The sequence below is a fragment of the Marinomonas communis genome, from assembly GCF_004363305.1.
Classification (GTDB): Bacteria; Pseudomonadota; Gammaproteobacteria; order Pseudomonadales; family Marinomonadaceae; genus Marinomonas; species Marinomonas communis.
In genome coordinates this window covers 1-57,671 of sequence record NZ_SNZA01000003.1, presented here as the reverse complement: position 1 = coordinate 57,671, position 57,671 = coordinate 1, and the positions used below count along the sequence as shown (strand labels likewise).

Annotated in this window: 48 protein-coding genes and 1 rRNA gene (1 of these 49 running past the window's edge); 20 read left to right on the top strand and 29 right to left on the bottom strand. The window is 45.7% G+C overall.

From position 1 onward, the window contains the following. Positions 1-26 carry the final stretch of a glutaredoxin 3 gene (gene grxC, locus C8D85_RS09320; protein ID WP_133561991.1) on the top strand. The gene continues 232 nt to the left of window position 1, outside the view, so the window shows 26 of its 258 coding nt (coding positions 233-258); its start codon lies beyond the left edge, outside the window; its stop codon occupies positions 24-26. A 17-nt stretch (positions 27-43) separates the two neighbouring features. Continuing rightward, on the top strand, positions 44-505 hold the full coding sequence (secB, locus tag C8D85_RS09315) for a protein-export chaperone SecB (RefSeq protein ID WP_133561989.1): 462 nt from the start codon (positions 44-46) through the stop codon (positions 503-505). 177 nt (positions 506-682) lie between these two features. On the opposite strand, the gene C8D85_RS09310 is transcribed toward secB, so the two are convergent. The 9 genes from C8D85_RS09310 to pobA form a co-directional block, all read right to left on the bottom strand. After that, a complete protein-coding gene (locus C8D85_RS09310) occupies positions 683-898 on the bottom strand; it encodes a DUF6500 family protein (protein WP_133561987.1) in 216 nt (71 codons plus the stop codon). A 159-nt stretch (positions 899-1,057) separates the two neighbouring features. After that, complete coding sequence (locus C8D85_RS09305) at positions 1,058-1,279, bottom strand: hypothetical protein (RefSeq protein WP_133561986.1); 222 nt, start codon at positions 1,277-1,279, stop codon at positions 1,058-1,060. Continuing rightward, positions 1,276-2,292: a hypothetical protein gene (locus C8D85_RS09300; RefSeq protein WP_133561984.1), complete on the bottom strand. Its 1,017-nt coding sequence runs from the start codon at positions 2,290-2,292 to the stop codon at positions 1,276-1,278. The genes C8D85_RS09305 and C8D85_RS09300 overlap by 4 nt, the downstream gene beginning before the upstream one ends. 155 nt (positions 2,293-2,447) lie before the next feature. Then, positions 2,448-3,029: an HNH endonuclease signature motif containing protein gene (locus tag C8D85_RS09295; protein ID WP_133561982.1), complete on the bottom strand. Its 582-nt coding sequence runs from the start codon at positions 3,027-3,029 to the stop codon at positions 2,448-2,450. After that, positions 3,029-4,429 carry an AAA family ATPase gene (locus tag C8D85_RS09290; RefSeq protein WP_211342171.1) on the bottom strand — a complete coding sequence of 467 codons (1,401 nt, stop codon included), beginning with the start codon at positions 4,427-4,429 and terminating at the stop codon, positions 3,029-3,031. Before C8D85_RS09290 ends, C8D85_RS09295 begins: the two co-directional genes overlap by 1 nt. A gap of 1,642 nt (positions 4,430-6,071) precedes the next feature. Continuing rightward, positions 6,072-7,358 (bottom strand): TRAP transporter large permease, encoded by a 1,287-nt coding sequence (locus tag C8D85_RS09285; RefSeq protein ID WP_133561980.1) that lies wholly within the window; start codon positions 7,356-7,358, stop codon positions 6,072-6,074. Further along, entirely contained in the window at positions 7,355-7,864 is a 510-nt protein-coding gene (locus tag C8D85_RS09280) for a TRAP transporter small permease (RefSeq protein WP_133561977.1), read from the bottom strand. Before C8D85_RS09280 ends, C8D85_RS09285 begins: the two co-directional genes overlap by 4 nt. Positions 7,865-7,962: 98 nt before the next feature. Beyond that, positions 7,963-8,991, bottom strand: coding sequence for a TRAP transporter substrate-binding protein (locus tag C8D85_RS09275; RefSeq protein WP_133561975.1), 1,029 nt, complete (start codon positions 8,989-8,991; stop codon positions 7,963-7,965). Between the two features lie 255 nt (positions 8,992-9,246). Next, positions 9,247-10,449 (bottom strand): 4-hydroxybenzoate 3-monooxygenase, encoded by a 1,203-nt coding sequence (gene pobA, locus C8D85_RS09270; protein WP_133561973.1) that lies wholly within the window; start codon positions 10,447-10,449, stop codon positions 9,247-9,249. Positions 10,450-10,706: 257 nt separating this feature from the next. Between pobA and C8D85_RS09265 the strand changes: the two genes are divergently transcribed. From C8D85_RS09265 to C8D85_RS09255, 4 genes are all read left to right on the top strand, one after another. Further along, complete coding sequence (locus C8D85_RS09265; RefSeq protein ID WP_133561971.1) at positions 10,707-11,564, top strand: helix-turn-helix domain-containing protein; 858 nt, start codon at positions 10,707-10,709, stop codon at positions 11,562-11,564. Between the two features lie 120 nt (positions 11,565-11,684). Further along, the gene (locus C8D85_RS18075) at positions 11,685-11,852 is read left to right on the top strand and encodes an RSP_7527 family protein (RefSeq protein ID WP_162847564.1); all 168 of its coding nucleotides are present in this window, start codon (positions 11,685-11,687) and stop codon (positions 11,850-11,852) included. A gap of 251 nt (positions 11,853-12,103) precedes the next feature. Further along, positions 12,104-13,891, top strand: a complete 1,788-nt coding sequence (locus tag C8D85_RS09260; protein WP_133561969.1) for a bifunctional diguanylate cyclase/phosphodiesterase — start codon at positions 12,104-12,106, stop codon at positions 13,889-13,891. 83 nt (positions 13,892-13,974) lie between these two features. After that, the gene (locus C8D85_RS09255) at positions 13,975-14,775 is read left to right on the top strand and encodes a UDP-2,3-diacylglucosamine diphosphatase (protein ID WP_133561967.1); all 801 of its coding nucleotides are present in this window, start codon (positions 13,975-13,977) and stop codon (positions 14,773-14,775) included. Positions 14,776-14,791: 16 nt separating this feature from the next. On the opposite strand, the gene C8D85_RS09250 is transcribed toward C8D85_RS09255, so the two are convergent. From C8D85_RS09250 to C8D85_RS18245, 9 genes are all read right to left on the bottom strand, one after another. Continuing rightward, the gene (locus C8D85_RS09250; RefSeq protein WP_133561965.1) at positions 14,792-15,466 is read right to left on the bottom strand and encodes a 3'-5' exonuclease; all 675 of its coding nucleotides are present in this window, start codon (positions 15,464-15,466) and stop codon (positions 14,792-14,794) included. Further along, a complete protein-coding gene (locus tag C8D85_RS09245) occupies positions 15,467-17,332 on the bottom strand; it encodes a DUF294 nucleotidyltransferase-like domain-containing protein (protein WP_133561963.1) in 1,866 nt (621 codons plus the stop codon). It abuts the gene before it with no gap. A gap of 117 nt (positions 17,333-17,449) precedes the next feature. Next, positions 17,450-18,229, bottom strand: a complete 780-nt coding sequence (locus C8D85_RS09240) for a diguanylate cyclase (protein WP_133561961.1) — start codon at positions 18,227-18,229, stop codon at positions 17,450-17,452. Beyond that, the gene (gene siaC / locus C8D85_RS09235) at positions 18,226-18,609 is read right to left on the bottom strand and encodes a biofilm regulation phosphoprotein SiaC (RefSeq protein WP_280524921.1); all 384 of its coding nucleotides are present in this window, start codon (positions 18,607-18,609) and stop codon (positions 18,226-18,228) included. Before siaC ends, C8D85_RS09240 begins: the two co-directional genes overlap by 4 nt. 6 nt (positions 18,610-18,615) lie before the next feature. Further along, positions 18,616-19,152 (bottom strand): biofilm regulation protein kinase SiaB, encoded by a 537-nt coding sequence (gene siaB / locus C8D85_RS09230; protein WP_133561959.1) that lies wholly within the window; start codon positions 19,150-19,152, stop codon positions 18,616-18,618. A gap of 22 nt (positions 19,153-19,174) precedes the next feature. Then, a complete protein-coding gene (gene siaA / locus C8D85_RS09225) occupies positions 19,175-21,154 on the bottom strand; it encodes a biofilm regulation protein phosphatase SiaA (RefSeq protein ID WP_133561957.1) in 1,980 nt (659 codons plus the stop codon). A 29-nt stretch (positions 21,155-21,183) separates the two neighbouring features. Then, complete coding sequence (locus C8D85_RS09220) at positions 21,184-24,144, bottom strand: bifunctional diguanylate cyclase/phosphodiesterase (RefSeq protein WP_133561955.1); 2,961 nt, start codon at positions 24,142-24,144, stop codon at positions 21,184-21,186. Positions 24,145-24,308: 164 nt separating this feature from the next. After that, positions 24,309-25,559, bottom strand: coding sequence for an NAD(P)/FAD-dependent oxidoreductase (locus C8D85_RS09215; RefSeq protein ID WP_342353328.1), 1,251 nt, complete (start codon positions 25,557-25,559; stop codon positions 24,309-24,311). Between the two features lie 15 nt (positions 25,560-25,574). Continuing rightward, complete coding sequence (locus C8D85_RS18245) at positions 25,575-25,979, bottom strand: protein tyrosine phosphatase family protein (RefSeq protein WP_342353327.1); 405 nt, start codon at positions 25,977-25,979, stop codon at positions 25,575-25,577. Positions 25,980-26,405: 426 nt separating this feature from the next. Here C8D85_RS18245 and C8D85_RS09210 point away from each other — a divergent pair, with 426 nt between their 5' ends. The 4 genes from C8D85_RS09210 to C8D85_RS09195 all read left to right on the top strand — a co-directional run bounded on the left by C8D85_RS09210 (position 26,406) and on the right by C8D85_RS09195 (position 31,050). Further along, a complete protein-coding gene (locus tag C8D85_RS09210) occupies positions 26,406-27,734 on the top strand; it encodes an aminotransferase class I/II-fold pyridoxal phosphate-dependent enzyme (RefSeq protein ID WP_133561953.1) in 1,329 nt (442 codons plus the stop codon). A 259-nt stretch (positions 27,735-27,993) separates the two neighbouring features. After that, complete coding sequence (locus C8D85_RS09205) at positions 27,994-28,449, top strand: PA2169 family four-helix-bundle protein (protein ID WP_133561951.1); 456 nt, start codon at positions 27,994-27,996, stop codon at positions 28,447-28,449. A 223-nt stretch (positions 28,450-28,672) separates the two neighbouring features. After that, positions 28,673-29,770 (top strand): carboxynorspermidine decarboxylase, encoded by a 1,098-nt coding sequence (gene nspC / locus C8D85_RS09200; RefSeq protein WP_133561941.1) that lies wholly within the window; start codon positions 28,673-28,675, stop codon positions 29,768-29,770. A gap of 35 nt (positions 29,771-29,805) precedes the next feature. Beyond that, positions 29,806-31,050, top strand: a complete 1,245-nt coding sequence (locus C8D85_RS09195; RefSeq protein ID WP_133561939.1) for a saccharopine dehydrogenase family protein — start codon at positions 29,806-29,808, stop codon at positions 31,048-31,050. A gap of 109 nt (positions 31,051-31,159) precedes the next feature. Here C8D85_RS09195 and C8D85_RS09190 read toward each other — a convergent pair whose 3' ends face one another. The 8 genes from C8D85_RS09190 to C8D85_RS09155 all read right to left on the bottom strand — a co-directional run bounded on the left by C8D85_RS09190 (position 31,160) and on the right by C8D85_RS09155 (position 41,406). After that, positions 31,160-32,350 (bottom strand): leucine-rich repeat-containing protein kinase family protein, encoded by a 1,191-nt coding sequence (locus C8D85_RS09190; protein WP_133561938.1) that lies wholly within the window; start codon positions 32,348-32,350, stop codon positions 31,160-31,162. A 133-nt stretch (positions 32,351-32,483) separates the two neighbouring features. Next, complete coding sequence (locus C8D85_RS09185) at positions 32,484-33,950, bottom strand: subtype B tannase (protein WP_133561936.1); 1,467 nt, start codon at positions 33,948-33,950, stop codon at positions 32,484-32,486. Between the two features lie 174 nt (positions 33,951-34,124). Continuing rightward, the gene (locus tag C8D85_RS09180) at positions 34,125-35,141 is read right to left on the bottom strand and encodes an adenosine deaminase (RefSeq protein WP_133561934.1); all 1,017 of its coding nucleotides are present in this window, start codon (positions 35,139-35,141) and stop codon (positions 34,125-34,127) included. Between the two features lie 218 nt (positions 35,142-35,359). After that, positions 35,360-37,279 carry a TonB-dependent receptor domain-containing protein gene (locus C8D85_RS09175; protein WP_133561932.1) on the bottom strand — a complete coding sequence of 640 codons (1,920 nt, stop codon included), beginning with the start codon at positions 37,277-37,279 and terminating at the stop codon, positions 35,360-35,362. A gap of 61 nt (positions 37,280-37,340) precedes the next feature. After that, on the bottom strand, positions 37,341-38,879 hold the full coding sequence (locus C8D85_RS09170) for an alpha/beta hydrolase-fold protein (protein ID WP_162847563.1): 1,539 nt from the start codon (positions 38,877-38,879) through the stop codon (positions 37,341-37,343). A gap of 289 nt (positions 38,880-39,168) precedes the next feature. Next, positions 39,169-39,831 (bottom strand): anthranilate synthase component II, encoded by a 663-nt coding sequence (locus C8D85_RS09165; RefSeq protein ID WP_133561928.1) that lies wholly within the window; start codon positions 39,829-39,831, stop codon positions 39,169-39,171. Between the two features lie 11 nt (positions 39,832-39,842). Next, positions 39,843-41,228: an anthranilate synthase component I family protein gene (locus tag C8D85_RS09160; RefSeq protein ID WP_133561926.1), complete on the bottom strand. Its 1,386-nt coding sequence runs from the start codon at positions 41,226-41,228 to the stop codon at positions 39,843-39,845. Then, a complete protein-coding gene (locus C8D85_RS09155) occupies positions 41,221-41,406 on the bottom strand; it encodes a Trp family transcriptional regulator (protein WP_233402319.1) in 186 nt (61 codons plus the stop codon). The genes C8D85_RS09160 and C8D85_RS09155 overlap by 8 nt, the downstream gene beginning before the upstream one ends. A 236-nt stretch (positions 41,407-41,642) precedes the next feature. On the opposite strand from C8D85_RS09155, the gene C8D85_RS09150 reads away from it, so the two are divergent. The 9 genes from C8D85_RS09150 (at position 41,643) to C8D85_RS09110 (ending at position 53,227) form a co-directional block, all read left to right on the top strand. Beyond that, positions 41,643-42,062: an SRPBCC domain-containing protein gene (locus tag C8D85_RS09150; protein ID WP_133561922.1), complete on the top strand. Its 420-nt coding sequence runs from the start codon at positions 41,643-41,645 to the stop codon at positions 42,060-42,062. A 333-nt stretch (positions 42,063-42,395) separates the two neighbouring features. Beyond that, positions 42,396-43,409 carry a thiosulfate ABC transporter substrate-binding protein CysP gene (cysP, locus tag C8D85_RS09145; protein ID WP_133561920.1) on the top strand — a complete coding sequence of 338 codons (1,014 nt, stop codon included), beginning with the start codon at positions 42,396-42,398 and terminating at the stop codon, positions 43,407-43,409. A 102-nt stretch (positions 43,410-43,511) separates the two neighbouring features. Next, positions 43,512-44,369 (top strand): sulfate/thiosulfate ABC transporter permease CysT, encoded by an 858-nt coding sequence (gene cysT / locus C8D85_RS09140; protein ID WP_133561918.1) that lies wholly within the window; start codon positions 43,512-43,514, stop codon positions 44,367-44,369. 15 nt (positions 44,370-44,384) lie between these two features. Next, complete coding sequence (gene cysW / locus C8D85_RS09135) at positions 44,385-45,242, top strand: sulfate ABC transporter permease subunit CysW (RefSeq protein WP_133561916.1); 858 nt, start codon at positions 44,385-44,387, stop codon at positions 45,240-45,242. 11 nt (positions 45,243-45,253) lie between these two features. Continuing rightward, complete coding sequence (locus C8D85_RS09130) at positions 45,254-46,378, top strand: sulfate/molybdate ABC transporter ATP-binding protein (protein ID WP_133561914.1); 1,125 nt, start codon at positions 45,254-45,256, stop codon at positions 46,376-46,378. 111 nt (positions 46,379-46,489) lie between these two features. Continuing rightward, positions 46,490-48,193 (top strand): sensor histidine kinase, encoded by a 1,704-nt coding sequence (locus C8D85_RS09125; protein WP_133561912.1) that lies wholly within the window; start codon positions 46,490-46,492, stop codon positions 48,191-48,193. Positions 48,194-48,219: 26 nt separating this feature from the next. Next, complete coding sequence (locus C8D85_RS09120; RefSeq protein ID WP_133561910.1) at positions 48,220-49,584, top strand: sigma-54-dependent transcriptional regulator; 1,365 nt, start codon at positions 48,220-48,222, stop codon at positions 49,582-49,584. Positions 49,585-49,933: 349 nt separating this feature from the next. Continuing rightward, positions 49,934-50,962 (top strand): TAXI family TRAP transporter solute-binding subunit, encoded by a 1,029-nt coding sequence (locus C8D85_RS09115; RefSeq protein WP_211342170.1) that lies wholly within the window; start codon positions 49,934-49,936, stop codon positions 50,960-50,962. Positions 50,963-51,088: 126 nt separating this feature from the next. Next, positions 51,089-53,227 (top strand): TRAP transporter permease, encoded by a 2,139-nt coding sequence (locus C8D85_RS09110; protein ID WP_133561908.1) that lies wholly within the window; start codon positions 51,089-51,091, stop codon positions 53,225-53,227. Positions 53,228-53,255: 28 nt separating this feature from the next. Here C8D85_RS09110 and C8D85_RS09105 read toward each other — a convergent pair whose 3' ends face one another. Both C8D85_RS09105 and C8D85_RS09100 read right to left on the bottom strand, forming a co-directional pair. Further along, on the bottom strand, positions 53,256-53,690 hold the full coding sequence (locus tag C8D85_RS09105; protein ID WP_133561906.1) for a BLUF domain-containing protein: 435 nt from the start codon (positions 53,688-53,690) through the stop codon (positions 53,256-53,258). Between the two features lie 120 nt (positions 53,691-53,810). Next, positions 53,811-54,734 (bottom strand): histone deacetylase family protein, encoded by a 924-nt coding sequence (locus C8D85_RS09100; protein ID WP_133561904.1) that lies wholly within the window; start codon positions 54,732-54,734, stop codon positions 53,811-53,813. A 237-nt stretch (positions 54,735-54,971) separates the two neighbouring features. Between C8D85_RS09100 and C8D85_RS09095 the strand changes: the two genes are divergently transcribed. Then, positions 54,972-57,407 (top strand): bifunctional acetate--CoA ligase family protein/GNAT family N-acetyltransferase, encoded by a 2,436-nt coding sequence (locus C8D85_RS09095; RefSeq protein ID WP_133561902.1) that lies wholly within the window; start codon positions 54,972-54,974, stop codon positions 57,405-57,407. Between the two features lie 171 nt (positions 57,408-57,578). On the opposite strand, the gene rrf is transcribed toward C8D85_RS09095, so the two are convergent. Then, positions 57,579-57,671, bottom strand: a 5S ribosomal RNA gene (gene rrf, locus C8D85_RS09090); the annotation flags it as partial.

Genomic DNA, 57,671 nt, shown 5'->3' with positions numbered 1-57,671 from the left:
TTGACGCTTTGCTTGCCTCTAACTAAAACACCAAGGAACTATCATGGCTGAAGAAAACAACCAAGCTCAACCACAACTACAAATTCAACGTATCTTCCTAAAAGACGTGTCTTTCGAATCGCCACGTTCTCCTCTTATCTTCCAAGAAGAGTGGAAGCCAGAAGTAGGCCTTGAGCTAAACACTAAAAGCCGTCAAGTTGGTGAGAACCTGTACGAAGTGGTTCTAGACATCACTGTTAACGTTAAAAACAACGACGAGCCAGCTTACCTAGTTCAAGTTCAGCAAGGTGGCCTATTCACCATCGCTGGTTTTGAAGAGCGTCAACTTCACCACGCACTGGGTGCATTCTGCCCAGGCACATTGTTCCCATACGCTCGTGAAGCAATCGACTCTGTGATCGCTAAAGGCAGCTTCAACCCAGTGATGCTTGCACCGATCAACTTCGACGCACTGTACCTAGAAAACCTACAGCAACAACAGCAAGCGACTGAAACTGCTCAGTAATCGCTACTGTTTTAAGGTTTAATAAAAAATCCGATTGAGGCGACTCAATCGGATTTTTTTGTGGGTGTTTGTTGGAGGCTGTACGACCCGACTCTGCTCGGGGAAGTGGTCTATCTGTCTTGATGCATCGATGTTACCGCGTCCCTTGTACGACCGCGCTGCGCGCGGGAACCGCTCTCAGCTCAAATGCGCCAACGCCTTAATCTTCACCGCCTTCTCAAAATGATCCAACTGGTGCGTTCTAATCCACCACTCCGCGGCTTCCATCAGCAACTCAGGATCGTCGTTTTTATTTTTGAAGAATGCATAGAACGAAATACCAACGCCCTCGCCTTTGGTGGCGATTTTCTTGTCACAGACTTCAATGATTTTGGATTTTAAGATTGGGGTCATGGTGTTTTTTTAGTGAATCAGAGGTTTCCGTTGGGTTGGCAAGCACAAAAGAGTCCATTCCTGTTTTTCCTTGTAAGAGACACTTGATGCTCTGCTAGCAGCCTAGAACGCATATCCGTGCTTAGGCTCTTCGATTGTGTATGGCATGTTTATTGGTTGCTAATGCCCAAACCTACGGCTAGCTTTAGCTAGTCCACTGGATTTGCTTGTTAACTGCTCATCGCGACTAACTGAATAATCTCGTACATGTATGTCCTTGCGAGCTTTCTTGATAGAAGTTGCAAATTGAATTACATATTCACGGTCATTCTTCAGCTGCAATTCTCTATCACTTATATCGCTACTAAATACTTTTACAAAAAAGCTTATGACTTGATTCATGCCACACTCCTAGATTTGTTTGTGTGAAACTCATACTGCCACTTCTTAATTGAGTTTAATGTAAGTTCTAAATCTATTCTTCGACAAATATCCGAAAAAATTTCTGATATAGCTTCGGATTGTTGTTCATCCAAAGGGTCACATAGCCTACGACCATAAGTCACAATTGAAATGATGTAGTTATCTCTGTAGTCACTGTTAATAGTGAAAGCAGGATAGCAAAAAACACTGCCATCTCCGGTACGATTATCCCTTTCGGACAAGTAGTATTTTCCCTTTTTGTGGGCTTGCCTTTTACATGCATGGAAAACAGGCTCTCCAATCGAAAGACACTCTGCAGCAGCAGACTTCCCTTCGATCAGTTTGATCGCTTTTGTATGCTTCCAACTTCGATTAGTCTCGTATTCATAATACCAAGTGTCACTTTGGGGGTCATTGTGCATTATTGTTATGCAAATTTGATTACGTTTAAGGGAAAAATTGTTTAGTAAAAGCGACTCAATTTCGCCTAAAATTAAGTTTATTTGCTCTTTAGGTTGAGTAATCTGTTTGAAAGTATTTCCATTTGGCTTTAACTTCCCAGATTCGTCTTTAAATCTATCTAACTTTTTTTGTACCACTCTTGTGGTAAGCAGTGCAAAGCCTTCAAGAAATTTTTTGTAAGCATCCCCAGATTGGTCTTCATACCAATCCGCAATTCCTCGGACTAGTAAAGCTAGCAATGAAACAACAATTAAGATTGAGAATGCTACTTCATGCTTATCTGTATTGTTTTTTATTATATCCCATTGCTCTCCCCATACATCTAATGTAATGAAGTATGCACCTGTCAAACCTGGCAAGAATACTTGTAAAAACCTGTTTCTTATTGTTCTGACTACTGTGTTTTCATAAAGAGCTTTTCTGAAAAGCTTTCTATAAAAATACCTATATTTTTCAAAGACTAAGCTAAACAACCAAATAGAAATCACCCCTGCTAAGATAATAATCTGGTTGTTTGATACATTTTCCAATCTTATATGTCCTTTAGTATATTCTATTTAACCACAAAGCTACGAAGCAGCAGCTAACGCCCGCATAACCGGTGAGTACTGCTGAAAAGACTTTTGCCTGCGAAGCAGAATAGCAAAAAACGCCGCAGTAGTACGAATCCGAGCTTATGCGTTTGTTATGCTGCATTTAGCAACATATATGATTTAACGAACAATGACAGCTCTTTATCTACCTCAGCTTCTTTTTGAAGCTCGTCTAGTGCTGCTTTACGTAAAGCTTGCGAAGATGTTCTAAAACAAGCATCAATAGTGCGTTTGAGCTCTTCAATTTTAACCTGTCTCTTTTCCAGAAGGTCAGGCCTGTTCAGCTTCAGGTCATTTATTGTCAAATCTCCTCGTTCACTCCCGTTCTTTGAGAATAAGTAGGTTCCATAAGCTACGAGATGCTGCTCAGGGTCTTCATCATATGGGTTTATATAGGGAGTATCTTCATGATATTTATCTGATTTTGAGTTGTTACATTTTGGACATGCATAGCCAAGGTTTTCCCAAACAAACATTAGTTCAGGATATTTATCTTCGGCTTTTGGTTTGATGTGCTCCACATGAGCAAAGTCGATATGAGAAATTTTGCACTCACAATACATACATTTATCATTGCTTGCGCCTTTTAACGCAGCCTTATTATCAGGATGCTTGTAGTTTTGAGCTGCAAGGGCTGCTGGGTTTGGGCAATTTGGGCGAAATAACCTAATCACTATTTTCCCTCCATGAATTTTTCAATAGCTTGAGGGAGTAACTTTTCAAGGCCGATCTCAGCCAAATCTTGACGCATCAATGTAAATACCCGTGGATCAGCAGAACTAGACTCATATTTTTTATTAATCGAATTTAGTTTATCTTCCACCCATATAGGCATTGTGAAAGACACGCCTAAAATTTCATCAAGCACTTCAATTGCATTCTTAGCTTGATGATGTAAATCAAGTCGATGTGAATCAACTTTACCAGCCGAATTATGCTTTAAAGCATATACTGCGGAGTCTTTAACAGAACCAACAACTAACGGGCTATGAGTTGATACAATAAATCTCGCATTCGGAAAAGCATTTACTAGATCAGGCAAAACTTTTCTTTGCATTATCGGATGTAAATGGTTTTCAATTTCATCAATAATCACTGTGAAGTCAGACTTTTCTTTAGTTGAAAACATGTAGATTTGCCAAGCTATATCTATTAAGGCGCTAATACCACCAGAAGCTGTTTCCAATACAAACTCATCATTACCTCCGTTACAAACAAAAACCACCTCCATGTTTCGGATTTCGATTTCTTCAAACCCGATACTTGAAGGTAGTATTTTTCTTAAAACCTTTTGAAATCCTTCAAAATTTTGTATTTGTTCGTCATCTGAAGGCATGATCGCCTTGTTAGCGTTATGAACGCCATAGCCTTGAATTACCCAGCCTATCAGGGTGTTTTTCATGAAAAAGCTACTAGATTGCCCTCCATTCCCCTGATATCTTTGTATATTATTTTGAGAAACTTCTTGAAAGGCACTTTGCTTATTTTTCTTAGTGGTTGGAATACTTCCTACTTGTTGGTATTTAAAAATAGGTCTATGCGAAGGTATATAAAAAGAATGAATATTTTGTAGTTTCTGAATCTGGACATGATATTGCGCTGAATTACCGTTGTTCGCTACTAAAGGGGAATTAACATTGTTAGAGTATGTAATTCCTCCAATAGAGTTATTACTCCCTATATCTTTACCGGAAAAAAAGCGAAAGAAATATTTAACTATTCCTGTGCTAGATTCTGTCCTAGGTGTAGCTAATGAAACGCTATTCCAGCCACAGTGCTTAGCTAAAATATTTAGAATGGTTGTTTTTCCACTACCATTACCGCCAGTCAATATCGTTACTCGATCATGAAATTCGATATCAACTTCTTGAAATTGTTGCCATTCGCTTAAACATATTTTCTTGATATACATGCGATTCCTCATCCATGCAGCATAACATTTTAATAGTACGCATGCGTGTTTATAGAATAAACCGTGCGTACTCGCTTTGTCGAATAACCGTGCATTATCAAGGAAGGATAGAAAGTGAGGCTTTTCGTCATCCGTGACAGCAGTTGTTAAAGAGTAAGCCATTACTGAGATGTTTCCAATGACTTCGGGTGTAATAATGATTGTTACCTAGGATGCTGGATCTCTCCCCGATGCAATCGGGTCGTACAAGGGCCGCATTCCTTTAAACGTTCAGCTTGATAGAGCTTCCATATGTTTGATTCGCACACTTTTTAATTTTATTGAATTGCATGGAAGCTCTTTTTACCCAAAAAGGGCTGGGGTTTACTCTGGTTGCCACCTAGGTTGCGAGATCTCTCCCCGATGCAATCGGGTCGTACAAATGAACTACACCTTTTAACATTCAGCCTGATAAAGCTTCCATGCGTTTGATTCGCGCTGACGCGTCGAGGCACGAAGACAATGCGCAAGCGAATTGAATTGCATGGAAGCTCTTTTTACCCACAAGATCTGGGGTTGATTCTGGTTGCTGCCTAGGTTGCTAGGTTGTTCCCGCGCGCAGCGCAGTCCTACAAGGGCTTGAGTTACTGATGATTGTTTCCTAGGTTGCGAGATCTCTCCCCGATGCAATCGGGTCGTACAAAGGGAGCATTCCTTTATACGTTCAGCTTGCAGCAACCAGGCGAAGCTTATTGCTGCAGAGGATGCTAGGCTGTTCCCGCGCGAAGCGCAGTCCTACAGGGGCTGGGGGTCTTTTGATTGCTACCTAGGTTGCGAGCTCTCTCCCCGATGCAATCGGGTCGTACAAATGAACTACACCTTTTAACATTCAGCCTGATAAAGCTTCCATGCGTTTGATTCGCGCTGACGCGTCGAGGTACGAGACAATGCGCAAGCGAATTGAATTGCATGGAAGCTCCTTTTACCCAAAAGGGCTGGGGTTGATTCTGGTTGCAGCCTAGGTTGCGAGATCTCTCCCCGATGCAATCGGGTCGTACAAATGAACCGCTCCTTTAAACGTTCAGCTTGATAGAGCTTCCATGCGTTTGATTCGCGCACTTTTTAATTTTTATTGAATTGCATGGAAGCTCTTTTTACCCACAAGATCTGGGGTTGATTCTGGTTGCTGCCTAGGTTGCTAGGTTGTTCCCGCGCGCAGCGCAGTCCTACAAGGGCTTGAGTTACTGATGATTGTTTCCTAGGTTGCGAGATCTCTCCCCGATGCAATCGGGTCGTACAAAGGGAGCATTCCTTTATACGTTCAGCTTGCAGCAACCAGGCGAAGCTTATTGCTGCAGAGGATGCTAGGCTGTTCCCGCGCGCAGCGCAGTCCTACAGAGCCGGGGATGCAGGATCTCTCCCCGATGCAATCGGGTCGTACAGATGGTATCGGGTGGTGCGAGTTGTTAACATCGTTGGGATGATGAATGTTGAGACGTGGTCGGTCTGAGTAGGAAACGTATGTCGAAGAAGAAGCGTAAACCTTGCCCCTATTGTTTAAAGGTGCGTTGGATGGTGATTTATCTCGCTTGTATGGGGATGATCGGTTTGCTGTTTTTGCAGCAGTTTATGAATAAGTAGCTGTTAGAGGATAGAGCTGTTGAAAAGCCCGCTAGTTATTCACAGTTCACTGCACGTTCTCTGATTTTCCCTCTCTGTTGAAAACTTTTTAAGCAGTTCTGATTTCAACAGAGCGTCTTAAAAGCAAAAAGCGCTGGGGCTTTCACCACAGCGCTTTTGTCATTCGATACTTTATTGACCTTTGCTATAGCAGTCCCACCGCTAATACTGGGAAGGCGATAATCAGCGCCAAGCGAACCAAGTCCGATACCACGAAAGGTAATACCCCTTTGTACATTGCACCGATGGAAATATGCGGTGCCACGGATTTGATCACGAATACGTTCATACCCACTGGTGGGGTTATCAAGCCCAGTTCTACGGTAATCACGGCAATGATACCAAACCAAATTGGGTCGAAGCCTGCTGCTTCTACCAATGGATATACCACTGGCACGGTAAGCAGTAGCATGGCAATACTGTCCATGACACAGCCAAGCAATACAAACAGTATCAGGATGCAGAACAGCACCATGTATGGCGTTAGCTGTAGGGCATCTACCCACTCAACTAGAGTGAAGGAAATACGAGAAACCGATAGGAAGTAGCCAAAGATTTCCGCACCGATGATCATAAAAAAGATCATGGCTGACATCACTAAGGTTTCTTGGATGGCTTCTAGAAATTTCTCGAAGTTCATGCCACGTACAGTGGCGATCAACCATGTCGCCGCTGCTCCCACAGCTGCCGCTTCCGTTGGCGTAAACCAGCCAGAGTAGATACCACCGATAATGAATAAGAACACGCCTGTGAACGGCACTAGGCCTTTCAAACCAACGAGTTTTTGCTTGAGTGTTGTCGCTTCCCCTGGTTGCGCAATATTAGGGTAAACAATAACTAAAACTGCGACCGTTACCCCGTAGAGTACCAACCCAAGTAGACCTGGGATAACGCCCGCAATAAACATATCACCGACCGATTGCTCGGTAATCAGTGCATAAAGTAGTAAGGCAATGGAAGGCGGGATCATGATCCCCAATGTACCACCTGCCGCTAAGGTGCCTGTTGCTAAGGTCGGCGCGTAACCATTTTTCTCCATCTCAGGTAACGCTACGCGGGACATACTCGCCGCTGTCGCCATCGATGAGCCTGAGATAGCCGAGAAAATGCCACATGAGGTCACGGCCGCAAGACCCATGCCGCCACGCCAACTGCCGAACAATGTCCGAGCGCCGGTAAATAGTTCTTGAGACATACCTGCTTTGGAAGCAAATACCCCCATCAAGATAAACATTGGAACAGGACTAAAGCTGTAATTTGATAAGGTTTCAAATGGCCCTGTGCCCAAGATCGAAATCGCAGGATCGAATGCGACGATGGAGCCAAAGCCGATAAAGCCCATGGCCGCCATGCTTAGGGCGATCGGGGCACGAAAGGCGATCATCACCAACATGATGGCGATGCAAGTTAAGCCGATTGCGGTGGTACTCATGCTGATTGCTTCCTATTGAAAATAAGTTCAATGGCACCCATGGCAGCAGAAATACATAACATTGCTGTGGCAAAGGTTGCTACGGAATAGAAATACGTCATCGGAATGAGTAAGTCTTGCGTGGTTTCATAGCTCATCGCAGCTTCATCTATAAGATGGAAAAAGCTGTAGCTCATCGCACCGCCAAGAAAAGCGAAACAAAGCAGGTAGAAGGCTTCAAATAAGTTCTTTTTGCGATCACTAAAATGATCCGTGAACAGGTCAACAATCACCTGAGAGCGGCTCACTGAGTGCGGTAAAATGAATAGGACTGTGAACAGTAGGCAGTATTTCACCAGCTCTACGCCACCGATAAAGGTCCAATCTAAGGCTCCATCCGTGAGGGAAAATAACCCTCGCGTGATAACGTCTAGCAAGGTAGAAAACATCATACCAATCAAGAAGACGCCACCAATCCAGTGCATTAATAGGGTAATTCTACCTAATACACGAGAAAGTGATTTCATAATTAACTCCGATCAAAGCAACAGCCTAGGGTACTTCAATGATACTAGGCCATTGAAAGCAGGTGACGCCGTTGACGTCACCTTGTCAGCATATCAGCTTACTGACATGTTGATTGGCTAAGTTCTACTGCACGGGCATAGACTTTGTGTGCTGGTAGACGTTTCTTTTCCAATTCGTTCAAGTAATCTTCCGTTGCTTGATACAGAACAGGTTTCCAACGTGGGTTTTCAGCGCCACCTTCGATCACGTTAATTTTGTGACCCATTTCAAGGGCTTGCTTACGACCTTCAGCGTCCAAACGGTCAAACGATGCGGCAGCGATTTTCGCCCAGTCCATACCACTATTGTCATCGATGACTTTCTTCAAGTCTGCTGGAAGTTTGTTGTAGAAAGATTTGTTCATGGTCGCGACAAACGACAAGGTGTACAAACCACCTACTTCGGTATGATGCGGTGTCAGTTCGTTTAGACGGAACGTGTATTGGCCTTCCCAAGGAAGTGACACACCATCGATTACGCCACGCTGTGTAGACTGATAAGCATCTGGCGCTGGCATACCAACTGGCTGCGCACCTAGACCTTCAAGGATCTTAGCCACTACAGCTGTTGGACGACGAATACGTAGCCCTTCTAAATCTTCTGGAGAGTTAATTTCTTTTTCAGTGGTGTGGATACCACCTGGTCCGTGAGTAAATAGGAATAGAGGTTTCGTCTCACGGTACTCTTTGTCTAGGAAACCTTCGTCATAGATGCTTTGTAGGATACACGAACCTTGTGCGGCACTGTTCACAATACCTGGAAGTTCAACCACTTGAGTCAGTGGGAAGCGGTTAGCGGTGTAACCTTGTACCGTTACTACTACATCCGCGATACGGTTTTTGGCCGCATCGTACAATGCAGGTGGCTTAGCCAATGTTGAAGAGGGGTACATTTCCACTTCAATTCGACCATTAGATTGCGTTTCAATCGCTTCTGCCCACTTATCAAAAATGTCTTTTTGCTGCCCAGCTACGGCTGGGAAGAAGTGTGCAAAACGCAACGTGTAGTCCGCTGCTTGAACGTTTGCTTGCATTAATGCGGTGGTTGCAATGGCTGCCACGGCAGTCTGTTTTATTATTGTTTTCATAATGACGCTCCAAGTTATTTGTTATTACTGTTTTATCGTTTTCATCATGAGAGAAACAAACTTATCAATCAGGGTCTACTAATGATAATTAATTAATCTACTCAGTCATTGAAAAAAAAGGATACAGACCATCGATCTCTGCATAACTCAACAAAAAAGTGAATATTAAGTGTCTGTTTTAAAAGTTCTTTTCAAAAAACAAAGGCCATTTCTTTTAAAGAAAGGGCCTTTTTGTTCAGTCTAGGAAACGATGCGTTACTTAATCTCTTCGTAAGGCAACCCTACGTATTGCTGGGCAATCACTCTTCGACCTGACTCATTTTCCGTGTAGAAGTTTAGTTCAGATTCCATAAAGCGGGAGAAGGTTTGGGAATCCGTGCCATTGACTTCAACCTGACCAAAGTCATGCATCATATTGGTCATCCACCAAGAGAAGCGTTCACCATGCCAGACACGACGCAGGCACACTTGTGAATACTGGGTGATGCACTCTTTGTCACCGTCTTGGTAAACACGAGTCAAAATCTTATATAACGTTGCCACATCGGATGCTGCTAAGTTCAAGCCTTTGGCACCGGTAGGCGGTACGATATGTGCCGCATCACCGACTAAGAACAGGTGCCCATACTGCATTGGTTCACAGACAAACGAGCGCAAAGGGGCAATGCTTTTTTCAATACTAGGGCCGGTTTCCATCGTAGCGGCTACGTCCGCTGGCAAACGACGTTTTAACTCTTCCCAGAACGCTTCATCGCTCCAGTTTTCCACTTTGTCTGTCAAAGGCACTTGGATGTAATAACGAGAACGGGTTGGCGAGCGCATGCTGGCAAGGGCAAAACCGCGGTCCGTTTTACAATAGATCAATTCGTCATGAGCAGGCTTGGTATCGGACAGCAGCCCTAACCAACCAAATGGGTAAACGCGCTCATGCTCGGTTTTCACTTCATCAGGAATAGTTTTACGAGAGACGCCGTGGAAACCATCACAGCCCGCGATGTAGTCACACTCTAAGCGAATACTCTCGCCATTTTTGTTAAAGGTGACATACGGTGACTCGGTCTTCACATCGTGTAGCTCGACATCAGAGGCTTCGTATACTGTGGTCAAGCCTGCCGCTTCACGTGCCGCCATCAGATCACGAGTGACTTCTGTTTGGCCATATACCATTACGGTATCGCCGCCGGTGAGTTCATCTAACGCGATGCGAACTCGCTTATTGTTAAACGCCAGCTCGACACCGGTATGCACTTCACCTTCGGCGTCCATACGTTCCGACACACCTGCTTCACGCAGCAGGTCCACCATGCCTTGCTCCAAGACACCCGCACGAATGCGCCCTAATACGTATTCGCCACTGACTCGTTCAATAATGATGTTATCGATGCCTTGTTTTGCCAGTAGTTGTCCTAGTAATAAACCAGATGGTCCAGCACCGATGATTGCCACTTGTGTTTTCATGATCGTATACCTGTCTTATTTTTGTTCGTTGTGATTGCTGATATGACTTAATAATGGTCAAAGACAGAACAAAAGATCAGGAACTTTTTGGACTTAAAATTGTACTTTTAAGACAATAAGAGCATCTCCATGAATCGGCAATTTCTTAACAAAAAAACTAAAATTTATAGACAATCACGGCTACTTATTACATTTTATACGCTATATTTGTTTTTTAGATCGACATTCATTTTTCAGAAAAAAATACAAAAATCGCCATGAATGATTCTATACCTCAGTTTGCTTTGTACGGTGAAGGCCGTTGGTTAGATAATCCAGACTTTGTTCACATCGAAGACATCGCCGCACGCAGTAGCGGTCTTGGTTGGCACATTAAAGCCCATCAACACACACAGCTGACGCAAATATTGTTGCTCAATAGTGGCTCAGTGCAGTTACAAATGGATTCCGAGAAGCGCTTTCTTGAAGGGTGTTGGGCGATACTCATTCCCCCGGGTACGGTGCACAGCTTTCGCTTTGCCCCTAATACAGACGGTCGAGTGTTATCCATTGCCGATTCGTTATTGGAAAGGGATTATCTGAATGCAGCGTTTATTCAAACGCCCGATTGCATCCAATTAAATTCAGAGCCGGAAGAATTTCAGCACTTATGGCAGCTACTCACTTTACTGGAGCATGAATTCCATCAGGTGAAACCTCTTAAAAACAGCTTAATTGAGCATTTACTGAAAGCGATCCTCGTCTATATCGAGCGCCATCACTCAGGTGTCCGCAACAGCTATCAAACACCCGATGATATGGTGTTACAACGCTTAAAACTGCTGGTTAGCCAACATCTAAAGGAACACTGGAAGCTATCTGATTATGCGTTGGCGTTAAATGTTTCTGAAAAAACCTTAAGTCGATTAGTGCAAAAAGCCTATGGCAAAAGCGTGTTGCAACTAACGCACGAGCACTTACTCAGAGAAGCCAAACGTAACCTGATTTACACGCAAAAGTCGGTTGAAGAAATCGCTTACGATTTAGGGTTTAAAGACCCGGGCTATTTCTCCCGTTTCTTTAAACGTGCTGAACAGCTTACCCCTGCTCAGTACCGACGCAGCTTAGATGCTTAACGCCTACCACCGCCTAATAGATGAATTATTCTCAACTATCTACTGAAAATTGATCGTTTGTTTAGTGTTCGCTGTCTGTTTACTATTTATACATCGAAAGACATTCCATAGGAGAACATTATGAACAACTCAATCGACAACTTAGATACTGACTACTACGTAGAACGCGCTTACGAGCTTCGCCGTGTATACGTTGCTGCTGCTATGAAAGCTTTTGTTGCTCGCATCAAGGCTGCATTCAAATCAAACAACCGTACAACGACGCTTCAGGGCAACCCAGCTCACTAAGCACCGCAACTGGCTTTGGCCAGAGTTCGTTACTGATCGCACAGTAAAAACAACAAGCCGATCAGGATAACGACCGCCCTGTTTGCTCAAGCATTCTCTCTCCGCTTTCTATTTCCTGCTTACCATTCCTTCTCTTTTTCATGATCTGCCTCATACTGGTTTCTCAATCCAAACGAGAACTTGTCATATAACTGTCATCATTCGTTCATACCATAACAAACCGTTACAATTTATACGGTGGTCATGCAGCCATGGAACTAGACAGCGCTACACTTTTAGATCAGATACTAGAGGAAGGACTCATCACCCCTCTGTTTCAACCCATATATGACCTAACCACGGGCCATATATATGGTTATGAAGCCCTGTCACGTGGCCCTGAAAACACGGAATTATTTAAACCAGATGTGCTCTTTCCTTTTGCACAAGCACAAGGACGCCTTCACGAACTGGAGCTTTTGTGTCGTGAACGCGCCATTTCACGTTTCGCCGAATTACAACTACCCGGTTTACTGTTTTTAAACGTCAGCGCGTCATTACTCAGCTCTCCAGACCACCAAAAAGGCATGACATTGGCCATTCTCAAAGAGCTGGGTATTAGTCAAAGCAATATCGTCATCGAGCTGTCTGAACAGCATCCGTACGATCAAAACGGTCTGTCTCACCAAAGTGTCGAGCATTATCGACAAATGGGCTTCCAAGTCGCCATTGATGACTTAGGTGCTGGTTATTCCGGATTACGCTTGTGGTCAGAACTGCGGCCGAACATTGTCAAGCTGGATAAACACTTTATCGAAGGCATCGACCGTGACCAAGTTAAACGCGAGTTCGTGCGCTCCATTATTAATATTGCCCAGCGCTTACGCTGCTCTTTGATTGCGGAAGGCATTGAACACCAACAAGAGCTCGACCAATTACTAGAGTTAGGGGTTCGTTATGGCCAAGGCTTTTTCCTACAAAAACCCAATGCCCTGCCATTTACCGAGCCACATGAGTATTTGATTAATCAAGCGTCGCAGCGTCGACGTTTCCATAATCAACATGGGGAGACGGTACAAACCCTTTGTCGTCCCTCTATTTTTATTGAAAGTACACGACCTCTAACGGACGTCGCGCAGTTGTTTAAGAAAAACAAAGATGTGTTTGCTTTACCCGTATTAGAAAATGGCAAGCCAATCGGCATCATTCGTCGTCACGCACTGCATGAGCTGTTCTCGACACCCTACGGTCGAGCGCTGTATGAAAATAAACCAGCCATTGCGATAGCTTCCACTGAAGTATTCATCGTAGAAAGCACCGTTTCACTCTCCAGCGTTTCTACTATGTTCACCGATCAAGAAGCAGACTTGCTGAACAACGAAATCTTAATTGTTAAAGAAGGGCTCTATTTGGGCATTGGTCATTTAAAAGACCTGCTGAAACGCATCACAGAGCTAAAGATCCAAAATGCCACCTATTCCAACCCGCTAACATTGCTGCCGGGTAATGTCCCTATTAATCATGAAATCAATCGTCGCTTGCTCGCCGAACAAGATTTCTACGTTGCTTACTTCGACCTCAATAATTTCAAGCCATTCAACGACTACTTTGGTTACGCCAAAGGGGATGCTGTGATTCAGCTGGTGGGGAGCATTCTGCGCAGCGTTGCAAACACGGATGATAACTTCATTGGTCATGTGGGCGGGGATGATTTTGTGGTGATCTTTAGTGAAGAAGACTGGTGTCAAAAATGCCATCTCATTCTAGAACGTTTTGCCTCTGAGGTGACGCAGTTCTATGAAGATCAGGAACTTATAGAGGGTGGTATCTGGACCAAGAGCCGTGATGGAGAGCATAGATTTTTCGACCTTCTAAGTTTGGCCATTGGTGTGGTTAACCCAAACCCTAAAGTATGTGACAGTCACCACTTCGTCGCAGAGCTGGCAGCGCAAGCGAAAAAGTCTGCCAAGCAGCGGGGAGGCAATCAGATCTATCAGCAACCCTATCAATACTATTACGAAGAAGATATCCCGATGGAGCAGGCTCGCTGCTGCAGTTAGTCTCATCATATGGACATATAGACTTCACAAAAGCGTCATCTTTAGCCTCTAGCCTAAACTGACTACCTAAAGAGGACGCAGGCATGAACACACAATTTCGAGCGGTCTTTATTTCCGATGTACACCTTGGTACAAAGTCTTGCCAAGCCGAGCACTTACTGGATTTCCTTAATCAAGTTGATACCCAAACGCTCTATTTAGTCGGCGATATATTTGACCTCATCGAAATGCGTAAGCGAGCCTATTTCAACGATGTTCAACAACAGGTGATACGCCGTATTTTACAATTGGCTCAGTGTGGCACAAAAGTGGTGTATATCCCCGGTAACCACGATGCTTTTTTTCGCCAGTTCTGCGGGCAAACTCTATCGGGAGTTTCTTTAGAACAGCAAGCCATTCATACCACCGCCGATGGACGCCGTTTCCTAGTCAGTCATGGAGATGAGTTCGATCAAATGGTGAAAGTTAGTCCTATTATGCTAGCCATTGGCGATAAAGCTCATGGCCTGATGTTGGCTCTTAATCGCTACATTAACAAAGCACGTCGTATGCTAGGCTTGCCCTACTGGTCTTTTGCAGGCTATCTGAAACAACATGTGAGCAAAGCACAGGAGTTCATCACTCGCTTCGAAAGTGCCGCCATCAAAACCGCACGCAATAAAAAGCTCGATGGCTACATTGGTGGGCACATTCACTTCGCGCGTTTTCAAAAACAAGCCGACGTGCTGTATTGCAACGATGGCGATTGGGTTGAACACTGTACCGCTTTAGTGGAGCACGACTCTGGCACGCTACAGTTACTGCATTGGTCTGAGCAACCTTGCTGGTTAGCCGAAGAACCAGAGCACGAAACCTTAGAAGCCACCAATCCAGTTATCGCTTGAGATAGTGGCTCTAGACCTACTTTTCCGTCGAGGAAAGACGCATACGTCCACCCCCAAGCTTGATCAGCTCTTGCAAGCTGGGGTCATGGTGATTGTAGTGCGCCGTCTGAGCGAGCAATAACTCCGCCGTGGCCATGGCATCGGTTAACGCATCGTGACCTTGATAATCTGGCAATCCATAGCGTTCTCGACAGGCCGGGAGGCGAAAACCGCCTTCAGCAATCACCTCTTGCGCTCTGGCTCGTCGCTGCACCTCTATTTGCATTGTATCAATCCAGTCAAAAGCCAACGCCGGCATGGGCTGTGTTTGCCACAGAGACTTGAGAAAACCCAGTTCCAAAGGCGAGTAGTGCACAACCAACACCTTATCTTTCATGATCTGTCGTAAATAGCGCAGTACACTGGCATGGCGTCGACCTTGCTCTAGAACATCTCGATCAGTGATCATATGAATCCCGACACTGACATCGTCTATCTGAGCAGAGTCCAACAATAGGTGCTGTGCCGTATCCAGTTGAATACTTCCCTGTTCTACCAACACCCAGCCTAGACTCACTACCTGATGATTTTTCGGATCAAGCCCCGTGGTTTCCATGTCTAAGACAAAATAAGAATGTTCATACCAAGGCAAGCTTTTGCTGTCTCGATGACTGCGCCAACGTTCAAAGGCATTGAGTAAGCGTGTTGGCATTTAGGCATAACCTCGAGCAAAGCGTTGCAGTGCTGCAGACTGCCCATCAGCAATGATGGCAAACGTCGATTTAAGGTGCTTACGCTCAAGAGAACTCAATTCACTGGGATCTAAATAAGCACTAGGCTCTCCAGAGTTTTGCCAATGTTGTCGCTGGGCTTGTAGACGCAGCTCATTGAGCTCATCCCAAGCGTCCATTAAGTTGCGCGCTATATCGAGCCCCATCAGCTTCTCGCGCGCGGCCTGTTCTAGGCGCTCTTTGGTACTGATGCGATAACGCTGGCACCCTAAACCATAAATACGAGCCAAATCATTAATCAATGCCAGCCCCTGATGCTTCAGGTCTAATTGATGTTTATGCTCGCCAGATGATTCCAATAGGAAGTTTCTAAAAAAACCTAACGGAGGCTTTGAAACAGTGGCAGCTCGCGTTAACGTCGCCAAGAATAAGGAAGACTTCGCCACCCGTGCCTGCATCGACTCAATCACTTCTTGTACCGGTGTCGCATCGCCATACACGCAGCGAATATCAAAGAAAATACTGGCGTTCAGTAACGCCGAGGGTGAACTCGCTTCAACCCAGTTTGCGAACGCCTGCTGCCAGCCCTCTTGCGTCATGCGCCACTTAGGATTGGACGCCATAATGTCTCCAGGACAAGTGCGAATGCCGCATTGGGCTAAACCTTCACAGACAAACGTTGCTAACTCAGAAAAGTACTGCGCTTCTTGCTCATTGGGTGTGCGTGAGAGCATCATGCCATTGTCTTGATCACTGCCAAGGGATTGATCTTTACGTGCCTGAGATCCAAACACCAAAAATTGGAATGGTAATGGTGCAGGCCCTAATGCTGCCATGCCCAGCTCTAACAATCGGCGAGTTAAACTGTCGCTGATCGCCGCAATCACACTACCTATATCTGTGGTTTTCATATCCGTTAGGATCAAATTGACGATCAAAGTATTCAGCTGAGCACAGACTTTTTTGAGAGAAGCCACATCTAATTGACGATTGATCTGATTAATCAACAGCAATGGACTCAGCTCTTGATGACGCAGCAAATCCGCCGCTGTGATCATCCCAACAGGAATATCCTCTTTACTCACGACAGGAAGATGATGGATATTTTTCTCACTCATCAGCGTTTGCGCATGCATCACTAGGCTGTGCTCATCAATGGTGGCAGGATGGCGCGTCATGATCTCATGCAGAGGCAGCTCCGCTGATGCCCCCACCGCCAACACCCTTGAACGCAAGTCTCGATCCGTGACAATGCCCGCAAGCTTATTCTGCTCTAGTACAAGTATCGAGCTCACTCGCGCTTCTGTCATGACCGCAGCGGCTTGTTGAACCGTATCCTGAGTGCTGGCGCTGATTAATGTCCGTGCCATAATTTGACTAAGAGGGGTAGAGAGTTGCAGCGCAGGTGTCGCAAGATCTGTTGCGTGAGCCCGTGACAATTTTCTTAGGCGACTGCTGCGGGTGTGGGCAAAGAACAAAGCGAAGTCTTCGTCTTCTTGCAACAGGCTTTGAAAACCTTGCTTTTGAAAGCGATAGATTAAACTGTCTTCAAGGACGACCACTTGCAGGCCGTCAGGGTTTTGCTCTAAAACGGTCGATACGCCAAAACAATCGCCATCAGACAGTTTATCAACCAACCCACCCTGAGCTGAGCGTATTTCACAGGCACCACGACGAATCAGATGTAAAGTAGCTTGCTCGCCCTGTAGGGTGAGCTTTTCCCCTTGCCTTGCATAGGTTAATGCAACGCCTGTTAGAAGCTGTTTCTGCTGTATTTGCGTCAGGCTAGAGAATGGTGGGGTACTGTCAATAAACTTGAGTACCTCTGGAATGTCGATGGCAGCCATAAAACCGTGTCCCTGTATTATTGTTATGGCTTAAAGATACGACGGCATGAGGAGACTGACCACCTCAATGCCGTAATTTAGACTAAGGTATGACGACCTAGGACAATAAAGGCCAAATTAACCAAACACTACGCGATCTCGTCCCGAATTTTTGGCTTGATATAATGCATTGTCAGCACGTGTGATCAAAGCATCAATAGTATCGCCCGTTTGGTAATGAGATTTACCGATACTAATGGTGGTACGTATACTAATGCCTTCTCCGCTGTCAAAACGAGCTTCACGAATGACTTTGGCAAGCTGCTCCAAACACCGCTCCACTTCTAGCTGCCCAGCCTGAGAGAAGATGACAAGAAACTCTTCCCCACCCCAACGGGCAATATGTCCTAGTTCACCGACTGTATGTTCAATAAGATTACCGACCGAAACCAGCACATCATCGCCCATCAAGTGGCCAAACTCGTCATTGATTCGCTTAAAGTGGTCAATATCGATCATCGCTAAACACAATGACTCTGGGCGCATTTCAAATTCGGTTTTTAGGCGACGTAACATTTTACGGCGGTTAGGTAGGCCTGTTAGCGCATCAATATAAGAGGCTTGTTCAAGCTCTAAATTCGCTTCTCGTAAAGCAGTCTGATAACGGTCGGAAATACGAGTAATTTTCTCAAGCTGTCTTAAGTGTTTATCAAAGCGCTCACCTAGCGTTTTCTCCCGTTGGAGAATCATGTCTTGGTAAGAATCAGAGACGCGAATCATTTGTTCAATCCGAGACCATTGATTCTGATTGTACTGCCAAAGCTCGTCCAATACGTCATAAAGCGGGTGCTCTAAATTGTGATTATCGGCTAATGCACTGACAACACGCTGTTCTAGCGCTTTGATATCTGACTTCATTCTTGACCTATAATATTAAAGCTAAAACTACAGTCTTCTTTAAATTCTTCCGCCAATTCTGCTACACGCTCATTATCGGCATCGTAGCGCCAGTTCACTTTGACTTCGCGGCCTTGCTGATGGGCTTCTTCGAGTTCGTCAAAAATATCCATCATAACCTTTATACTACTGGTGTTCAGATACAGTAGTGCTAATTCAACCACAAGCGGACGCTCATTATCTTTTAAATAGCGCGTTACCCACGCCACTAATTCTGAGTAAAACTCAAATGAGTTTTCGGGATAAGAATCACCTTCCATGTAAATAACGCCGCGTGCACTGTCCGTTTCAATCAGTGGCGTAGATTGGGTGGATACAATTTTTAGATCATTCATACTCATTGTTACTCAAATTTGAACACTCAAGCTTAAATAGCCGGTATCGTTAGCAAGGGGTTTCAGCGAAGCTTGTACCGGTGCAGTTGCCTTGCGAGCCATATCAATTAACCCTAAGCCTGCTCCGGTCGTCGCTTGTTCATCACGCGGTTTGCGCAGTTGCTCTTTGTAGCGTTTTTTCAGTTCTGTTTTATCCAATCCAGCCAACGCATTGACAGCAGACTGTACGGATTCGCCATCTTTCAAGCGTACCAAGTTGCCCGCAGAAATATGATAATGGCCATCGCGAAAGCTCACCACAACCGTTGCCATATCAGCACCTGTTAGCCCTGATTTAAGAGCATAATGGCGAATATTTTGCGTTAGCTCAATGTACACCGCAAACACATCAATGGCAGAAGCGGGTGAGGCCTGTTCACTTTTTAAGTAATTGCGTAGTGCATTACCAATTTCTTCTATCAAACTACGAGAAATAGGCCCGTTAAAGCACAACAATATCTTCTCATCGTCAAAACGCTCTCTTAACTCGTAAAGGTCAGACACTAACATTCTACCTCCTTTTTTCGTTGACTTACTGTTCAAAACGGAAAGATAACAAAGTGATGTCATCCCGCTGAGGTAAGTCACCCATGTAGTCATCTAAGGCTTCAGCAAAACGAGCAGTTTGCTGAGATAAAGGACGTTGGGCATTCTCAAGCAATAATGACTCAAAACGCTTATTGCCAAAGCCAAACTGTTTATCACCACCGGCTTGATCTAAGTAGCCATCAGTAGTCATATAATAAGTCCAACCAGACAGCGGCAAGTCCTGGTTCATGTACTCGCCCACCTTGCGATCACCAATCGCACGACGGCATCCTTGATGCTTCTCAACAACTTGTCCATCGCTGGCGTATAAAGCAATTTTCGCACCACTAAAGCGTAAAGTATCACCCTCTTGGTGAATATACACCAAGCCAACATCGGCATTCGTCGCGACCTGATTCGATACATTCTCTTCATGCAACATCGAGCGCACTGTTTGATCAATAGAATAAAGCAGTTTAGCTGGGTCAGAGATCCCTAATTCATTCACGGCTTTATCAATCGCCGCTCGCATCAGCATGGTCATCAATGCGCCTGGCACACCATGCCCCGCACAATCAACAATACCCAATAAGCACCCTTCACTGTTGGTGTGAAAGACATAGAAGTCCCCACCCACAATATCGCGAGGACGCCATACCACACTGTGATGCTCACCTAAAAACTGCTGCATCTGTCGGTCAGGTAAAATGGCTTTTTGTATCAGGCTAGCGTAATCAATAGAGTCGCCTATTTTACGATTGGCTTCTTTGATCTGCGCATTGCTTTGTTCTAACTCTTGGGTGCGGGCTTTAACACGAGACTCCAATTCTGCAGTATGTGAAGCTACTTGCTGGGCCATGGTGTTAAACGTACGGCTCAGGTCACCAATTTCATCGTCGTATTTGACTGGCAAACGAACTTCATAAGAGCCTTGAGAAATGGCCTTAGCCGACTGCTGCAACTGGCGTAGTGGCTGCAACACCAGACGGTCAACAGCAAAACCAAAGAGAATCAAAACAACCATCAGCAGTACAGCGAAAACAATACCTACCGCCATAATCAGATCAGTATTGAGTAATCGAACTTCGTTTAGATTGACACTTGTGGCAACCAGCCAGTTTAGGTCTGGCATATAGCGCATAGACAAAACATAAGGCTCTCCGGAAATCCGAGTACGCAACGTCACAACTTCTGTACCGCTTTTCGCTTGAGCAATGGCGCGCTGTAAAGGCTCGGCATCCTCTACAAGCCCCATAATCGTGATGCCATCTTCGCGGGCGCTGCCCATACCGCCGATAGACACCAAGCCACTATTAGAGTGGGCTTCTATTTTTAAAGTATCTGCATTGATAACAAAAGGTTGTACACCAGGCTGAGGAGACGAGGTAAAGTTTTCAATAAAGCGCCCGAGTTCAAAGCCTGTCCCGGCTAATCCTAAAAACTCTCCTTGATGCTTTACGAGTACATTAATCCAGATCTTCGTTTTATGAAGTTGCTCATTTAAATCCACATTAATGTTATAGGGAGCAGTTTGGTTTCGAGTTAAGAAATACCACTTATTTGCTTCCACATTTGCATCAAGGTGGTACTGCGGGTCGCCGTCTACCGGCAAATGCTCATCGTAATAGTAATAAGCGAGGTCTTTATCCGTTGCAAAGAAAATAGCCCCATCTTCAAACGCTTGCTTAAAGGCATTGATATCATACAGAGCCGCCTCTTTGTTGACTTGATTTTCTGGGTCTGCAAACCAGGTCTCAACAGTCCCTAATTGAGCTAAACGCTTAGCTAACGCTAACTCGCGAGACATAGGTGCAAGAATCTTTTGATAGTTAAGCTCTGTATAGTTCTCAGAATAGGTTTTAGCGGAGTACTGACGCCCTTCAGCCACCACATACCATCCCAATGTCAGTGCGATAAAACTTGCGATCACTCCTGCGAGTATCAGCACTAATAATGATTTCCAGCGTAATCCCCAGCGTGCCAAGGTTATGTTCCTTTTAATAGTTTGCGCCCTTATTTTAGGCTGTCTAATAGTTCTGTAATGCTCATCGGCTTAGCCAAGCCGAAACCTTGGAATAAATCACAACCTTGCTCAGCAAGCCAATTAAATTGCACCTCTGTTTCCACGCCTTCCGCAATGACTTCCATGCCTAAATTGTGGCCAAGACTGATGATGGACTCAGCTAGTGAGGCATTTTTTTCGCCCTGCTCAATATTGGCTACAAACGATTGGTCAATCTTGAGTTGATCGATAGGCAATTGATGCAAGTAGCTCAATGAGGAATATCCTGTACCAAAGTCATCCAGCGAGATCTGTACTCCAAGTGCTTTTAGTTCACTCATCTTGGTTATGATATCCTGCTGGTCGTGAGCTAACATGCTCTCGGTCAATTCCAACTGCAATGAGCCAGCCACAACATCGTATTCACTTAGAATCCTTTGTACCTGTTGCACAAAGTCCTCTTGTGAAAACTGTACGGCACTTACGTTTACCGACAAAATAAAGTCACTCATTGACTCATTGAAACGCCATTCAGAAAGCCATTGACAAGCCGTTCTTAGCACCCACTCGCCAATCGGTAATATAAGCCGTGACTCTTCTGCGAGAGGAATAAAGACACCTGGTGATACGATACCTCGCTCAGGGTGCTGCCAGCGCAGTAAGGCCTCAGCACCAACCATACTTCGCTGAGCATTCCACTGGGGTTGAACATGTAAGGTAAATTCGCCGTTTACCAAAGCTTGTCGCAAATCGCTCTCTAGCTGAACTCGCTCTAATACTCGCTCTTGCATACCGGTTTGATAGAAGCAATAACGAGAACGCCCTAAAGATTTCGCCTCATACATTGCCAGCTCAGCTTGCTTAATAACCTCTAGCGGGTCATGGCACTGCTCATCAAACACCGCAAGACCAATACTGGCGCTAATTTGGTAGTCCATTTGGTTCAAAGAGAACGGCCGCTCGAACGCTTTAAATATCTTCTCCGCCACATGGCTAGCGCGATAAAGAGCACGATCTGCATTGCTAGAGATATCGACAGGCTCTAGCAGAATCAAAAACTCATCGCCACCAAAACGAGCAACGATGTCTTGCGCTCTGGTCGCTTCCGTTAATCGCGCTGCAACCTGTTGAAGCAGTTGATCGCCTGTATTGTGCCCCCAAACATCATTCACGTCTTTGAAGTGGTCAAGATCAATAAAGAGCACCACGCTTTGAAGTGACCTCAAGCTCTTCTCTTGGACATAGAACATCATCTCTTCAAGCAATAACGTTCTATTAGCAAGACGAGTAAGACTGTCATAATAATTTAGTTGTCGAATTTGGCGTTCAGAGGCTTTGCGCTCAGAAATATCCTTGAAGGTCGCCACGTAGTGACTCACTAGCCCTTGAAAATCCTGTACCGTTGAGATACTTAACCACTCAGGATAGATCTCACCGTTTTTACGCTTATTCCAAACCTCACCTTCCCATGTTCCTTTGTTAGTCAGCTGTTCAAACATGCCTTCATAAAACGCTTTGTCATGCCTGCCTGATTGCAAAATAGAGGGAGTTTGACCAATGACTTCACTTTCACTGTATCCGGAGATCTTTTGGAATGCTTGGTTCACTTTAATAATTCGGTTATGTTGGTCACTGATCAACATGCCATCTTGCGTTTCAAACGCAGTGGCTGCAATACGTAGTTGCTGCTCCGACTCATGTCGAATGCTAATATCACGTAGGAGCACAACATAGTTTCCAGATTCGCCACTTCTTGGGGATGCTTGAAATACAACAGACATCTCAAACCATAGATGTCGTACATCGTTTATTGATAAGCAAAATACGGCGCCACGATGACTTAAAGTCTCGGATCGTAGTACTTCTTGGAAAACAAACTCAAATACTTCAATCACGGATTCGGGCAAATGTGCTTTAAAAGACTCGCCTTCTTTGAAGTAATCCGCGAGCTCTGATTCATCATTCGGCATCCGTGCATTGACCACACACCCAGTCTGAGAGATCTCTAGAAGAGGGTCAGGAATCGCCATCAGCGTCCGGTTAAGACGGTCATCTGATGCGTTTGCATGCTCTGTTTGCTCTGTCAATAAGATGGCTAAAAGTTCTTTTTGCTCTTTTATGCGCAGTCCCATAAAGACAAAGCGCGCCACTAAGCCCGCAACACCAATGCAAGCTATGCCATAAACAAGCCATAAGTGTGCCGGAAACCAACCACTTTCAGGTGCCAGCGCTAAGCGCCAACGTACACCTGGCAGGCTCATTTCAATGACGACTGGCTCCACTAAAGCTTCTGCATTATTTTCAGAAATGACGAGAGGTGTTTCCAAATCTACCCTATCTAAACGGTAGGCGAAGCCTTGTTCTACCAATGCTTGGAATTGAGCGCTTTTCAGTAGAGCATCCACACGGATAACCACATTACTGAACCCCCAGAACTGCTCTGGTCCTTCATTTCTGTCCTCAAGAGTAATGGGATAGCGAGCCACAAGCCCCTGACCACCTTGTACTAAATTGACGGGGCCAGATAGTATTAACTTTTGTTGTTGCAAGGTCACCCAAGCATCGGTGCCTTGCTCGATGTCCATCAGTTGATTAAAACCTATCGCCTGCTCATTGCCAGCCAACGGATAAACTTGCTCGACAATACCATTTGGCGACAAAGCAAAGTTATTCACTTCGGGATAAAGTTGATGTAACGATTCCGCCACTTGAGGGAACCAGCGAGTGAAGCCACCAAATTCGTGGACTAGCGCTGCGAGAGAATAGATACCTGATAAGTTGTGGTCCAATACACTGCGTAATTGGTAGGAATAGGTCTGCGCCAATGCGTGGGCTTGCGTGCGCTGGATATGATTTTGCTGGTTTTGCCAAACAAACGACGCAGACACACCGATAAAAAATACCACGAAAAAAACAATGGCACTGTAAGTAAAGGTGCTCCGACTGGTCTTGTTGGATGGAGAATCACTCATAATTAGTCGTGTTACTCTACTTTGTTATTGGCCATCCCTGGGCAACATTAAAATTAGGGTAAGATCATAACAAGCTTAGTACAACTTTGATATTTCAAAGTTTATTGAGCAATCCGCTTCTCCATAACCTATTAAATCAGCCTATTATGGAGAAGCCATAAGGACTAACGTGCGGGAGGTGTATTAGATATGACAGGCGACACCAGCCACTCACGACCTTTTAGCATTCCCTCCCAATATACCCAAGGCAAACTTTTCTCTTTCAACAACCAAGCTAAGTAGGAAGGTTTAGTGCCATCAATCAGCCAATTTGGAAAACTTGGTTTCACTTTGCCACCGTACACGAACTCAGCCAATACGATCTTGCCGCGTTCGACCGTCAGCGGACAAGAGCCGTAACCGTCATATAAAGCTCGAGGGGATTGCTGTACCAAAACGGATAATACGTTTTCAGCAACAACAGGGGCCTGCGCCCTCGCCGCTGCCGCGGTTTTAGCGTTAGGTGTGTTGGTACCATCACCTAGACCAAACACATTGTTGTATTTTTTATGCTGCAGTGTATCAGGGTAAACATCGACCCACCCAGCGTCATCTGCCAGTGGACTATGTTTGATAAAATCTAGAGCACACTGTGGTGGGCAGACATGTAACATATCAAAGGACTTTTCTATTTGCTCTTTCTCACCTTGAGCGTTGGTGACTTCGAAGGTCGCAACTTGCTGTTCACCGTCTACCGCGATCAACGTCTGATTCAGATTTAGCTGAATACGATACTTTTCAATGTATGACATGAGCGCTGGTACATAGTCCGCCACACCAAACAATACGCCCCCAGCATTACAAAATTCGACGTCGATATCCCCCAGTACTCCTTGGCTAAGCCACTCACTGCATGACAAGTACATGGCTTTTTGCGGGGCACCGGCACATTTAATGGGCATTGGAGGCTGCGTAAAAATCGCTTTACCTTTCTTCAACTGCTGTACGTTTTGCCAAGTGTATGGTGCCGTTTCCCATTGGTAATTCGACGTCACACCATTTTTACCGAGTGTTTCTTTTAGCCCAGGAATGGCTTCCCAGTTTAATTTAAGACCCGGTGAGACGACGAGAGCCTTGTAGGAAATAACTTGACCATTAGCTAATGTGACAGAGTTTTCATCAGGCTGGAACGTATCCGCTGCTTCAGAGTAATGTTTGACACCATTAGGGATCACAGAAGACATTGGGCGACGCGTTTGCGACTGCTTAAACACACCACCGCCAACCAAAGTCCAACCTGGCTGGTATGAATGCTCCGTTGCAGGATCAATCAATGCGATATTTAAATTTGCTCTGCGCTTAAGCAAACTGGCTGCAACTGCTACACCACCCGCTCCAGCACCGACTATGACCACATCATGTTGAAAATTTTGCATGGCTAACCTCCTACACTATTGTGCGACTCGATCAATTAAAGCAGTCATGTTGTAACCCGCAGTTTCGCTGAGTTGCAGTAACTTCGATGTCGTCATCTGGTCTGGATTTGCCAATACCCACAGAGATAAGCTTCGTGTTCCTGTTCGGCAGAAAGCCAATGTATTTCCGGTGCTGGTGATAGCATCCTTAAACTTCGCCACATCGGCATCATGAAACTGGCCAGGCGCAATAGGGAGAAACGTAAATGACATCCCATGTTGCTGAGCGACTTCTTGAAGGGTTTCACTCAACGGCTGCTCATCTGCTTCATGATCAGGACGGTTGCAAATCAAATGTGAAATGCCTGCTTCGGCTAACGCTGGAATATCTTCGGGGTGAATCTGTTCTGATACGAAGAAGCTCTCTGTTATGGGTTTCATGAAACTCTCCAATGGTGCTCTCATTTTTATTAAATAGGATGGTGTAAAGCCATTTAATTACTTTTTCGAATAACCTTATAACTATATAAATTATTATATTAGAACATCCTCAATCAAATTCACAATACGTATCGTAAGTATTTTCAAAGACTGAAAGCATTTTCGCAGCGATTTTAAGCAAGCAAACCGATACGATTTTTTCTGTTGAAATCATACATAAATGACATACCAAGCAATGCTTTAAGCAATCAGGGTTTTGAAAATATAACTATATTTCAATAAGTTAGAAATCAATCCAAATAAACCAAACAACCCCAGCCTAGTTCTAGCAGCTCTTACTATAGCCCCCCTAAAAAGAAACTATTCCTCTCGCATTTCATTTAACGATAGGCTCAAGGAGTCATCCCTAAAGTAAGAAATAGCCCTATGTCACACGTACCTTATGCTGATACTCCGATTCACGCAGAAACAGTTTTTAACGCCATCCACGAAGCTGGTATTCCGTCCATGGCAAAAGCCGGCATTCGCGAGTTGGTCTCGCTGGTCAATAAAATTGAGCAGCGCACAGGAGATCACTACATTCGCATGGAAATGGGAGTTCCAGGTCTTCCAGCGCCAGAAATAGGCATCGCGGCAGAAGCACAAGCACTGCAGAGTGGCGTGGGCTCAAAGTACCCGATGATCGAAGGCGTTCCGAGCTTAAAGCAGGAAATTAGCCGTTTCTGCAAGCAGTTCTTAAACCTAGAAGTTTCCCCTGAGACCTGTTTCCCGACGGTCGGTGCTGCACAAGGTGCTCTCGCTATGTTTCTGGTTGGTAACCGCATTCGCGAGCAAGGCGGCACATTATTTATTGATCCAGGCTTTCCTAATCAAAAGCGTCAGCTGGCGATGATCAACCAGAAATGGGGCAGCTTTGATGTGTACAATTATCGTGGCGAAGCGCTGAGAGACGCCCTAGAAGAACACCTATCAACTGGTCAGTACACAACATTACTGTACTCCAACCCGAACAACCCTGCTTGGATTTGCTTTGATCATCAAGAACTCCAAATCATTGCCGAGGTGACGAAAAAATACGACGTGATCGTAATCGAAGATTTAGCCTACTTCGGTATGGATTACCGCTCAGACTATTCGATTCCTGGACAAGCACCTTATCAACCGTCAATCGCTCACTACACGGATCAATATGCACTGCTGATCTCCAGCTCTAAAGTTTTCAGTTACGCTGGCCAGCGAATTGGTAGCATGGTGATTTCTGAGGCGTTATTTAAACGCAGCTTCCCAACACTTAAAGCAACATTGGGTAATGAGCAATTTGGTAAAGCCATGGTTTTTGGTGCGCTGCATGGCTTGTCTTCAGGTGTCACGCATTCAACACAATACGGTTTAGCCGCCATGCTCAAAGCGGCTAACGACGGTACGCTTCCCTTCCTAAATATGACGCAAGTGTATGAAGCCCGTGCAGCAAAAATGAAACAGCTCTTCGTCGAACACGGCTTTAAAATCGTCTACGACAATGACAATGGTGAGCCCTTAAGCGACGGTTTTTACTTCACCTTTGCTTACCCAGATATGAGCGGCGATGAATTACTGACCGCGCTGCTTTACCACGGCATCAGTGCCATTTCCCTAGCCAATACCGGCTCTGAGCAGATTCATGGGGCGCGCGCCTGCGTTTCTCAAGTACGTGACGAGCAACTTGCTGACCTTGAATATCGCTTAGCGGCTTTTGAAAAGCGATTCCCTCGATAACAGCTGATCAAACAGGGCTTCACTCATAATTCAGTGAAGCCCTTCTTCATCCTTTCGCCCATCTGAATGACGTAAGAAACCACCAAATACTGTCTATTTTTCTGACAATTATGCGAACAATGAATAGCTAACGTGTAGTAAGCGTGCAGTCTTTCGATAATGCTTGAAAACTCAGCCTGCACCATCAAACCTAATAGCTAACACGTTGCGAAACGTCTTCTCGACTTAACTAAGATTGGACGAATGAAAGGAGAGAACGATGCAAAACCACACACAAGCAATTGAAACGAAACATGTGGCAGACATTATCAAAGTCATGAATGGTGGTATTGAATTCTACGAAAAAGCCAAACAGGAAGTAGACAGCCCTCGTATAGAACGCATGTTTAACAAAATGATCGAAGCGAAAGAAGCTGCCGTCAGCGAGTTACAGCCATTCGCGATTGCAGAGAAAGGTCATATTGAAGAAGGCTCTAATTTAGAAGTGGAAGCACGTCAGGCTTACACTAAATTATTGGATAAAGTCACTAAGGCTTCCACTGAACATACTTACGTTGACCAATTAGAAGAGGTCGAAGACAAGGTGCTTGAGGAGCTTGACGAGGCACTCAAACTCGATCAGCCATCTGGTTGCGAGCGAGCTTTACGTGCGGTCCAAGCTCGAATGCGAGAGTGTCATGATGAGATGAAAGCTCTACAAATGACGACTCATTAAAGCTATTTAGTTAGTGCTTAAATTGAATCGCAAAAACGGCCTCCATCGAGGCCGTTTTTCTGTATCAAAATACACATTAGACTAACAAAAAGCGATTAGCCATCTTCGATGCATTTTTGCCGCAAATGCCCTGTAAAAATGTCTAAAATTCGCACGTTTCGCGCTAGTCACCAGAATACCTTTCTACTAGAATACCGCCTTTTCAACGACGGGGCTGACCGCCATGTTACAGACACCTTACTACCTCATTGATAAAGCGAAACTGCTAAAGAATTTAGAGAAGATCGCTTACGTGCGCGAACACTCCGGCGCAAAATCACTGTTGGCCTTGAAGTGCTTTGCTACTTGGTCGGTATTTGACCTGATGCAAGAGTACATGGATGGCACGACCTCATCCTCGTTGTATGAAGTCAAACTGGGCAAGCAAAAGTTTGCTGGTGAAACTCATGCCTACAGCGTGGCCTATGCAGACAATGAAATCGAAGAAGTGCTGGAAAACAGCGACAAAATCATCTTCAACACCATTGGTCAATTTGAGCGCTTTAAAGAAGCGAGCCAAGACAAAACTCGCGGTCTACGCGTAAACCCACAAGTTAGTACTTCTGAGTTCATCATCGCAGATCCTGCTCGCCCATTTAGTCGCCTTGGCGAATGGGACCCAAAACGCATTGAAAGCGTGATCGATGACATCTCAGGCTTTATGTTCCACAACAACTGTGAGAACAATAATTTTGATCGTTTTGACGAAATGCTCACCTTGATCGAAGAACGCTTTGGCTACCTAATCGAGAAGATGCAGTGGATCAGCCTAGGTGGCGGCATTCACTTCACTGGTGAAGGCTACCCAATCGACCAATTCTGTGCCCGATTAAAAGCCTTCTCAGACAAGTACGGTGTCCAAGTTTATCTAGAACCAGGTGAAGCCTCGATCACGAAGAGTACTACCCTTGAAGTGACCGTATTGGACACTTTGTACAATGGCAAAAACTTAGCCATTGTCGACAGCTCAATCGAAGCCCATATGCTGGATCTTTTGATTTACCGTGAAAACGCTCGCATGACCCCATGCGACGGCGATCATGAATACATGATTTGCGGTAAGTCTTGTCTGGCGGGCGATATCTTTGGCGAATTTAAATTCAACCATGAACTCAAAGTCGGTGATCGTATCTCCATAGAAGATGCGGCAGGCTACACCATGGTGAAGAAAAACTGGTTTAACGGCGTCAAAATGCCATCCATCGCGGTGAAACAATTAGACGGTACCATTGAACTGGTGCGCGAATTTGACTACGACGACTTTATGCACAACCTTTCCTAAGGCTGCATCATTTCAACACTGGAGATAGTAATACCATGAAAAAGAACGTACTGATTATCGGTGCCGGAGGGGTTGCACGCGTTGTGGCTCACAAATGCGCCCAACACAATGACACACTGGGCGATATCGCCATTGCCTCACGCAGCGTTGCGAAATGCGAAGATATCGTTGCCAGTGTCCACGAAAAAGGCGCTATGAAGGTTGAGGGCCGCATTCAGGCATATGCTCTTGACGCTCTAGATGTTGCCGCGACGGTTAAACTGATCAAAGAAACCAACTCTGAGATCGTCATCAACGTAGGTTCTGCCTTCATCAACATGTCTGTTCTTGAAGCATGTATGGAAGCAGGCGTTGCTTACTTAGACACAGCGATCCACGAAGATCCAACGAAAATTTGTGAAACCCCACCATGGTACGCAAACTACGAATGGAAACGCCGCGAAGCCTGCAAAGAAAAAGGCATCACAGCGATTTTGGGTGTAGGTTTTGATCCAGGTGTTGTAAACGCCTACGCAGCTCTTGCGTACAATCACTACTTCGACAGCGTAAGTGACATCGACATCATCGATATCAACGCAGGTAGTCATGGCAAGTACTTCGCGACTAACTTCGACCCAGAAATCAACTTCCGTGAATTTACCGGTGTTGTGTACTCTTGGCAGAATCGCGAGTGGAACGTCAACAAAATGTTTGAAGTAAGCCGTACTGATGACCTACCTGTGGTAGGTAAGCAAACGTCTTACATGAGTGGTCACGACGAAGTGCACTCAATTTCACAAAACCTAGACGTGCCAAACGTACGTTTCTGGATGGGCTTTGGTGAGCATTACATCAACGTTTTCACCGTATTGAAGAGCCTAGGTCTATTGTCAGAGCAGCCAGTTAAAACAGCTGAAGGTCTAGAAGTTGTACCGCTTAAAGTGGTGAAAGCAGTACTTCCTGATCCATCTTCTCTAGCACCAGACTACACAGGTAACACGTGTATCGGTGACAAAGTGAAAGGCATCAAAGACGGTGTAGAGAAAGAAGTCTTCATCTACAACGTTGCTGATCACAAAGACGCTTACAACGAAGTGGGCAGCCAAGGTATCTCTTACACAGCCGGCGTTCCACCGGTTGCAGCGGCAATCCTTGTTGCAAACGGCACTTGGGACTGTGCAGAAATGCGTAACGTTGAGCAACTAGACCCTCGCCCATTCCTAGGTCTTTTGAACGAGATGGGTCTACCAACTCGCATCCAAGACGAAGACGGCGACCGTCCTTTCGAATACAACGCATAATCTTTGTAAAAGAAAATAGCGTATTCGTCATCTTAAAAAGCCCAGCAGTTGCTGGGCTTTTTTATGTGCTTTCTATGTGTTTTTTATGTAGACAGTATCACCAGCCCCATCAAGCCGTCACAAGTCCGCGGATATCTTCCTCGAAATACGCTAACGCGCGGCGTTCAATCGCTCGAACGCCCTCTTGTTGTTGAGCCGTTAGATTGTGATATTTAGACGCAGCGCCAAAGTCACCAAATAGAATATGTCCTGCTGGATTAATCAGTACATTATGAGCGTATAAATCCCCATGGCTAACTTGCTTGCTTTCTAAGTGCGCGAACAGATCGCGCATTTGCGCAATGATGAACTCAGCCTGATCTGAACTAAACGCTTGCCCTTGGGTAAAGGTGTCACGAGTACACGTTTCCAAGCTCGGCGGCTGTCCTAAGTTGTAGTAGTCAGACGGAATCAGGTCCATCACTAAAGCCGAGTAATTTGGCTCGTGAATGTGCGCCAACGGTTTCACTAAATTCTCATGCTCTCCGACGGTCAAACAAGCGTCTAACTCATCTGCTGGGAAGCCGTCACTGGTCACTTCTCCTTTGAACACCTTTACCGCTACTTGCTCAGCAAAACCGTTTACATTGTTCTGCCATGTGGCACGAGAAATCAGCCCAGATGCCCCCATCCCTAATACTTCGTGAAGCAAAACATCTGCAGAGTGCACCTGAACAAACTCCAAGTGCTCATCTTGAGCGGGGCAAAACGGGTTACCCGAAAATGCCAGCCAAGCGAGTTTTGGTAGATCAAGCAGCACATCTGGAAACTCGGCTAAAGCATTCGCTGAAATGCGCAGTAAGCCAAGATTTTTCAGCTGGGCGAATGAGTCTGGAAGAGCTGGAATTTGATTACCGGCCAAAGCACACTTCTCTAGTCGAGTTAGTGAACCGATGCTTTCCGGCAGTGATTTGATGGCATTATCCGTTAAAATGAGCCAACGAGTTTGTTTGGGCAAACACGTTTCCGATACTGTCTGAATCTGATTATGCTTAAAACCGATCATCTCTAGCTTAGGCATCTGCCCCAGCACATCGGGCACATGAGAAAAGCAGTTATTCGATGCAAACAAGATTTTCAGATTCTTCAGCCGCGTTAAATCTTCAGGAAGATCACTCAAGCGATTATTCGACAGATCCAGAACTTCTAAAGAGTCCGCCAGAGTAAATATCTCTTCAGGAAAAACGCTTAAATCAGCACTCAACTGGAGACGCTTAACCCCCTGTAACGCTCCATTACGTAGCTGTTCTAAAGTATGCACGACTCTGACTTACCTCGTTTGCGATTAAAATTGAGTAGGCATTATGCCAGAACTTGCTCGTGGTATAGACATACTTCTTAGCAAGAAAAATGCCCCAGCGAAGGGGCATTGAGGCAACACTCAGAGACATGAGTTATTGAATGGACTTGATCCAGGCAAACAATTCATCTAGATCATAATCACCACTGTGTGGGACATCCCAAGGCATAAAGTAGTCTACATCATGGCCGGTGTTCTCAAGCTTCGCTGCAAGGACAGCTGAAATCGCTAATGAAGTATCTCGGTCCTTTGTGCCCACACGGATGCGCCAATGTGATGCCGTTTGAGCATCTGAAGTGCCAATATAATTCATTGGGTTCATGAGCTTAACAGTGCCTTCACTTACTTGCTTAGCCGCCACGGTGCTGTGTTGCGTAGAGAATTCAGTGAAGTGCTGATTATCCGTTAATGCATTACCAAATAGATTGTTTTCACCAGCACTTAGATCCAGCGCGTCAAACGCAGGCGGTAGCTTCTGACGCACTGCATAGCTGCGATATTTATCCCAATCAATAGCAGTGACGCGCCCTTGATCAATGGTGACGAACTCAAAGCTAGATAAATCCTGACCTTTTTCTAGTGCACTTTGAGCTGATACTTGGATGTGAGTCACCACCGCGTCTTTAAATGAACCATTTCCGGCTTGATCTAACGTCAAAGGATGACCCGAAGAATCTTTCAGACCTAGACTGTTAACATACTCAGGGAACAAAGGCTTCAGCTGATCAGACACCTGTTGTTCTTCCTCCGTTAATGTCCCCGCGACCAGCTCGCGTTTCACTTGGTAGTCCAACATCGATATGTTCATTTTCTGGTAATCATTGTAACCATTAAACTGCCACTCATACGCCATGTCCGCATGCTCTAGGTTAGTGATTGGACAATAAGCAGAGACAGCCCAAATCGCATCAGAGCCGGGCGCAGCTCCCAATGCCGTTAAATAGATGTCGTAATCGGTGCTATCAGCGCTTGCTCCCAATAAGGCAGATAAAGCGCCACCCGCACTGGTGCCATTTGAGACGATTTTATTTGCATCACCCGGCATCACGCCATCATTGAAATGTAAATATCGCACAGCCGCTTTTAAGTCGACAATGGCTGCAGGCGCTTTACCAGCCCATCGTCCATCAGCCGTTTGATTCGTTCGTCCCCTTGCCGCAGGAGCCGCCACAACAAGGCCTTTAGACAATGCTACCAGCGCAGAATTGGCTTGCCCTGTGCGATCATTTGTCCCGACCACCATGGCTTTACCCGGCATGTATCCACCTACCTGATTAGGTAAGAAAATAGGAGCGGTGTCTGCCTGATAACCTTGAATACTGCCACCCTGAAAATACGCTTCAGGGATGTAAATGTTCATCACCTGATAGTCGCTAACAACCGGCTTGGTCACATATGGAATGCTTTCATAAGCTCGGTACTGGATCGACTGTCCATCATATTCAATGGTTTTACTTTCATAATGATCAGAGTTGAATTCTAGTCCCATGACATCCGCCTGTACGCCACCACTAAGAATCAATGCTGCACTACTGCAACAAGTTAAAATAAGCGCTTTCATCGTTCGTTGACCTAATCAATTTAACCTATTGATCATAGCAAACTCACTTTTCGAATGAGCAACAGCGAAAGTAAAGCTAAGTAAACCTTGCAAGCTAGGTGCTTTTTACTTGGCTATCGGACACAAAAAAGCCTCTTAAAAGAGGCTAATTCGATTTATTACAGAGCATTACAGTTAAGCAAACAATGATTTAAGGGTCATCAAATGCTGCTGCTTACTCTTGCTATCCAACCAGCTACCTTCAAAGGCATTGCAGGCTAAGGCGTATAATTCATCTTTGCTGATCCCTGTATCCTTTACTAACGCAGCAAAGTTATCATTCATATAACCACCAAAATACGCTGGGTCATCCGAGTTCACGGTTGCATTTAAGCCATAACGCAGCATGGTGCGAATTGGGTGGTCCTCTAACGTATCCACCACACAAAGCTTAAGGTTCGACAATGGGCAAACGGTTAAAGTCAGGCCTTTGTGTTTAATGGTCGCGATCAGGTCTTCGTCTTCTAGCGCACGGTTACCATGGTCAATGCGATCCACACCGATCACATCCAGCGCTTGCCAAACATACTCTGGCGGCCCCTCTTCCCCTGCATGAGCTGTCACAGGTAAACCGAGTGCCTTACACTCGCGGAACACGTTTTCAAACTTCACCGGCGGATGACCCACTTCTGAGCTATCCAATCCAACACCATCGATCCACTCCAAGAACGGTTTAGCCAGTTCCAAGGTTTCAAACGCACTGGCTTCATCTAAGTGTCGTAAGAACGACATGATCAGTTTGAATGTGATACCTAAATCACGTTCGGCATCTTTTAGTGCGCCATAGATGCCTTTGATTTGTGTTTCAAAGCTTACACCGCGGCTTAAGTGCCCTTGAGGGTCAAAGAAAATCTCGACATGCACTACATTGTCTTCGTGCACACGCTTTAGATATGCCATGGTTAAATCGTAAAAATCCTGCTCTTTAAGCAGCACCGACATACCTTGGTAATACAGATCCAAGAAGTCCTGCAGGTTCTCGAATTGGTAGGCTTCTTTTAACTCTTCCACTGAGTTGTACTTCAGCACAACTTGGTTACGTTGGGCGATGGCGAACATCTGCTCTGGCTCGAACGTGCCTTCAATATGCAAATGCAGCTCCGCCTTTGGCATCTTCATTGCCAAATCTAATAATGCTTCAGAGCTGGTCATGTCTCTCCCCTTACTCAATGCTTTACTCAATGGAAAGCTGTCACTTTTTACTATCTACTTCCTAAAAATTAGCAACGGATCACTATTTTAGAAACTTAACTGTTTGGTTAACTTGTTATTTTAAAGCAAAAAGCTTGCCGTGAAAGCAAATAAAAAAAGCCGGATGTGAAATACAGCCGGCTTAAAAGGCATAAAAAACTCAGGGGAAAGAGCTAAAGTTAGAAACTCAGGTTTGCACTAACGTAATAACTACGACCTAATTCAAATGTTGCGAAGTCCGAGTCTTCCTTGTCCAAACGAACATCATTTAGGTTTTTAATGCCTGCACGAATCACTAAGTCATTCGTAACATCTGCAATCAGGCCAATGTCTGCACGGTAGTATGATGGCAATGTTTTAATGTCATAGTTGTCATCAGTTCCTTTCATACCTGATATGTAATTTAGGTTCAGGAAGGTAGCGACACGATCCGTGGTTTGATGATCCAAGCCAATCATAGCCTGATGTTTAGCGCGCCCCGTCAGCTCTGTTACATTGCCACTTTCATCTTCTGACTCTGTATCTAAATAAGTGTAGTTAACCGTCGCCATTAGGTTTTCACTAAGATCAATCGTTGAGGACAATTCCAAGCCTTGTGTCATCGCTTTATTGACATTGACCCATTGAACCGTAATCGGAGTAGTTGAGCGGTCCACCGTTCTTGAAATCATGTTATCAATGTTATTTCTAAAGATGGCACCGCTCACATCGTAACTCGATTTACGTAGCTCGAAACCAAACTCATAGCTAGTGCTGGTTTCAGCTTCAAGATCGGAGTTACCATTTAAGTAACAGCTGCCGCCACAGCTAATCTGCGAATAACTACTGTTCGATTGTGCAATAGAAGGCGCTTTAAATGCTTTACTAACACCACCTTTAAAAGTCAGCCCATCACCGGCATCAAACACTAGGTAAGCTTTCGGAGAAAAGTTGCTGCCATAAATTTCATGATCGTCCATACGACCACTTAGGGTTAAATTTAAGGCGTCAGTTAAGGCAATTCCATCTTGCAGGAATACACCATATTGCCCCGTTGACTCTGTACCATTGGTTAGAAAGTATGGATCTGTCACCTCTTCGAGCTTGTAATCCACACCCGCTAGTAAGCTATGCACGCCAAGCACTGTGTCAGCATACGCTTTCGCGTAAGTATTGTTCTGCTCAAGACCATCGTGCTCAGCGGTTGGGTAGCTTGAGTTATAGTCATAAACATCACTATTTTCTTGTTTAATAAATGCTGTTGTATTACCCCAGTCCCAGCTACCTTTATGTGTTACGCCTAAGTCGATACGCGTAATTTCTTGTTTACGGTATCGCCCTTCAGCATATTCCTGATACGGCCTTTCATCATTGTTATAACCAAAGTCAAAATCGACTTGTTGTTGCTCCGTTGCTTGCCAAGACAGTGTCGAGTTTAGATTGTTCGTTTGACGCTCCTCTCGCAGTGATACATCATCACCAGACTCTGCAAACCAAGGGTCCTGTTGCAGCGCCTCAGCACTGACAGAGACTTTTAGCTTCTCATTAAGTGGCCCTTGAGCTGACGCACCTAAACGATATTGAGCGCCCTCATCACCCGATTCGATCATTCGAAGACCTGCGCTCACAGATCGCTCCCAGTGATTATCTAAAGGCTGCTTAGTAATGATATTTACCACCCCACCGATAGCATCTGCGCCATAAAGAGCAGACATTGGTCCGCGAATAATTTCAACTCTCTCTATAGAATTTAATGGAACACTGCTTAAGTCTGCATCACTGCCTTTAGCAAAAGCGCTACTAGAAGAAACACGCTTTCCATTCACTAAAATTACCGTGTAAGCACCATCTAAGCCACGGATTTGGACTTCGTCCCTGCCTGCAGTGTCAGTGCTATTATTCACCCCGACCGTCTCACGTAGTAAATCAGACACACTACTTACCGCTGATTTCTGGATGTCATCAGCCGTGATGACCGTCGCGAAAGCAGGAGCCTCTTCGGACTTTTGTGAGGCTAAGGTGGCTGTTACAAGTAACGTATCTAGCTCTGCTGATATAACTGCACTAGAAAGTGGCAGGGTACTAAGCAAAGCGATTGAGAGAGAGGTCTTGGTAAACATGAATTGCTATCCTTGAAGAAGCTTTATGAAAATAATTATCATTTACTAATGCTAATTCATATCATTTTTGTTTGTCTATTGTTTTTGATAAATATCTAAGCCCTTCCTCTAACGCATGAGCCCATAAAAAGTAATCATGTCCTGCGGAAAATATTGATAGCTTATTTGGAACACCTTTTTCTTGAAGCGCTTCAGAAATCGAGAAGTTTGTTTCAAAAATGCCCAGACTATCACCTCGGCCAGTTTCAAATCGGCCAACGCTTAAATAAACGGAAAGTGGTAGTTGATTAGCAGAATCCAATCGCTGTCGCATATTTCCTTTACTATCACGCCACCAAAATGACCCAGACATGGATAGCACGTGACCCACTTTATCTGGCCGCTCTAGACTTACCGAGAGTGCAGCAAGCCCACCGTAACTTGAGCCAGCAATGATGACGTCATTTGGTTTAAAAGCATGTCCTGTAGTTGCTTGAACCCAAGGTATCACCTCATCGGCAATAAAATCAGCGAACTTTGGATTAGCAGGTAATTCTGAGGAGCGAGCCTGAGCATCAGGATTATTGATCATGATCACAAAGGTGGGCCCTATCTCTCCTTCATCGTATAACCGATCAATACGTGCAGGAACAGAGACTCTTTTTTCATAGTCTTGGCCATCTAACATGATGAGCAAACTAGGAGAGACAGATACCTGCTTATCTTTAGGTTCATACAATGAAACACTTCGAGTATTTGAAAAAGTCTGACTTCTAAACCAATGTTTGCTTAAGCGCTTAGGATCATATTTGTTTGCAGGCTTAGTTACTTGGTTCTCCAAGTCAATTACAGAGTACTGTAAAGAATGGCCCTCAGATGGCCATATATAGGGATTGAGAGGGTCAACTTGCGCTTTACTGAGAATAGCGACTCGATTCTCGCGCTTATCCGCTTCTAGAGTGGGTACATCAGGAGCTAATCGGTAACTTAGTAATGTGTCCGCGGGAACCACAAAGCTTTTAGCCCATATTTTGCTATTCTCAATTCTTTCCAGCTCTACAATATCGTTTGTTGGCCCACCTAACAGTCTGACATTATGTTCAGCGCCTTGATAAATAAAGGTTAGTAAACGCTCAGACTCAGGAAGACTGGGTAGCCGTTCAACAAAAGGAGACTTTTTAACGCTCCCCCTCTCAAGGATTATGCGCTTTAGCATTGGGCTGACTATACGATCTAATCCGATTTCCTTGACTGTAGGAAAGGGTAACTGATCTATTGGCGTAAATGACCATTGCCCAATTTTAGGAGTGTTACCGTGCTTTTGAATCGATTCGATGATCAGAACAGAATCGCCAGACGAGGTAACAAAGCGAAGTTTGGTATTTCCAGTGGCATATGGAGACAGTAATGTCGTTTGACCTTGTTGCTTCAAACTAACACGAGCCATCACCTCTGATGGGATCGATAATTCAGCCAGCCAGTATCGCTCAGCAACACTCGTAGGTATAGCAATGGATGCAATGCGCCCCTCAGTTAAATCAAACTCGCCACTCTCAGACCTTATGACCTCAGCAGCCATACCTACACATGAATGTAGTATCAATGCAAAAGTCGCAATCATTCTTCCCATCTTATAAACCTAACCCTATTCAAATGAATCGTATTTGGCTTATCATGCTACGACGCAAAGCTGATATCAATTCTCATTTCTATTTAAATCCGTGCATAATGTTTCATATACGGATTCTGGCTATATCAAATTTATTGTGGTTTTAGATGGGCAGAAAAGATGCATGATGCTTTATAAAATGACAGTTGGTTAGAGTCACTAGACGACTATCTTCGACAGGAGTGTCTGTCGAAGATAGTGCCATTAACCAAACCCTAGACTTCGGAGTGTGTCTGCTATGCTACATCTGAAATAGGAAGTTCTTAATCAGATCGCGGCCGCCTTCGGTGGCGAAAGATTCTGGGTGGAATTGAATACCTTGAATCGGGAATTGCTTGTGGCGCACGCCCATAATTTCGTAATCCCCGCCTTGGTGAATCACGGCATGATTGGCAAAGTCTTCCAGTTTCAAATCACCCACAACGGAGGTTACTTCTAAGCACTCAGGCAGACTTTCAGGCTCTGCCATCAGTGAGTGGTAGCGCATAATTTCTAGCTGATCAGGGATATCGTGGAAGATACCTTCACAGTTATGAGTAATCGGGCTCACTTTACCGTGCATCGGTACATGAGCTTTGACCACTTTACCGCCAAACACATGACAAATACCCTGCATTCCTAAGCAAACCCCCATTAATGGGATAGTTTTACCCAATTCACGGATCACCTCAGCACAGACACCAAAGTAGGCCTCATCGTCTGGAGAACCCGGTCCTGGAGAAATGATAATGCGATCCGGTTGTAGTGCTTCAATGTCTGCCAAGTTCACTTCATTGTTACGCTTAACAATGACATCAAACTTTTCTAGCTCACCTTTGCTCAGTGCCGCCATCAGAATCTCACCGATGTACTGGTACAGGTTGTAAGTAAACGAGTCGTAGTTATCAATAATTAATACTTTCATCTGCTAAACCCTTACTGCGCTGGTGCGAATTGATCTAGCACGCGCTTGGTGCCAGCAAATTTACGTTGAATCTCTTCGTACTCACCTTCTGCATTGGAGTCATAGACGTTACCACCACAGGTTTGTACGTAGGCTTTGTTGCCTTTCGCAAACACGGTACGAATCGGGATAGCAAAGTTACAGTCACCGTTAAAAGAGAACTGCCCCACTGCACCACCGTAAGGGCCACGGCCGTCACCCTCCATATCATCGATGATCTTCATGGCTTCGATCTTAGGTGCACCAGTCAAGGTACCCGCAGGGAAATTGCTCGCTAATGCAGAGAACATATCCTGATCGTCGGCGATAATCCCCACGATCTCACTGGAAATATGCTGTACGTGACTAAAGCGTTTTATATCCATCAAAGAGCGTACTTTAACGGTACCAAAGCGCGCCACACGACCGATATCGTTACGGTGCAGGTCAACGATCATATTGTGTTCAGCGATTTCTTTTGGATCGTTTAACAAAGCACGGGCCAGCGCCACGTCTTCTTTTTCATCCGCACCACGTTTTGCGGTACCTGCAAGCGGGAAGGTTTCCATTTCACCTTGGCGCAGACGGAACAGCAATTCAGGACTCGCGCCAATCACTTTTTGTTCACCAAATTTAATGTAATACATCTGTGGCGATGGGTTCACTTCGCGCATCTGCTCATAGATGCCGATGGTGTCACCATCCAGATCAAACCACTTTTTAAAGCCAACTTCGGTTTGGAAAATCTTACCGTCGACGATGTCCTGCTTCACTTTCGCCACCGCTTGCGCGTGCTCTTCACGACTCATAGATTCGCCCGCTGGGGTGACGGCCAATGAGCCATTTTCTGGAACAGGTGCTTTAAGCAAGGTTTGTACTAACTCAGAACGGTCTTCGTCATAATAGAAGTAGAAAACCTGTCCGGTCATTTTGTCCAGGATCAAACCGTCTTTGTATAAACCAAAGCGGAAACCGTCGAACATATCACTGGTCTGTAGATTGAGCGTTGGCTCAAAGTAGTTCATCGCATCGTAGCCGATGTAACCGGTTAGACCACCAGCATAGCCACGGGAAATAATGTTCTGCGGTACAATGCTGCGCAGCAGGTAGTATGGATTATCCGATTCGTAAGACTCAGTCGCGCCATCACGCTCTTGGATAAATAGGGTATTGCCTTCCGCCCACAGCAATTTCTCAGGGTCAAAACCAATGATGGAATGGCGCGAGATGTAGCTCTCTTCACCTAAGGATTCCAACATAAAGCAGTTGGCAAATTGCTTTTCGACTTTCTTAAACATGCCGAAAAAGTCACAGTCCGAGCTGATGGTCACGTATTTAGGCTTACGTGGCAGCTCAATGCGTGGCGGAAGGTTACTCATGATCTTTTAATTCCTTTAGAGCGCGGGAACCACGGGTTACGGTCGCAATCCCCACACCTAGCTGTTTGGCAATTTCTCGTTGGGACACACCTTCTTCTAGCAACGCAAAAATCTGCAAACGGCGCTGCATTTCACTGATTTCATTGGGCGTTAGCAAAGCGTTTAGCTTCTGTGCCATCGCCTCAGCATCTGGGGTGTCTAAAAAGTAATGAATCAAATTCTGCACAAAGGCGTACCTTGATGTATCAATGTACTAGTACAGTATAATTTTACAGACACCTGTTCAAGAGGTAATCCCGTTTTCAGTCAAATAAATTCACTTTGCCTACGCAATCCTCACAACCTGTTGCTCGACAGCAGAGGCGCTCTCAACTATAAAAAATATATGCATAATTAATTGGAAGGATGCCGACTATGCAAGTAACCGTTGAAACCCTTGTTAATGCCCCGATTGAAAACGTATGGGAAGCGTGGACAACTCCAGCTGTGATTCAACAATGGAATGCAGCCTCTGATGATTGGTGCTGCCCTAAAGCAGAGATCGATTTACATGAAGGTGGACTTTTTGACTATCGCATGGAGTCAAAGACTGGTGCTCAAGGGTTTAACTTCGCTGGTCACTTTACCCGCCTCAAGCTACTACAACGAATTGAATACACCCTAACAGATGGAAGGCAAGTCGCTATCTTTTTCTCTGAGACTGCTGATGGTGTCCTCATAACAGAGACATTTGATACCAGCTCTGAATACTCGACTGAAGCAGAAAAAGAAGGCTGGCAAAGCATCCTTAATTACTTCAAGAAAGTTGTCGAAACCAATCAATACCTGTCGTGATGCTACGCCCAGAGCACAATGGCAAAAGTGATTAGCGTTAATAGCACTACCTTAATGGCGATGAGGGCAATGAGCTTTTGAGGTGTCATATCTATCTCCTTATTTCCGCCCAGTCACTATATCTATTCTTTACCTGAATAGGCCGCTCATACACATTACACAGAGCTGAATCAAAGTTTGCTCGAGTTTTAAGCACTAAGTACGCTCAAGTGCACACAAAAACACCTTTCTATATTCCAAAATCTTCCATTTTTCGATCTTGTAATAACTAAATCTTTTAAATAAGCTATTGGTTAATTATTAATGATTCGCATTTGACGAAAGGTATTCTCCATGAAATTTAAGATTAAACAGATTAAGTCAGTCGCGGGTGCGCTGCTTTTAGGTTCTGCAGTGAATGCCTCTGCAGCCGACCAAACTATCCTAAACACATCTTACGATATCGCTCGTGAGCTGTTCGCAAGCTACAACCCGGTGTTCCAAAAGCATTGGGAAGAGAAGACGGGACAAACGGTTGAAATTAAACAGTCTCATGCAGGCTCGTCGAAGCAAGCACGTTCTATCCTGCAAGGTCTACCTGCAGATGTGGTGACCTTTAACCAAGTAACAGATGTTCAAATCTTGGCAGATCGTGGCAAGTTAGTCGCAGAAGATTGGAAGCAAAAGCTGCCAAACAACAGCTCACCATACTACTCAACGACAGCGTTCCTAGTACGTAAAGGTAACCCTAAAAACATCCATGATTGGGGCGATCTAGCGAAGGAAGACGTAGGTCTTGTATTCCCGAACCCAAAAACCTCGGGCAACGGTCGCTACACTTTCCTTGCAGCACTTGGCTATGCTCAAGATCAGTTCGGTAAAGACAACACCGAGGCACAAAACGGTTTCTTGAAAACCTTTCTAGCCAACGTTGCGGTATTCGACACAGGTGGCCGTGGTGCAACAACGACGTTCGTTGAACGTGGCATCGGTGATGTATTGATTACCTTCGAATCTGAAGTAAACAATATCCGTCAGCAATACGGTGTTGATGATTATGAAGTCGTGGTACCAAAAACATCGATCCTAGCGGAGTTTCCAGTCGCAGTTGTGGAGCGTAACGCTAAGAAAAATGGCACTCTAGACGTTTCCACTGAATACCTAAGCTACCTATACAGCGAAGAATCTCAGCGCCTACTGGCAAGCTTCAACTACCGTGTGCACAACGATGTTGTTAAAGCAGAAGTTGCTGATCGCTTCCCTGAAGTAAAATTGCTCACAGTTGAAGAAATCGCCGGTGGTTGGCCACAAGCGATGCAAAACATCTTCGCTAACGGTAAGCAGTTAGATCAGCTTCAGCGTCGCTAATTAACTGACTTTATTAGCTTTTTTTCGCCGGACGCTATGCGTCCGGCGTTTGCGTTTCTAAGACTTGGATAACTCGACTGATTTCGCCAAGGAGCGATGACCATGTCCACCACGTTAAGTGTTGCCAGCGCCAAGCCTCGCCATAAGCGAGTGTTACCAGGCTTTGGGTTAAGCCTTGGCAGCTCGCTGTTTTTTATCAGTTTAATTTTGCTATTACCCATGACCGGTCTGGTCATGCAAACCTCCAATATGGGATGGTCTGAATATTGGTATGTCATTACCGATGAGCGTGTCGTGGCCAGTTACAAGGTCACCATTTGGGCGGCGGTGATTGCATCGGTGTTCAATGGCTTATTTGGTTTGTTGCTGGCTTGGGTATTGGTGCGTTACGAATTTCCCGGTAAGCGCATCTTGGATGCACTGGTGGACTTACCTTTTGCCCTACCAACTGCCGTGGCAGGCATCACGTTAGCTACGCTTTACGCTGAAAACGGTTGGTACGGCCAATTGCTGGCGGAGCTTGGCATCAAGGTGGCTTACACACCATTGGGAATTGTGGTGGCAATGTCCTTTACCAGTATTCCCTTTGTAGTACGTACCGTGCAGCCAGTACTAGAAGAACTGGCGCCAGAGGAAGAAGAAGCAGGCATTACCCTTGGCGCATCGGATTGGTCGGTATTTCGTCGCATTATTTTACCTTCACTTTGGCCCGCATTAGTCACAGGTGTGGCATTGTCGTTTACCCGAAGCTTAGGTGAGTTTGGCGCGGTCATTTTCGTCGCAGGTAATATGCCTTACATCAGTGAGATTACCTCGTTGATGATCTTTGTGCGTTTACAAGAGTTCGACTTCCCAGCCGCCAGCGCCATCGCATCCGTTGTATTGATCGCTTCGCTGATACTTTTGTTCGCCATCAACATTTGGCAAGCGCGTTACCTAAAACGCTTGCACGGACGTTAATTCGGAGGAAACAACATGGCATCTGGACAACGTCATCAACAACGTGTGGGCGACAGCCCTGCGGTAAAATACACGCTGATTGGCTTAACTTTGGTAATGACTGCAGTGCTTTTGGTGGTGCCTTTAATAAGCATCTTTCAGCAGGCATTCGTCGATGGTTTAGCTGTTTATTGGGATAGCCTTGGCGATCCAGACACGCTGCACGCCATTGGCTTAACGCTGTTCGTCGCGCTACTAACAGTGCCAATTAACTTGGTGTTTGGTGTGCTGCTGGCTTGGTCGGTGACACGCTTTGAATTCCCAGGACGCAAACTTTTAATGACATTAATGGACATCCCGTTTGCAGTCTCCCCTGTGGTCGCAGGTCTTTTGTATCTATTGCTGTACGGCAACAACGGTTGGATCGGCGCGTGGCTGTTTGAGCACGATCTACAACTGATGTTCGCATGGCCCGGCATTGTTATGGTCACCGTCTTTGTGACCTGCCCGTTTGTCGCCCGTGAGCTGATTCCATTGATGCAACAGCAAGGCCGTGAAGACGAAGAAGCTGCGGTGATTCTGGGGGCATCTGGTTGGCAGCTATTCTGCCGCGTAACGCTACCAAATATTAAATGGGCGCTTTTATACGGTGTGATCCTGACCAATGCCCGCGCAGTGGGTGAATTCGGTGCCGTATCGGTGGTGTCCGGCAATATTCGTGGTGAGACCAACACTCTGCCACTGCACATTCAACTGTTATACGAGGATTACCAAGCTACGGCCGCGTTTGCGAGCGCGTCTTTGCTGGCGGTGATCGCCTTGATCACTTTGATTTTCAAAGCCTTTATTGAGTGGCGCCAAGAGCGTGCCCATAAAGCGGAATCGACACATTAATAGGTGACAACATGAGTATTCGCTTAGAAAACATCTCCAAAACATTCGGCCAATTCCAAGCTTTGTCACCGCTGTCATTGAACATCGACGAAGGTGAAATGATTGGTCTGTTAGGCCCATCGGGCTCGGGGAAAACCACCCTACTTCGTATCATTGCAGGTCTTGAAGGGGCTGACTCGGGGCGCATTCAATTTGGCGAGCGTGATGTCACGAACTTGCACGTGCGTGATCGTCATGTGGGCTTTGTATTCCAAAACTACGCTCTGTTCCGCCATATGACGGTCGCGGACAATGTAGCGTTTGGTCTTGAGGTTATGGACGCGAAACAGCGCCCTAATAAGTCTGAGATACAACAGCGCGTTAAGCATTTGTTAGAAATGGTACAACTGGGGCATCTTGCCAACCGTTACCCTTCGCAGCTATCGGGTGGTCAAAAGCAACGTATTGCCTTGGCTCGTGCACTGGCGACTAAACCGGATGTCCTGTTACTGGATGAGCCATTTGGCGCACTGGATGCCAAAGTACGTAAAGAACTACGCCGCTGGTTACGCAGTTTGCACGATGAAATCGGCTTCACCAGTGTCTTCGTCACCCACGACCAAGAAGAAGCGTTGGAGCTATCGGATCGCGTTGTGGTGATGAGCAACGGGCACATTGAACAAGTGGATGAGCCTGCACAGCTGTATGCTCAGCCAAATAGCCGCTTTGTGTTTGATTTCTTGGGCAATGTGAATGTGTTCGACGGCAAGCTCGAGCAATCTCGTTTAAACAACGAGCAAGCGTGGATCAGTGCCCCAAGTAGTGATGTGCCACTTACCAATGGCCAGCTGTACATCCGCTCCCACGAGCTTGCTCTGCACACAGACGCAACGGCTGTCGCAAACCTACCGCTTCGTGTTGTAGCAGTGAACCCAATTGGTCCCGAAGTGCGTGTGGAGCTTGAACCCCATGAATGGCAATCTGAGCAAATTTGGGAAGCAGATTTAAGTCATGCGGATTACGCTCGTAACCCAGTCAAACGTGGTGAAATCGTGTTTGCTGAGCCTAAAAACGCTTACTTCTTCCGTGAAGGCAGTCAACAAGCCCCAGAGCAAGTCGCTTGGGACAATGCTTCAACCCCAGCAAAAGTAAAATAATACGCCCCGTATACCTTCTGATGCTCCTATCATCTGCATCAGAAGGTACGCACCTTTCCTGCGTTCTATTGTATGCTGTGTGATCTCTGGTTCATGCATTAGGACAAACACATGACTCTGAAAACCAATAAACGCATCGTTTGGCTGGGCATTGCTTGGTTCCTAGTCTCGATTGTATTGGGAATCGGAGCAGGCAAACTTACCAAAGACCTTGGTTATCAGGCCTTACATGCGGAAGTGTCCGACCGTTTATTAGCGTCAATTCATCGCGTACGAGGCGCTCTCAACAGCTACCACTACCTGCCATTTTTATTGACGCAAAATGAAGATGTGGTCGAGCTTCTACAAAACAGCGCCCTCTCCAACAATGCAGCTCAAGCCACAAAAGTCTCACGCTATTTAGAACAAACTAGCCTAGTTGCGGGGGCATCGGGCTTATTCATTGTGGATAAAAACGGGCATACAGTGGCCTACAGTAATTGGCGAGACCAACAAGCCTTAAGGCCCGATGAATTTGCCCAGTTGCCAGTGTTCCAGTTTGCAGCCAAAGGGGAAGAAGGACGTTTCTATGAACATCAAAGCCAACAACAAGCTTTTTATTATTTATCCGCACCGATTTACGATCGCTCCGATTTCATTGGTGCAGCCATCGTTCGTATTGATTTAGAAAATCTGATTTTAGATACACCGGTGGAAGAGTTGTACGCCATCAGTGATGACCAAGGGCGTATTTTCATCGCCAGCCCACAAGACTGGCTCAAGTATTCGCTATCAGACCTTGCCGATATTCGCTCGATTACACTGGGTAATGGCACTCATGCAGAGCTTTGGACCTTTAATCAGCAACACTATATGAGCCATCAAGTGCGCCTTGACGATTTGGGCTGGACATTCACCTCTTTGGTCTCAGCTCGGCTGGATGAGCGTTATGCCGATCTCGTTGCTGCGATTACCATGGCCGGTCTTTGGATATTAGGTGTGCTGCTGTTGTTCTTACGAGAACGCCATCTTAAGCACCTCTCCCAGCAGGAGACCCGCTTAGCGTTACTCCAAGCAAATGAGTCACTGGAACAAAAGGTCGAGGAGCGTACACAAGCCCTGCGCAATGCTCAGCAGGAGTTGGTTCAAACCAGTAAGATGGCAGCTCTTGGGCGCATGTCGACGGCGATTGCTCATGAGTTAAATCAGCCGCTCACAGCTATGCGTACCTACATTGCCATCAGTAAACAACTCCTAAGTGATCCCGCTATGGTAAAAGAGAATCTATCGACTTTAGACGATCTCACCGAACGCATGGCCATCATCACCTCCCAGCTCAAAACATTTGCCTATAAGAAGCCAGAGAATGTTCAGCCGGTTCAATTGGTTACAGCGATCAATCAATCATTTACGCTACTGAGAACACGATTGACCGAAGAAAATGTCACGTTAGAATGCGACAGAGTCTCTGACTCTCATTACGTGCTCGGTGATAATGTGCGTTTAGAACAGGTCTTGGTAAACTTGATTAATAACGCCTGTGATGCTTTGCATCAGCAAACGGATAAACGCATTCTAATTCAGAGTGAGTGCGTCTCAGATGATAAGATCCAATTGAGTGTGGAAGATAATGGTCCAGGCTTTAACGATGAACAGTTAGAACACTTGTTCGAGCCCTTTTACACCACAAAATCGATGGGAAATGGCTTAGGCTTGGGGCTGGCTATTGTTGCCGCCATCATTAGAGACCTAAATGGCAGTATCCAAGCCCAGCGCAACGTCCACGGCGGCGCAACCTTTCTCATCTTGTTGCCCAGTGCACAACATAGCCAATAGATAGAACAATAATAGAAGAGTCCCCCATGCAAACACGCGGCACCGTTTTACTCGTTGACGATGAAGTTATGATTCGCCAAGCCACCGAAAAGTGGCTGCAAATGGCAGGCTTAGAGGTGATCAGCGCCAGCAATGCTGAAGAAGCGTTGCCTTTTCTAAGCGAAGAGTTTCGTGGCATTTTGCTCACGGATGTCAAAATGCCAGGCATGAGCGGATTAGAGTTGATGCAGGTGGCCCATGAGCGTATTCCTGATCTGCCCGTTATTCTGATCACTGGGCATGGAGATATCGATATGGCCATTCAAGCCATGCGCGATGGTGCCTATGACTTTATCGAAAAGCCATTTGTACCAGAGCGCCTAGTAGAAACCTTACTTCGTGCCTGTGAAAAACGTAGCCTGATGATTGAAAACTTAAGGCTGCAAACAGATTTGGCAGCTCGCTCAGGCTTAGACGCAAAAATCATCGGCATCTCCCCGGCGATTCAGCGCATGAAGCGCGAGTTACTTGCTGTTGCAGACATGGACACTAACGTCATCATTTACGGTGAAACAGGCAGTGGCAAGGAGCTCATCGCGCAGTGTTTACATGAGTTCAGTGAGCGTCAAGATAAGCGTTTTGTACCAATCAACTGTGGTGCCATTCCCGAACATTTAATTGAAAGTGAACTATTTGGCCACGAAGCCGGCGCCTTTACAGGAGCGGCTAAACGTCGAATAGGTAAATTTGAGCACGCAGATGGCGGCACCCTCTTCCTAGATGAAATTGAAAGCACACCCGCGCACCTTCAGATCAAAATCCTTCGAGCACTACAAGAAGGTCAAATTGAGCGCCTAGGCTCAAATCAAAGTATCCCCGTGAATATTCGCGTGATTGCAGCCTCCAAAGCAGACCTTAAAGAAGACGAAAACTTTCGTCAGGACTTGTACTATCGCCTGAACGTTTCGCAGATTTTCTTGCCGCCTTTGCGAGAACGCCCAGAAGATATTCCACTTCTGTTTATGCATTACGTCAACCAAGCCGCCAGCGAGCGAGACAAAGCCAGTCGCCAGCTCAGTACGCAAGATGAACGTATTCTGCGATCTCACCAGTGGCCTGGAAATGTTCGAGAGTTGAAAAATATCGCCATTCGATATGCCTTAGACAATCGCGTTAGCCTTGCGGATTTGATCAATGGACAGCAAAGTTTGATCGCTTTCGAAGAGGTCGATCACAAACCGCTTCCGCTGGCGATTCAAGTAGCCGCCTTTGAAGAAGATATTATTAAACGTGCACTGGAGCGACACCAAGGCAACATTAAGGCCGTCATGGATGAACTGGATTTACCTCGTCGTACCCTTAACCAAAAAATGACTAAGTTCGGCTTAAACCGTTCAGACTATTTAGATTAATTCATATTTTCAGAGTGTTACGTACCATTAAGAAGATAGGCAATAATTTGCTTATCTTCTTATTTTTCTGCGAAATACTTCCTTATATGTATCTTTCTCCGTGTAATCCCACCCTCAAACCACAACTCATAAGCCAATTATTGCCTACGTTTCGATACACCCATGAGCAAGAAATTGCTTATCAGGTTTTAAGAAACAACCACACTTAACTTAAAAAATGCTTATAAAACAGCTTGCTACCAATTGTTAATACATTTGGCACTATGTTTGCCTATACTCTGTTATCTGAGAGCGAGGATGCTCTTTCAGAGTCCTCTTAAATAAAAACAATACTGATAGGAAACAAACAATGAAGATGACCAAACGTACATTGATCAAAGCAATGAGTGCCGCACTGGTGATGGGTACTACCGTAGGAACAGCGGGTTTGGCGCAAGCTGCTGACGACCGTTCATACGTGCTAGCCACTGCATCGACTGGTGGTACGTTTTACCCTGTCGGCGTTGCCTTGGCGACTCTAACCAAAGTGAAATTAGAGCCAACTACAGGCATGTCGATTTCGGCGATTAACTCAGCTGGCTCTGGCGAAAACATCAAATTGTTACGTGAAAACGAAGCACAACTAGCCATCCTTCAAGGTTTATACGGTGCTTGGGCATGGGACGGTACGGGTCGTATGGAAAAAGAAGGGGCGCAAAAGAACCTTCGTTCGATCTCTATGCTTTGGCAAAACGTTGAGCAATTCGTAGTTCGCGCTGAATACGCTAAATCTGGTTCGATTACAGACATGAACAACCTAGCGGGCGAAAAGTTTTCTATCGGTACGAAAAACTCTGGTACTGAAGGTTCAGGTCTAACAATTCTTGGCAACATGAACGTTCCAGCGGATAGCCTAGACATGGCTTACATGGGCTACTCAGCGTCAGCTGACGCGCTACAGAACGGTACGATTGATGGTATGAACATTCCATCGGGTGTACCAACCAGTGCGATCACTCGTGCTTACGCAGCACTAGGCGATGACATTACCATTTTGGAATTCACCGATGAGCAAATCAAACAAGCGAATGGTAACTTCCAGCTATGGACACGCTTTGAAATCCCTGCGAACACTTACCCTGGCCAAACCAAAGCTATTAAGACCATCGCACAACCAAACTTCTTAGCCGTGCGTGACGATCTATCTGAGGAAGATGTTTACCAGCTAACCAAAACCATCTACGAAAACCTTCCTTTCCTGAATGGTATTCACAAAGCAACAAAAGCGATGTCTCTGCAAAAAGCCATTGACGGCCTGCCAGTACCACTTCACCCAGGTGCTGCACGCTACTATAAAGAAGCGGGTCTAACGATTCCTGCACACTTAATTGCAGAATAAGTCTTAGAGCACTATCGGCATAATACGCCAATAAGAGGGTGGCACTTGCCACTCTCTTACCTCTTATGTTTTCACTACTAATCGATGTGCAGTAACGCGCATCATGATGATGTTATAGGCCACACTATGTCTGAGACTCAGATTAGCCAAGACCAAGAAATGCAGGACAAGCTGAAAAGCTTAGAACTTGAGCAGCGCGATGAAGCATCGCCCACCGGCCGCCTGATTTACTGGGCGGGGGTTCTATTTGCCCTAGCACACATTTACTTCAATACATTAGGCACCTTGTCTGAACTGTGGGTATCAGCCATTCACTTTAGTGGCTTTGCATTAATTTGTGCTTTGATGGTTCCTGCTTTCAAAGCCACTACGGCAGGCGGCCGTCGATTAGCGTTAACGTTCGACATTGCCATCGGTTTAGTCGCCATTGCCTGTACTGTTTATCTGATTCTATTTGAAGATGCACTTTATGATCGTGGGGTAAACTTTGTTACCAGTGATTGGGTAGTGTCTTTTATTGCGATTGCTATCGCACTTGAACTGACTCGCCGAACAACGGGCTGGTTCATTCCCTCATTGGTCGTCGTCGCCCTGACTTATGTATTTTGGTGGGGGCCATACATTGACGGCATCTTTGGTTTCGCTGGCCTAAGCCTTGAGACTGTGATGTTCCGCTCATACTTTTCTTCAGAAGGTATGTTCGGCTCTATTGCCCGCATCTCATGGACTTATGTGTTCATGTTTATTCTATTCGGTGCGTTCTTGGTGAAATCTGGTGCCGGAGATTTCATCATCGAATTGTCTCGCGTCGCGGCTGGTCGCTTTGTCGGTGGCCCAGGCTTTGTCGCGGTGCTAGGTTCTGGTCTGATGGGTTCTGTGTCTGGTTCCTCTGTCGCCAACACAGTATCAACTGGCGTGATCACAATCCCGATGATGCGAAAAGCAGGCTTCCCCGCTCGGTTCTCAGCGGGGGTGGAAGCAGCCGCTTCAACCGGTGGTCAGCTAATGCCTCCTGTGATGGGCGCAGGGGCTTTTATCATGGCCTCTTACACGCAGATTCCATACGTGGAGATCATTGCTGTATCAACCTTACCTGCTTTGCTGTATTTCATGTCGGTAGGTTTCTACGTACGCGTCGAAGCGATGCGTTCCCACGCTCATGCCATTGAATTGGATACGCGCAGCTTTGGTGAAGTCTTTAAAGAAGGCTGGCATTTCTTGTTACCTCTCGCGGTATTGGTTGCTCTGCTTATTTATGGCTTCACGCCGACTTACGCAGCCGGCATTTCAATTATTGCGGTGATTGTCTCGTCTTGGTTATCTAAGAACCCAATGAAACCAAGAGATATACTTGATGCGCTCGCGCAAGGCTCTCGCAATATGGCGACCACTGCGATTCTACTGGTGGCCGTTGGCCTTGTCGTGAACGTCGTGGCGATGACAGGTATTGGTAATACCTTCTCGTTGATGATTGCCGAGTGGTCCAATGGCAACTTGTTTATCATGCTGGCATTGGTAGCGCTGGCATCTTTGATCTTGGGTATGGGGCTTCCAGTAACGGCAGCCTACATCGTGCTAGCAACACTTTCTGCACCAGCTCTGTATAACTTGATTGCTGAGTCACATCTGATCGATCTAGTGATGGCAGGTAATCTGCCTGAAGAAGCTAAAGTCATCTTTATGCTGATCGACCCTGAAAAATATGCCCTGCTATCAGCACCAATGAGCCAAGCCGATGCAACCGCTTTGATTGCTCAGGTACCAGGTGACTTCAAAGGTCAATTGCTTGAACAAGCGTTGAACCCAACGGTGTTAAGTGCTGCGTTATTATCTGCACATATGATTATCTTCTGGCTGTCTCAGGACTCAAACGTAACACCGCCAGTGTGTTTGACCGCATTTGCTGCAGCAGCCATTGCCAAGACGCCACCAATGGCAACCGGCTTTATGGCGTGGAAGTTGGCAAAAGGTCTATACATCGTTCCTCTTCTGTTGGCTTATACCAACTTTATCGGTGGCGAGACGCCAGATGTTCTACGAATTTTCGTATTCGCACTGTTTGGTTTGTACGCGTTTGTAGGCTTTATGGAAGGCTATTTGGAAGGCCCGCTGAACATTGCGCTGCGTGTTTTATCCGGTGTTGCAGCTCTTCTGATGCTATGGCCTCACCACAACATTCTGATCGATAGCGCAGGCCTTGTGCTGTTTATTGGTTTGTTTATTTACTCTCGCAAAACACGCGCAGCCTCACTGCAAACAGCTTAAAATAGAAAAGCTTAGGCGCATATCGCGCCTAAGCTTCCTCTGCTGCAATCTCTCCCATCATATCTCGGATATCTTTTAAAATCGCAAAAGCATCCTCAGGAATTAGGGTTAGCGGTAAAAACTCTGCTGAGCCAGTATGACGCATCAACAAATCACGCATAATCTGGTTGTTCTGAAGATAACCCATATTCCAACTTTCAAATTCACGCTTTTCTGAATATTGAAAGCTAATGATTTCTACATTTTCGTGACGCGGATCTTTCAATATTCGCTGAAATGTTCGGTTGACTTCAGCTCGCTTACCTTCAAGACATTGCAAAAAGCCTCGCTGGTTAAAGCACAATAAGCCAGTAATATAGTTCTGATTGTTATTCTTGCGCGCTGCCTGCAGAATTGACTGAATGGACGATGGCTGAAACTCGACCGTCGCTCGGCTTGCATAGATTAGACGAACAAAACTCATCACTCCCTCCGAATATTAGCTATTGGTGGAATAATGAGATTAAGTCGTTTTGTTAGTGCAGAAAATCATAAAACCGTTCTGAAACGGTTTCTAAAAGTTAGGATGTGTAAGATTGTGAAACTAGATCTTCATGATGGCTTTTAAATGGCTAAAGACCGCTCGGCCCAATGCATCGGTGTTGTAACCACCTTCTAGCACCGAAATCACACGACCATCACAATACCGCTCGGCCACTTCCATCAGCTTCTCAGTAACCCAAACAATATCATCTTCACGTAAGCGAAGCTGTCCCATTGGGTCCTCTGCCAAAGCATCAAAGCCAGCAGAAATCATGAGCAATTGCGGTTTAAAAGTTTCCAGAGCGGGGAATAGTTCACTTTCGTAAGCAGCACGAAAATCTTCACCTTTAGAGCCTTTCTCAAGAGGCATATGAACGATGTTATCGTGAGAAGCGCCTGGATCTGGATACGGAAAAAGTGGGTGTTGATAACTTGAGGCATACAGCACTTTGGGATCATTTTTAAAGATCTCTTCCGTACCGTTACCGTGGTGTACATCAAAGTCGACAATAGCAATGCGCTCAATACCATAGTGGTTCAGTGCATGGCGCGCCCCTACGGCAATGTTGTTAAATAGACAAAATCCCATGGCTTTGTCGTATTCAGCATGATGGCCTGGCGGACGTACAGCACAAAAGGCATTTTGCACTTCACCACTCATGATCATATCCACCGCTTGCACAACAGCACCCGATGCACGCAACGCCGCATCAAGAGTATTTGGCATCATCAAGGTTTCTTGATCAAGCTCGATGTGACCTTCTTCTGGAGATTTAGCAAAGATAGAGGCGACATAATCAGGATCATGAGTCGCATTGAGTTGTTCAATCGTCACCTCATTGGCTTCACGCCAGCGTAAGAAGTCCATAAGCTGCCCCGCTATTAAGCGGTTTTGGATGGCTTCAAGACGCTGTGGCGACTCTGGGTGATCATCCCCAAGCTTATGCTCTTCACAAAGAGGGTGAGTTAGGTAAGCTGTACTCATATCGGTATCCGTAAAAATCTACACCCACATCAAGGGCTGCTATTATTGTTATTCATCCAGTCGCGATCTAACGCTACTATAAGTCGATAATACGTGAACTGCTTTATATCAAGCCACAGTTTGCATTAGGCAGCCTATCCGACATTGGTCTAGACTGCTAAACATCATTGCATTCTCTGTCGTAGAGCAAAGGCTTTGCCAAGATGTTCGCTTCAGGCCACTCAGGGAGATTTTTGCATGTCACAACACGCATTGCAGCCATTACTTGCTCCACAGTCTATCGTGGTTTTCACAGGCCAAGATCGACACAGCCCTATTCTGCATTCAGTACTCAGGGCATTGTCTTATGGCGGGCGTCGTAGTGTGACATCATTACTCGGTATAGAGCCCGATGAAAGCGTTGGCGTGCTGCCGTTTGAGAGAATTCAATCTATCTCGAGTCTCAGCAAGACCCCAGATTTAGCCATTCTAGCCGGCGAAGACCCACGTCCACTGACTAAGATTATAGAGTTTTGTGGTGAGCACTCTATTCCTGCATTGCTAGTCTTCACTGGATCACAAGAAAATCCTGAAGCTATTTTGAAAGCCTCACGTCAGTGCAATGTTCGGCTGATCGGCCCAAACAGCTTCGGCATGTGCCGACCTAAACAAGGCTTTTCTGCTTGGTTGGGTTTAACGCAACCGATACCTGGTCGACTAGCATTGCTTTCTCAATCGGGCACAGTGGCCAGTGCTCTGGTTGATTGGGCAACTTGGCAAGGAATTGGTTTTTCTCAAGTCGTTAGTATGGGTAGCCCAATTGATGTAATGCCCTCACAGGTATTGGATTACCTCTCGAACGATTTCGAAAGCCAATCCATCCTGATGTACCTACAAAAAATTGGCTCAACTACCCGCTTCTTAAGTAGTCTTCGCGCGGCCAGTCGATCAAAGCCCGTTGCAGTTGTCACCGAGCATAATGTAGGTGCAGACCCTAGAGTCTTAGACGCAGCTTTAAGCCGAACAGGTGCTGTTAGAGGTCGTCGCTTAAATGACTTGGTTGCCGCGGCATCCGTTATGACCAACGCCCGTCGTGTGAAAGATGGCTCTTTGATGATTATTGGTAATGGTGCAGGACCAGGTGAGCTTGCCGCGCAACGGGCTTCTGAAGTCAATGTAAACCTACTTACACCAAATGATGAGCTAAGAAATAAGCTCGAAGGGATTATGGCTGGTCGTGGCAGCGTAGGCAGTGTGACAACTGCTTGGGCAAGCTGTGAGGCAGACCTGTTTGTCGATCTTGCTGAAGCCGCCTTAGCAGACAAAGAGTGTGGTGCGGTACTGTTGATGTTAAGCCCAACAGCACTCATTAATATGGTATCCCTGTACGATCAAGTTCTGCAGCTTCACAAAAAACAGAAGAAATTAGTCATGGTCTGTATGCTCGGAGGTGGCAACATGGTGGCCATGCGTACTCGCATAAACGAAGCGGGGATTCCAACCTTTAGAACACCAGAAGCCGCCATTGAAGGATTCCAGTTCTTAGTGCAATTCCATCGAAACCAGATGCTTGCCAAGCAAATGCCAGATAGCCATGCCTTTCGTTTCAATATTGATGTGGCAGCCGCTCGAGCCAAACTTAAAGAATTAATCAAAGCAGGGAATAAAACACCGACAGCGGAAGACCTTAAAGAAGTATTTGATCTCTTTAACTTCCGATTAATCACACGTCGTCAAACAAACTTTCTTCTGCAAGCACCGATTCATTTACGAGCATTTCGAGACCCTGTGTTCGGTCCAGCGATTGGCTTATCACTTGAGGGGGCAAACCAATGGCATCACCAAACTGAAGCGGTTGCCCTACCTCCAATCAACACTGTCCTATCAAAAGACCTGATTAACCGAGCATTTCCTGGTGTGGAATCGTTTGAGTTAGAAGACTTACTCCGCGGCTTCTCGACCATGATCTGCGAACTACCCGAATTCGAATACTTAGAGCTGGCTGATGTTCGAATACATGAGAGCGGCAGTATCTTTGCTGATGTAACGGCTCGCCTGAAAAGCAGTGCCAAGCTAAGACGCTATGAACACCTCGCGATTCAACCCTATCCAAGACAATGGGTGAAACAAGTCACCCTACGTGACGGCCAAGAAATCACCATACGCCCGATCCTACCTAGAGACGCCAATGCCATGGCTGACTTTGTAAAAAACCTTTCTCATGAAAGTCGTTACTTCCGCTTCATTGCCAATATCTCCGAATTGACACCTCGTATGGTCGCAAGCCTCTCGCATATAGATTATGACCGAGAAATGGCCCTAATTGCTGTCACAGAGAAAAATGGAGAACAGGTACTGATGGGCGCTTCTCGTTTCAGTGATAACTTTGATGATCAAAGTTGTGAATTCGCTGTAGTCATAGGTGACGAATACCAAGGACATGGCTTAGCTGCCCTGTTAATGCGCCGGTTAATGTTAGTCGCAAACTTCAAAGGCATTAAAGAAATGAAAGGAACAGTGCTTGCGGAAAACAAACGTATGATCGACTTCTGCCGGCGTATTGGTTTTACCATCAAGCGTGACCCTGATGATATTAGTTTGGTAACAGCTTATGTTCGTTTAACACCGAAATTTATTGAAGGCGTAAGAGAAAAGCTGGGCATTGCTAGTAAAGCAAATAAATCAGTGGAATAAGTCTGTTCTAAGGCCTCTTAGCTATCGCCATCAGGAGATAGCTCGTACGACCCGATTCTATCAGTGGATGATCCCTTAGCTAAGGTTGCTATCGGGGGATCAAGGCGAGACATTTTCGCCAAACGCAAAAAAGCCCTGACCGCGTTAGCGATCAGGGCTTCTTAATTAAAAGCTTGACGACGACCTACTCTCACATGGGATCTCCCACACTACCATCGGCGATGGCGCTTTTCACTTCTGAGTTCGGGATGGGATCAGGTGGTT

What these genes read in the sequence shown, in the direction of transcription:
- secB (WP_133561989.1), top strand. Translation starts at nt 44, where the DNA reads ATGGCTGAAGAAAACAACCAAGCTCAACCACAACTACAAATTCAACGT.
- C8D85_RS09310 (WP_133561987.1), bottom strand. Translation starts at nt 898, where the DNA reads ATGACCCCAATCTTAAAATCCAAAATCATTGAAGTCTGTGACAAGAAA.
- C8D85_RS09305 (WP_133561986.1), bottom strand. Translation starts at nt 1,279, where the DNA reads ATGAATCAAGTCATAAGCTTTTTTGTAAAAGTATTTAGTAGCGATATA.
- C8D85_RS09290 (WP_211342171.1), bottom strand. Translation starts at nt 4,429, where the DNA reads ATGGCTTACTCTTTAACAACTGCTGTCACGGATGACGAAAAGCCTCAC.
- C8D85_RS09285 (WP_133561980.1), bottom strand. Translation starts at nt 7,358, where the DNA reads ATGAGTACCACCGCAATCGGCTTAACTTGCATCGCCATCATGTTGGTG.
- C8D85_RS09280 (WP_133561977.1), bottom strand. Translation starts at nt 7,864, where the DNA reads ATGAAATCACTTTCTCGTGTATTAGGTAGAATTACCCTATTAATGCAC.
- C8D85_RS09275 (WP_133561975.1), bottom strand. Translation starts at nt 8,991, where the DNA reads ATGAAAACAATAATAAAACAGACTGCCGTGGCAGCCATTGCAACCACC.
- pobA (WP_133561973.1), bottom strand. Translation starts at nt 10,449, where the DNA reads ATGAAAACACAAGTGGCAATCATCGGTGCTGGACCATCTGGTTTATTA.
- C8D85_RS09265 (WP_133561971.1), top strand. Translation starts at nt 10,707, where the DNA reads ATGAATGATTCTATACCTCAGTTTGCTTTGTACGGTGAAGGCCGTTGG.
- C8D85_RS18075 (WP_162847564.1), top strand. Translation starts at nt 11,685, where the DNA reads ATGAACAACTCAATCGACAACTTAGATACTGACTACTACGTAGAACGC.
- C8D85_RS09260 (WP_133561969.1), top strand. Translation starts at nt 12,104, where the DNA reads ATGGAACTAGACAGCGCTACACTTTTAGATCAGATACTAGAGGAAGGA.
- C8D85_RS09255 (WP_133561967.1), top strand. Translation starts at nt 13,975, where the DNA reads ATGAACACACAATTTCGAGCGGTCTTTATTTCCGATGTACACCTTGGT.
- C8D85_RS09250 (WP_133561965.1), bottom strand. Translation starts at nt 15,466, where the DNA reads ATGCCAACACGCTTACTCAATGCCTTTGAACGTTGGCGCAGTCATCGA.
- C8D85_RS09245 (WP_133561963.1), bottom strand. Translation starts at nt 17,332, where the DNA reads ATGGCTGCCATCGACATTCCAGAGGTACTCAAGTTTATTGACAGTACC.
- C8D85_RS09240 (WP_133561961.1), bottom strand. Translation starts at nt 18,229, where the DNA reads ATGAAGTCAGATATCAAAGCGCTAGAACAGCGTGTTGTCAGTGCATTA.
- siaC (WP_280524921.1), bottom strand. Translation starts at nt 18,609, where the DNA reads ATGAGTATGAATGATCTAAAAATTGTATCCACCCAATCTACGCCACTG.
- siaB (WP_133561959.1), bottom strand. Translation starts at nt 19,152, where the DNA reads ATGTTAGTGTCTGACCTTTACGAGTTAAGAGAGCGTTTTGACGATGAG.
- C8D85_RS09220 (WP_133561955.1), bottom strand. Translation starts at nt 24,144, where the DNA reads ATGAGTGATTCTCCATCCAACAAGACCAGTCGGAGCACCTTTACTTAC.
- C8D85_RS09215 (WP_342353328.1), bottom strand. Translation starts at nt 25,559, where the DNA reads ATGCAAAATTTTCAACATGATGTGGTCATAGTCGGTGCTGGAGCGGGT.
- C8D85_RS18245 (WP_342353327.1), bottom strand. Translation starts at nt 25,979, where the DNA reads ATGAAACCCATAACAGAGAGCTTCTTCGTATCAGAACAGATTCACCCC.
- C8D85_RS09210 (WP_133561953.1), top strand. Translation starts at nt 26,406, where the DNA reads ATGTCACACGTACCTTATGCTGATACTCCGATTCACGCAGAAACAGTT.
- C8D85_RS09205 (WP_133561951.1), top strand. Translation starts at nt 27,994, where the DNA reads ATGCAAAACCACACACAAGCAATTGAAACGAAACATGTGGCAGACATT.
- nspC (WP_133561941.1), top strand. Translation starts at nt 28,673, where the DNA reads ATGTTACAGACACCTTACTACCTCATTGATAAAGCGAAACTGCTAAAG.
- C8D85_RS09195 (WP_133561939.1), top strand. Translation starts at nt 29,806, where the DNA reads ATGAAAAAGAACGTACTGATTATCGGTGCCGGAGGGGTTGCACGCGTT.
- C8D85_RS09185 (WP_133561936.1), bottom strand. Translation starts at nt 33,950, where the DNA reads ATGAAAGCGCTTATTTTAACTTGTTGCAGTAGTGCAGCATTGATTCTT.
- C8D85_RS09180 (WP_133561934.1), bottom strand. Translation starts at nt 35,141, where the DNA reads ATGACCAGCTCTGAAGCATTATTAGATTTGGCAATGAAGATGCCAAAG.
- C8D85_RS09175 (WP_133561932.1), bottom strand. Translation starts at nt 37,279, where the DNA reads ATGTTTACCAAGACCTCTCTCTCAATCGCTTTGCTTAGTACCCTGCCA.
- C8D85_RS09170 (WP_162847563.1), bottom strand. Translation starts at nt 38,879, where the DNA reads ATGATTGCGACTTTTGCATTGATACTACATTCATGTGTAGGTATGGCT.
- C8D85_RS09165 (WP_133561928.1), bottom strand. Translation starts at nt 39,831, where the DNA reads ATGAAAGTATTAATTATTGATAACTACGACTCGTTTACTTACAACCTG.
- C8D85_RS09160 (WP_133561926.1), bottom strand. Translation starts at nt 41,228, where the DNA reads ATGAGTAACCTTCCGCCACGCATTGAGCTGCCACGTAAGCCTAAATAC.
- C8D85_RS09155 (WP_233402319.1), bottom strand. Translation starts at nt 41,406, where the DNA reads ATGGCACAGAAGCTAAACGCTTTGCTAACGCCCAATGAAATCAGTGAA.
- C8D85_RS09150 (WP_133561922.1), top strand. Translation starts at nt 41,643, where the DNA reads ATGCAAGTAACCGTTGAAACCCTTGTTAATGCCCCGATTGAAAACGTA.
- cysP (WP_133561920.1), top strand. Translation starts at nt 42,396, where the DNA reads ATGAAATTTAAGATTAAACAGATTAAGTCAGTCGCGGGTGCGCTGCTT.
- cysT (WP_133561918.1), top strand. Translation starts at nt 43,512, where the DNA reads ATGTCCACCACGTTAAGTGTTGCCAGCGCCAAGCCTCGCCATAAGCGA.
- cysW (WP_133561916.1), top strand. Translation starts at nt 44,385, where the DNA reads ATGGCATCTGGACAACGTCATCAACAACGTGTGGGCGACAGCCCTGCG.
- C8D85_RS09130 (WP_133561914.1), top strand. Translation starts at nt 45,254, where the DNA reads ATGAGTATTCGCTTAGAAAACATCTCCAAAACATTCGGCCAATTCCAA.
- C8D85_RS09125 (WP_133561912.1), top strand. Translation starts at nt 46,490, where the DNA reads ATGACTCTGAAAACCAATAAACGCATCGTTTGGCTGGGCATTGCTTGG.
- C8D85_RS09120 (WP_133561910.1), top strand. Translation starts at nt 48,220, where the DNA reads ATGCAAACACGCGGCACCGTTTTACTCGTTGACGATGAAGTTATGATT.
- C8D85_RS09115 (WP_211342170.1), top strand. Translation starts at nt 49,934, where the DNA reads ATGAAGATGACCAAACGTACATTGATCAAAGCAATGAGTGCCGCACTG.
- C8D85_RS09110 (WP_133561908.1), top strand. Translation starts at nt 51,089, where the DNA reads ATGTCTGAGACTCAGATTAGCCAAGACCAAGAAATGCAGGACAAGCTG.
- C8D85_RS09105 (WP_133561906.1), bottom strand. Translation starts at nt 53,690, where the DNA reads ATGAGTTTTGTTCGTCTAATCTATGCAAGCCGAGCGACGGTCGAGTTT.
- C8D85_RS09100 (WP_133561904.1), bottom strand. Translation starts at nt 54,734, where the DNA reads ATGAGTACAGCTTACCTAACTCACCCTCTTTGTGAAGAGCATAAGCTT.
- C8D85_RS09095 (WP_133561902.1), top strand. Translation starts at nt 54,972, where the DNA reads ATGTCACAACACGCATTGCAGCCATTACTTGCTCCACAGTCTATCGTG.